The sequence below is a fragment of the Pandoraea capi genome (genome assembly GCF_902459735.1).
GTDB classification, from domain to species: Bacteria; Pseudomonadota; Gammaproteobacteria; order Burkholderiales; family Burkholderiaceae; genus Pandoraea; species Pandoraea capi.
Genome location: NZ_CABPRV010000002.1, coordinates 230413 through 288083 on the forward strand (window position 1 = coordinate 230413; position 57671 = coordinate 288083).

General features: G+C 62.7%; 46 protein-coding genes (2 of these 46 only partly in view). 21 read left to right on the forward strand and 25 right to left on the reverse strand.

The features are described from left to right. Positions 1–1830: the 5' portion of an FAD/NAD(P)-binding protein gene (locus PCA20602_RS04525; protein ID WP_150720172.1), read on the reverse strand. Its footprint begins 27 nt before the window's first position; 1830 of the gene's 1857 nt are visible here — the first part of the coding sequence; its start codon is at positions 1828–1830; its stop codon lies off the left edge, out of view. Positions 1831–1896: 66 nt separating this feature from the next. Next, positions 1897–2742: a phytanoyl-CoA dioxygenase family protein gene (locus PCA20602_RS04530; RefSeq protein WP_150720173.1), complete on the reverse strand. Its 846-nt coding sequence runs from the start codon at positions 2740–2742 to the stop codon at positions 1897–1899. Between the two features lie 436 nt (positions 2743–3178). On the opposite strand from PCA20602_RS04530, the gene PCA20602_RS04535 reads away from it, so the two are divergent. The 7 genes from PCA20602_RS04535 to PCA20602_RS04565 all read left to right on the forward strand — a co-directional run bounded on the left by PCA20602_RS04535 (position 3179) and on the right by PCA20602_RS04565 (position 10372). Next, complete coding sequence (locus tag PCA20602_RS04535) at positions 3179–4681, forward strand: amino acid adenylation domain-containing protein (protein WP_150720174.1); 1503 nt, start codon at positions 3179–3181, stop codon at positions 4679–4681. A gap of 2 nt (positions 4682–4683) precedes the next feature. Further along, positions 4684–4947, forward strand: coding sequence for an acyl carrier protein (locus tag PCA20602_RS04540; RefSeq protein WP_150720175.1), 264 nt, complete (start codon positions 4684–4686; stop codon positions 4945–4947). 46 nt (positions 4948–4993) lie between these two features. After that, positions 4994–5896, forward strand: coding sequence for a chlorinating enzyme (locus PCA20602_RS04545; protein ID WP_217432365.1), 903 nt, complete (start codon positions 4994–4996; stop codon positions 5894–5896). A 6-nt stretch (positions 5897–5902) separates the two neighbouring features. Next, complete coding sequence (locus tag PCA20602_RS04550) at positions 5903–6859, forward strand: SDR family NAD(P)-dependent oxidoreductase (RefSeq protein ID WP_150720177.1); 957 nt, start codon at positions 5903–5905, stop codon at positions 6857–6859. Between the two features lie 47 nt (positions 6860–6906). After that, entirely contained in the window at positions 6907–8127 is a 1221-nt protein-coding gene (locus PCA20602_RS04555; RefSeq protein ID WP_150720178.1) for a cation:proton antiporter, read from the forward strand. 91 nt (positions 8128–8218) lie between these two features. Continuing rightward, positions 8219–8908 carry an NUDIX hydrolase gene (locus PCA20602_RS04560; RefSeq protein ID WP_150720179.1) on the forward strand — a complete coding sequence of 230 codons (690 nt, stop codon included), beginning with the start codon at positions 8219–8221 and terminating at the stop codon, positions 8906–8908. A 51-nt stretch (positions 8909–8959) separates the two neighbouring features. Next, positions 8960–10372, forward strand: a complete 1413-nt coding sequence (locus tag PCA20602_RS04565) for a DHA2 family efflux MFS transporter permease subunit (RefSeq protein WP_150720180.1) — start codon at positions 8960–8962, stop codon at positions 10370–10372. A gap of 66 nt (positions 10373–10438) precedes the next feature. Here the strand turns inward: PCA20602_RS04565 and mqo are convergent, their stop codons facing one another. Further along, positions 10439–12151, reverse strand: coding sequence for a malate dehydrogenase (quinone) (gene mqo, locus PCA20602_RS04570; RefSeq protein ID WP_150720181.1), 1713 nt, complete (start codon positions 12149–12151; stop codon positions 10439–10441). 460 nt (positions 12152–12611) lie between these two features. Here mqo and xopG point away from each other — a divergent pair, with 460 nt between their 5' ends. Further along, on the forward strand, positions 12612–13277 hold the full coding sequence (gene xopG, locus PCA20602_RS04575; RefSeq protein ID WP_174980808.1) for a XopG/HopH/AvrPtoH family type III secretion system effector: 666 nt from the start codon (positions 12612–12614) through the stop codon (positions 13275–13277). Positions 13278–13468: 191 nt separating this feature from the next. Next, positions 13469–14839: an APC family permease gene (locus tag PCA20602_RS04580; protein WP_150720183.1), complete on the forward strand. Its 1371-nt coding sequence runs from the start codon at positions 13469–13471 to the stop codon at positions 14837–14839. 33 nt (positions 14840–14872) lie between these two features. Here the strand turns inward: PCA20602_RS04580 and PCA20602_RS04585 are convergent, their stop codons facing one another. Further along, positions 14873–15787 carry a LysR family transcriptional regulator gene (locus PCA20602_RS04585; RefSeq protein WP_150720184.1) on the reverse strand — a complete coding sequence of 305 codons (915 nt, stop codon included), beginning with the start codon at positions 15785–15787 and terminating at the stop codon, positions 14873–14875. Between the two features lie 99 nt (positions 15788–15886). Between PCA20602_RS04585 and PCA20602_RS04590 the strand changes: the two genes are divergently transcribed. Genes PCA20602_RS04590 through PCA20602_RS04600 form a run of 3 tightly spaced genes read left to right on the forward strand, consistent with a single transcriptional unit; the run spans position 15887 to position 18932 of the window. Beyond that, positions 15887–17191, forward strand: a complete 1305-nt coding sequence (locus PCA20602_RS04590; RefSeq protein ID WP_150720185.1) for a CitMHS family transporter — start codon at positions 15887–15889, stop codon at positions 17189–17191. A 60-nt stretch (positions 17192–17251) separates the two neighbouring features. Next, positions 17252–18634 (forward strand): acyclic terpene utilization AtuA family protein, encoded by a 1383-nt coding sequence (locus PCA20602_RS04595; protein ID WP_150720186.1) that lies wholly within the window; start codon positions 17252–17254, stop codon positions 18632–18634. Continuing rightward, positions 18621–18932 (forward strand): AtuA-related protein, encoded by a 312-nt coding sequence (locus PCA20602_RS04600; protein WP_150720187.1) that lies wholly within the window; start codon positions 18621–18623, stop codon positions 18930–18932. The genes PCA20602_RS04595 and PCA20602_RS04600 overlap by 14 nt, the downstream gene beginning before the upstream one ends. 80 nt (positions 18933–19012) lie before the next feature. Here PCA20602_RS04600 and PCA20602_RS04605 read toward each other — a convergent pair whose 3' ends face one another. The 3 genes from PCA20602_RS04605 to PCA20602_RS04615 all read right to left on the reverse strand — a co-directional run bounded on the left by PCA20602_RS04605 (position 19013) and on the right by PCA20602_RS04615 (position 22505). Then, complete coding sequence (locus tag PCA20602_RS04605; RefSeq protein ID WP_150720551.1) at positions 19013–20503, reverse strand: YncE family protein; 1491 nt, start codon at positions 20501–20503, stop codon at positions 19013–19015. Positions 20504–20638: 135 nt separating this feature from the next. Continuing rightward, positions 20639–21160 (reverse strand): DUF305 domain-containing protein, encoded by a 522-nt coding sequence (locus tag PCA20602_RS04610; RefSeq protein WP_150720188.1) that lies wholly within the window; start codon positions 21158–21160, stop codon positions 20639–20641. Positions 21161–21404: 244 nt separating this feature from the next. Beyond that, positions 21405–22505: an asparaginase gene (locus tag PCA20602_RS04615; protein WP_246182026.1), complete on the reverse strand. Its 1101-nt coding sequence runs from the start codon at positions 22503–22505 to the stop codon at positions 21405–21407. A gap of 211 nt (positions 22506–22716) precedes the next feature. Here PCA20602_RS04615 and PCA20602_RS04620 point away from each other — a divergent pair, with 211 nt between their 5' ends. The 5 genes from PCA20602_RS04620 (at position 22717) to PCA20602_RS04640 (ending at position 27827) form a co-directional block, all read left to right on the forward strand. Beyond that, positions 22717–23049 (forward strand): hypothetical protein, encoded by a 333-nt coding sequence (locus tag PCA20602_RS04620; RefSeq protein WP_150720189.1) that lies wholly within the window; start codon positions 22717–22719, stop codon positions 23047–23049. 112 nt (positions 23050–23161) lie between these two features. After that, positions 23162–24064 carry a LysR substrate-binding domain-containing protein gene (locus PCA20602_RS04625; protein ID WP_150720190.1) on the forward strand — a complete coding sequence of 301 codons (903 nt, stop codon included), beginning with the start codon at positions 23162–23164 and terminating at the stop codon, positions 24062–24064. Between the two features lie 208 nt (positions 24065–24272). Next, on the forward strand, positions 24273–25595 hold the full coding sequence (locus PCA20602_RS04630) for an MFS transporter (RefSeq protein ID WP_069342868.1): 1323 nt from the start codon (positions 24273–24275) through the stop codon (positions 25593–25595). A gap of 82 nt (positions 25596–25677) precedes the next feature. After that, complete coding sequence (locus tag PCA20602_RS04635) at positions 25678–26892, forward strand: CaiB/BaiF CoA transferase family protein (RefSeq protein ID WP_150720191.1); 1215 nt, start codon at positions 25678–25680, stop codon at positions 26890–26892. Then, entirely contained in the window at positions 26889–27827 is a 939-nt protein-coding gene (locus PCA20602_RS04640; protein WP_150720192.1) for a hydroxymethylglutaryl-CoA lyase, read from the forward strand. The genes PCA20602_RS04635 and PCA20602_RS04640 overlap by 4 nt, the downstream gene beginning before the upstream one ends. Before the next feature lie 38 nt (positions 27828–27865). Here the strand turns inward: PCA20602_RS04640 and PCA20602_RS04645 are convergent, their stop codons facing one another. The 6 genes from PCA20602_RS04645 to PCA20602_RS04670 all read right to left on the reverse strand — a co-directional run bounded on the left by PCA20602_RS04645 (position 27866) and on the right by PCA20602_RS04670 (position 35678). After that, entirely contained in the window at positions 27866–29998 is a 2133-nt protein-coding gene (locus PCA20602_RS04645; RefSeq protein ID WP_150720193.1) for a hypothetical protein, read from the reverse strand. Positions 29999–30448: 450 nt separating this feature from the next. After that, positions 30449–32344: an eCIS core domain-containing protein gene (locus tag PCA20602_RS04650; protein WP_150720194.1), complete on the reverse strand. Its 1896-nt coding sequence runs from the start codon at positions 32342–32344 to the stop codon at positions 30449–30451. Between the two features lie 93 nt (positions 32345–32437). Beyond that, positions 32438–33100 (reverse strand): LbetaH domain-containing protein, encoded by a 663-nt coding sequence (locus PCA20602_RS04655; protein ID WP_150720195.1) that lies wholly within the window; start codon positions 33098–33100, stop codon positions 32438–32440. Positions 33101–33112: 12 nt separating this feature from the next. Beyond that, positions 33113–33925: a phosphonate ABC transporter, permease protein PhnE gene (phnE, locus tag PCA20602_RS04660; RefSeq protein WP_069342873.1), complete on the reverse strand. Its 813-nt coding sequence runs from the start codon at positions 33923–33925 to the stop codon at positions 33113–33115. Beyond that, positions 33922–34782 carry a phosphonate ABC transporter ATP-binding protein gene (locus PCA20602_RS04665; protein WP_242561191.1) on the reverse strand — a complete coding sequence of 287 codons (861 nt, stop codon included), beginning with the start codon at positions 34780–34782 and terminating at the stop codon, positions 33922–33924. Before PCA20602_RS04665 ends, phnE begins: the two co-directional genes overlap by 4 nt. Beyond that, the gene (locus PCA20602_RS04670; RefSeq protein ID WP_150720196.1) at positions 34779–35678 is read right to left on the reverse strand and encodes a phosphate/phosphite/phosphonate ABC transporter substrate-binding protein; all 900 of its coding nucleotides are present in this window, start codon (positions 35676–35678) and stop codon (positions 34779–34781) included. Before PCA20602_RS04670 ends, PCA20602_RS04665 begins: the two co-directional genes overlap by 4 nt. A 267-nt stretch (positions 35679–35945) precedes the next feature. On the opposite strand from PCA20602_RS04670, the gene phnF reads away from it, so the two are divergent. Further along, positions 35946–36704 carry a phosphonate metabolism transcriptional regulator PhnF gene (phnF, locus tag PCA20602_RS04675; protein WP_150720197.1) on the forward strand — a complete coding sequence of 253 codons (759 nt, stop codon included), beginning with the start codon at positions 35946–35948 and terminating at the stop codon, positions 36702–36704. Here the strand turns inward: phnF and mdeB are convergent, their stop codons facing one another. Then, a complete protein-coding gene (gene mdeB, locus PCA20602_RS04680) occupies positions 36705–39449 on the reverse strand; it encodes an alpha-ketoglutarate dehydrogenase (protein ID WP_150720198.1) in 2745 nt (914 codons plus the stop codon). Between the two features lie 155 nt (positions 39450–39604). Here mdeB and PCA20602_RS04685 point away from each other — a divergent pair, with 155 nt between their 5' ends. After that, a complete protein-coding gene (locus PCA20602_RS04685) occupies positions 39605–40132 on the forward strand; it encodes an Lrp/AsnC family transcriptional regulator (RefSeq protein WP_150720199.1) in 528 nt (175 codons plus the stop codon). Positions 40133–40134: 2 nt separating this feature from the next. Here the strand turns inward: PCA20602_RS04685 and PCA20602_RS04690 are convergent, their stop codons facing one another. The 3 genes from PCA20602_RS04690 to PCA20602_RS04700 form a co-directional block, all read right to left on the reverse strand. Beyond that, complete coding sequence (locus PCA20602_RS04690; RefSeq protein ID WP_343032001.1) at positions 40135–40494, reverse strand: TSUP family transporter; 360 nt, start codon at positions 40492–40494, stop codon at positions 40135–40137. A gap of 212 nt (positions 40495–40706) precedes the next feature. Next, positions 40707–42152 (reverse strand): NAD-dependent succinate-semialdehyde dehydrogenase, encoded by a 1446-nt coding sequence (locus PCA20602_RS04695; protein WP_150720200.1) that lies wholly within the window; start codon positions 42150–42152, stop codon positions 40707–40709. Positions 42153–42220: 68 nt separating this feature from the next. After that, entirely contained in the window at positions 42221–43369 is a 1149-nt protein-coding gene (locus PCA20602_RS04700; RefSeq protein ID WP_150720201.1) for an iron-containing alcohol dehydrogenase, read from the reverse strand. A 119-nt stretch (positions 43370–43488) separates the two neighbouring features. Between PCA20602_RS04700 and PCA20602_RS04705 the strand changes: the two genes are divergently transcribed. Together PCA20602_RS04705 and PCA20602_RS04710 are read left to right on the forward strand one after the other, a co-directional pair. After that, positions 43489–44439, forward strand: a complete 951-nt coding sequence (locus PCA20602_RS04705) for a LysR family transcriptional regulator (protein WP_150720202.1) — start codon at positions 43489–43491, stop codon at positions 44437–44439. A gap of 124 nt (positions 44440–44563) precedes the next feature. Then, positions 44564–45907: an MFS transporter gene (locus PCA20602_RS04710; RefSeq protein ID WP_150720203.1), complete on the forward strand. Its 1344-nt coding sequence runs from the start codon at positions 44564–44566 to the stop codon at positions 45905–45907. A 75-nt stretch (positions 45908–45982) separates the two neighbouring features. Here the strand turns inward: PCA20602_RS04710 and PCA20602_RS04715 are convergent, their stop codons facing one another. The 8 genes from PCA20602_RS04715 to PCA20602_RS04750 all read right to left on the reverse strand — a co-directional run. Continuing rightward, positions 45983–46996 (reverse strand): type II toxin-antitoxin system HipA family toxin, encoded by a 1014-nt coding sequence (locus PCA20602_RS04715; RefSeq protein WP_246182027.1) that lies wholly within the window; start codon positions 46994–46996, stop codon positions 45983–45985. 41 nt (positions 46997–47037) lie between these two features. After that, a complete protein-coding gene (locus PCA20602_RS04720) occupies positions 47038–47478 on the reverse strand; it encodes a helix-turn-helix domain-containing protein (protein WP_246182028.1) in 441 nt (146 codons plus the stop codon). A 3-nt stretch (positions 47479–47481) separates the two neighbouring features. After that, positions 47482–47922 (reverse strand): DoxX family protein, encoded by a 441-nt coding sequence (locus tag PCA20602_RS04725; RefSeq protein ID WP_150720205.1) that lies wholly within the window; start codon positions 47920–47922, stop codon positions 47482–47484. Positions 47923–48029: 107 nt separating this feature from the next. After that, positions 48030–48716 (reverse strand): hydrolase, encoded by a 687-nt coding sequence (locus tag PCA20602_RS04730; RefSeq protein WP_150720206.1) that lies wholly within the window; start codon positions 48714–48716, stop codon positions 48030–48032. Between the two features lie 122 nt (positions 48717–48838). Beyond that, entirely contained in the window at positions 48839–50038 is a 1200-nt protein-coding gene (locus PCA20602_RS04735) for a GGDEF domain-containing protein (RefSeq protein WP_150720207.1), read from the reverse strand. Positions 50039–50110: 72 nt separating this feature from the next. Beyond that, complete coding sequence (locus PCA20602_RS04740) at positions 50111–53398, reverse strand: hypothetical protein (protein WP_150720208.1); 3288 nt, start codon at positions 53396–53398, stop codon at positions 50111–50113. 1 nt (position 53399) lies between these two features. Further along, a complete protein-coding gene (locus tag PCA20602_RS04745; RefSeq protein ID WP_246182029.1) occupies positions 53400–54788 on the reverse strand; it encodes an ATP-binding protein in 1389 nt (462 codons plus the stop codon). After that, positions 54770–57671, reverse strand: partial view of a contractile injection system tape measure protein gene (locus PCA20602_RS04750; protein ID WP_281354624.1) — the 3' portion only. 2228 nt of this gene lie beyond the right edge of the window; the window shows 2902 of its 5130 coding nt (coding positions 2229–5130); the start codon falls outside the window, past its right edge; its stop codon occupies positions 54770–54772. Before PCA20602_RS04750 ends, PCA20602_RS04745 begins: the two co-directional genes overlap by 19 nt.

Genomic DNA, 57671 nt, shown 5'->3' on the forward strand with positions numbered 1-57671 from the left:
CGTCCGACGGGCATCTGACGTCAGTATCTCTTCGCACAGCGCCCGCACGATCGTATCGGCATCCACCGTCTGTCGGGAGAGGATGCCCGATCGCGGCAGCACGTTCGTGTAATAGTGCGCTCCCTCCACCACGAAACCAGTCGCCCACAGCCCGCGTTGCGGGTTGCCATACCGGTCCATGACGCGCATGTCTTGCGTGATGTCGATGCCGCCGGCGTGATACGCCCCGTTCATGAAGGGCCGTATTACCCCCCTCGCCAGCAGGTGAGTGGCTAACGGTGAATCGTCAGTCAGCGGCGAGTAGCGATCGGTGCGCGCGGCGATCACGACGTCGACAGCGGTGCTTTCTTCGTAAGACGCCTGATCCACGCGAACCCGAAAGGTCCAGTCGTCGGCCATCTCTATTCGCGTCTTCGACCCGCCGGCGACCTGGAGCACACCCGCGTCAAAAAGCGCGAGCCATTCCTCGTTGCGTATCAGTGGCGGGCCGAACGAGATCCGGTTGATGATCGGGTTGAACGCTTCAAGAAAGTACTTGTGCGATTCGGGCGACATGCCGCCGAATTCCAGCGTGGCCCGTAAGGCGTCGCGCGCATCGCGAAGCACATCGGTCGCGGCCTTGAGTCCGCTTGCGCAATTGCCCCGGTAGGCTTCATCCAGATCGTATTTCATGGCGCCGAGGAACCACTTCCGGAAATCGTCGGGATCTCGAAACGTCTTGTCCCGTATCGGCCAGAGGATGTCGTGAACGATCCGAACCTCCTCCTCGGTCGGAGAAAAGCGGGCCGGATCCACCTCTACGCCGCCTTCGGTGGCACGATAGGCGAGCGCCATCTCCTTGACGATCAGCGGAAATATCTCAGACTGAAAATCCACGCCGGCGCGTCCTGCCTGCAATGCGCGCCGACGTAACTCTCTCGCCGCCTGCGGCGTGAAGAACCGGCACTCGTATTGTCCCCGCTGCCCCTTTTGATTGACCCCGCGCGCTGCAAACGGCAGCGTGTGCCGGGACCCGACCCAGATTTTGGGCTCGCGGCCAGACGGCTGGTACACGAACCTACCGTCCACCGTGCGGTATTTTCCACCCCGGCCGATCGTGAGCGCGGACACCACGTCGTGGGCGGTAAGCCCCAGCCCGCGAACGGCCACACGCGCACGCGAATCGATGGCGTCGAGCTTTTCCACCGGATAAGGCGCTTCGATATAAGCCAGATGCGGGTTGTTCGACTGTCCCGCCTGCGCAAACGCGGCAAGCTTCCGGTCTTCTTCGTTCGATGCGCGCTGGATATGTCCCGTTGCGAGCACCACGAACTGGGCACTGAGCGCGTCACCATTCGTCAGACGCACAACGTACTGGCCGTCGTGCGGCCAGATATCGACCGCCCTGGCGCGAACATGACGAACGTGAATATTTTCCGGAAGGGCCGCCAGCACTTCACGTCCGAAGGCAGACAAGTAACGTCCGAGCAGTGCGCGCGGCAAGTGATTTCGCTCGCTTAACGGCTCGCCGCCGGGCGCGATGGCGATCTCATACCCTTGCGCGAATCGCCGGTACCCCTGATCGACAACCCAATCCAGAAACGACGGCTTGCGCTCGCCACCCAAGGGTCCGCCCGGCGGATACATCGTGATCTGTGCCGCCAGCGTGTTGATCATCAGGTGACTGGCCTGGGAGGCACTGTGCGCGCCCTCTCCCAACTCGCCGGGGTCTATGACGACAACGTCGAGTCGCTGTTCGCGCGGGAGTTGACCGCCATAAACCACGAGTCGTTCCAGAATCGACAGCGCGCGCGCTCCACCGCCAACGATGGCAAGCCGAAAATCCGCCATACGGCACCCCTCAACGCAATGACGTCAATTTCACGAAAGTCCCCGACGGGCCGACGGCCCTGCTGGCTATCCCAGCGAGGCGAACGTTGCCGGTCGCTTCTCCGCGAGTGTCGACGCGGGCAGACGGCCGGTGCCTTCGGAGAGCGGCGTGAAGTCACGGGCGGCAATAAATTCGGGGCGCGGGCTGTCCGTGGCGGGCAAGGCATTTTCGACACTGTTGTAAGTGACGTAGACCATCGTGCGGTCATACGGCGACATGTTGGCCGACGATGCATGATAGACATTCGGATGGAAGAACATGACTGACCCGCGCTTGAGCTTGGGCACGGCAACGCCGTGTGCCTGCGCGAGCTCGGCGATCAGGCGTCGGTCGGCCTTGTACTTCATGTCTGCGCCGAAGTACTGCTGCCATCCCTCCCCCTGGGTGTCCCGGATATCCACGGGATACTCCCCGTCCCGGTGCGAGCCGGGAATAAACATGAGCGGGCCGTTGAACTCGTAAATGTCGTCGAGCGTGATGCAGGCCGTGACTGCCCGCGGCTCGCGCATCTGGTCGGCGTCACGCCAGAACGTGAAGTCCTGGTGCCACTCCCATCGCTCGCCGACGAAGGCGAACTTCGCATTGATCTTGAACTGATGCACATACACGCGGCTACCGAGCAATTGTTCGGCCGGACGGAGCAATTGCGGCGTGCGAATCAGCGCAGAAAACACCGCGTTGCGCAAATGCGAACCATTGACCGCGCGTGGTCGTTCTTCCTGTCCCTCCGGAACGGTGCCCGCTCGCTCCTCTCCCAACTCACGCATGGCTTCGGCTTTGAGCAGCGCCATTTCGTCCTGAGTGAAATCGTCCTCGACGATCAGCAGCCCTTCATTCTCATATCGCGACATCTGAGCCTGTGTAAGTTCCATTCGATCTCTCCGGGAGGCGCTTCTCGTCGATCTGGACGGAAGGCGGGGCGATGCAATTTATTGGAAGTTCAATGAGATGCCAACGGCACTCCGCTCTCACAATAGGACAAAAGAAACGCAATTGTTAGGATTGCAACCAAAAAATTCTCTGCCAGTGAAATCCGGGTCAGATGACAAATAATTAAAATATTCACATTCTCTGAATCAGATGAAATTGGAGTGGATAAATCGTCATAACTGTCGATGACGGCAACAATATCTCGATAGAAAAATACGGCGAATGCAAATCACAAAAAAATGATATTTCGCATTTGACTTTTGCAAAATCGTCGCCCTATTCTTTGAAACATCGCTCGCGTTGATTTGTTATTTATTCGTCATCCTTAATATTGAAAACTCGACCTATTAAATTTAAGAGTCGAGTGAGGATCACACCATGCTGCTGGAGACGTTGCCCCCACAAGTCGAACAGAATGCGTCATTGCGTATCGATCCTCTGCTGCAAATGCTTTGCCGCGCCGCGGCGCTAAACGCCGACAAGATCGCGGTGATAGGCGCTAAGGGCGCTTACACCTATGACCAGGTCTTCGCGTCGGCCAGAGCGTTTGCGGCAGTACTGCGGGACGCGGGCATCGGCCCCGGCGAGACCGTTGCGCTATCGATGCGAAAGGAAATGTCGTATGTCCAGGCCGTCCTGGGATGTCTGCTTTCCGGCAATGCGTTCTTGCCTATCGATCCGATCTATCCGTCGGAGCGCAAGCACTACATGATCGAAGACGCGGGCGCGGTGGCGTGTGTCATCAACTTCGAAATGTGTCACCGCATCGACGCCGCCGTGCTGTTGGACATGCGGGATATCCCGGCGAATACCGTGCCGTCGAACGACTTTCCTAACACGCTTCGTACGGCCTATACGATCTATACGTCGGGGACCACCGGACGCCCCAAGGGGGTGCCGATTGCCTCGACGGCGCTCGCCCGGTTTGTCGTCGTGCAGGGCGAAACACTGAACGTCTCGCGCGATAGCCGTTTTGCGTCCGTCTCGTCGATTTCGTTCGATATGTCGATATGGGAGATCTTCATGGCGCTTTGCCATGGGGCATCGATCGTCATGCTTGACCGAGAAACCATTCTCGACGGAAGAAAGTTGGGCGCCGCACTGAAGTCGCATGCGGTCAGCCACGTACTGATGACCCCCTCGATGCTGTCGCTACTGCCTGCCGACACCTACCCGGCGTTGCGGCATGTCGTGTCGGCTGGCGAGAAGTGCAATCAGCAGACAGTCGACACCTGGTCCCCCGTCAGTCATTTCTACGACGCGTACGGCGCGACCGAAGCCACCATCTACACGACCATCGTCCGAAAGACTCCCGATACGCCGCTGACATGCGTGGGCAGCGCCATGACCGGCAGCGAAATCGTGATCGCCGACGAGCGCGGCGAGTCGCTCCCGACGGGAGATATCGGCGAGATCTGCATCGTCGGCAATGCCGTCTCCGCCGGATATCGCAATCGTCCCGACCTCAATGCCCGTGTCTTCATCGCGCTCGATGGCAAGCGTGCCTATCGCACCGGAGACATCGGCTATCTCGACGCGCAAGGCCGCTTGCATTGCAAGGGGCGCGCGGACCGGCAGGTGAAGTTCAACGGGTTCCGGATCGAACTCGAAGAGATCGAGCGCGTGGCGAATGAAACGGCGTTCACGGCGGCATGCGCAGCCACGCTGCATACGACTGCTTCCGGCAAGACGTTTCTGTATCTCTTTGTCGCGCCTCGCGAGCCGTCCGCGTTCTCGACCGACACGTTCCGTGATGCGCTGCGTAAGCGTCTGCCCGGCTTCATGATGCCCAGCCGGATCTTTGCCGTCCCGGAGATCCCCGTGACCTCCAGCGGCAAGGCCGACATTCCCCGTCTCATGACACTGACCCAGGAAGGTTGACGATGAACCATCTCGCAGATCCCGTCTCCACAGTCTCCACCGATGCCATCGACCGGATGCACGCCATCTGGCGCCGCATACTCGACCATGACGAGTTCGGCCCGGACGATAGTTTTTTCGACATTGGCGGCCACTCGCTGCTTACCACCGAGTTGGCCATCGAAATCGAAAACGAGTTTCGGGTCGCCATTCCCGTCGACGCGATTTTCGATCATCAGACGATCGCTGAACTCTGTGCCTTTGTGAGTCATCGCAATCCGTCGTAAATCCCTTGTGAAGATTTGCCAATCCGGAATGCAGGAGATCAAGAAAATGGTAAACGCCAAAGCAATCAGAGAGCGCTTCTTTCGCGATGGATTTTATGGACCATTTCCGGTCTACGAGCCAGAAACGGCAAAGACGATGCTGTCTTCAATTCGTCGCCAGAGTCAGAACATGAGTCGGGCGATATTTCAGAACAGTTGCAATTACGACCGCCATTTCGATATCGACGAACTCGCCTCGCACGTGGAGAACGACGTCATCGTGTCGCATGCCAGGGCGATTCTGGGCGACAACCTGCAATGCTGGCGCTCGGAGTACTTCCCGAAGTTTCCGGGGGCGAAGGGCACGGAGTGGCATCAGGTCGAGAAATTCCAGTACACCACCGGATCGCCACAGTTGCAGCCCATCGACGGCAAACCGGGCGACGTTCCTTTCGAATTGACGGTCTGGACCGCTTTCACGGAATCGACCATCGACAACGGCTGCATGAAGTTTCTGCCGGGCTCGCATCGCACGAAATATTTTGACGAGTCGCTGGAGCCTGTGACCGGGCGAAACGAACGATACGATCCGATTTCAGCAGACAAGACGGCATTCTTCGGATACAACTTTGCCGAATTCAAGGTCGATCCGTCGTGGGAACCGAACGAAGACGAGGCGCATTCGATGATCATGAAGCCCGGAGAAGCCGTGATGTTCATGGCCAAATGCGTGCACGGCTCCCACCCGAACATCACCAAGAACAAGACGCGCTTTGCGATCACCACGCGATACGTGTCGACGGATGTGCTCGTCTATCCCGGGCAGGATCAGTTCGTCGAACACGGCGGCTTCTTCGATCTGAGCCAGTACGGTGTGGTGCAGGTCGCGGGGCAAGATGCGTTCGGGCACAACCGGACACGAAGTTCGACCAATACGGGGTATCGGTTCCGTCCGGCATCGCTCGGGTAAGTCGCCATGCAAGCGACAGGCGCGTTCGCGGGCCGCGTCATTCTCGTGACGGGCGGCTCAGAGGGTATCGGCGCGGGCACCGTCGAGGCAATGGCGCGTGAAGGTGGCATCGTCCACGCCGTTTCGCGCTCGCCGGATGGCGAACGCATCGCCTCGCGCCTCGTCGCGCAAGGGTTGGCGGTGTCCTGGACGCGGGTGGACGTTGCCGAACCGGCGGCTTGCGCAGCGCTGGTGCGTGATGTGGTCGATCGATTCGGGCGGCTGGATGTTCTGGTCAATAACGCCGGCAACCGTCCGGCCACATTGCGGCGGGACATCGGCTCGCTCACGGACGCCGACCTGCATGAAGCCCTCGCGACGCACTTGCACGGCCCCTTCAATCTGTCCGTCGCGGCATGGCCTCATATGGCGTCACAGCGATATGGGCGCATCCTGAATTTCTGCTCAGGTCATGTCTTCGGTTCGCTCGACGATCATGGCCTGTTGCCTTTCGGGATCGCCAAGGCCGGCATCATCGGGCTGACGAAGATGATGGCGACGCCCGCCGCCCGTTGCGGGATCGCCGTCAATGCGCTATTCCCCGCTGCGCTCGACTCGCACTGGAATCGCGTCGAATGGCGAGTGATTTCCGAGCAGGAGGAACAAGCGCTGGCCGATGTGTGTTCCCACCGCGACCTCTGGCCGTTTATCCGCTGGATATGCGGCCCCGAAGCCTGCAATGGGGAAATGTTCAGCGTCTGCAATACCAACCTGACGCACGTGTTCGTCGGCGACAGCGAGAACTTTTCATATCCGGCTTTTGCCGACATGAGCGCCTGTGTCGGCGCTGCAATGGCGTCGGGCGACTATTACCGTCCCCGCTCGGTGGGGCAATTCTTCAGCCGCCACCTCGGCGCGGCGCGCAGCAAGCGCCTTTTTCAGCTACTCACGCATTTCGCGGGAAGCGGCCAGACGTCCCGGTGACGTCTCCCTGATCGTGTCTATCGCCATTCAACCAACAAGGCTGTGCCATGTGGCTGATACAAGTCGCTGTCGTCATCACCGTCTGCTACGGTTGCGGCGCGCTCGCCGAGCGTATGGGGCAATGCAAAGTCATTGGCGAGATCGCCGGTGGCATTCTGCTTGGCCCGGTCGCACTGGGGGCCGTCACCCCTTCGCTTCAGAAGCAGTTATTCACGCCCGACGCCGCCTCCCTGATCGGCCAGCTCGGTGAGGTTGGTCTGGCACTTCTGATGTTCGAAATCGGGCTGGAACTCAGCATGCCTTCCCGTCGGGCAGTGCTTGGGCCGGCGTTGATCGCGATATCCGGCATTGCGCTGCCGCTTGGCGGAGGCATCGCAGTGGCCTGGATCTCCTACGACGCGCTGGCTGCACATCAACCGTTTTGGCCCTATGTTCTGTTCTGCGGTGTCGCCCTGTCCGTGTCAGCCGTGCCCGTCATGGCGCGTATTGTCGGGGATCTGAATCTGATCCGCCATCCGGGCGCTTGCGCAGCCTTGTCCGCAGCGATGGTCGGTGACCTGCTCGGGTGGTGTGCGCTATCGGCGATCGTGTGCTTCTCGCACGTCGATGCCAGTTGGCGGGCGCTCGGGGCGGATATCGCGCTGCTTTGTGCCTACGTCGTCGCGCTGACCGCGGCATCGAAATGGGGACTCACGCCGCTGCTCACGCGCCTGCTGGCGCGAGGCTGGTCACGCGGCACGGTGACCATGCTCGTGGCGTTGGTGTTGCTCTCGGGCTGGATCACGTCAGCGCTCGGCTTTCATAGTGCGTTCGGTGCCTTGCTCCCCGGCATTCTGTTGCGTAATGTGCCGGGTCTGCGAGAGCAGTTTCAAAGGCTTTTGGGCGGATTCGTTCATACGATCCTGATGCCGTTATTCTTCGCCAATGCCGGTTTGCACATGCAGATGTTCGACGGCGGCGCCAATGGGCAATGGTATTGGCTGATCGCGTTTATTGTCGCGGGTTTTATCGGGAAGTATCTGGGGGTATTCGCCGGCGCCCGAATGGTTGGCTATTCGCGCGAAAATGCCACTGTCATTGCGACCCTGATGAACGCGCGCGGGCTAATGGAATTAATATTCCTTTCGATTGGGCTGGAACTTCGAATTCTTCCCGCCAATGTCTATACCATGCTGCTGATTTTCGCATTGTTTACCACCGCAACGACAGCACCTCTATTACGGCGTAGCATTCAGCCGGTAACGGCCGGGGCAAAAGGGTCGATATAAAACCGACTAAAAGCCTTTCTCCGGTTCGATGGACGCCGATTGCAAGTTATTGCATGATGGCAATTCCGCTGTATTCATACAGGAGGAAGATATGGAGACCGAGAGAAGTTTCCCGAATACCCACGGCGCGCTTGCCAACCTGCTGACGAGCACCGGGACACACCAGCCCCTCATCGAGACCATTGTGCGGGGTGTCGAGCGATACCGGATTCCCGGTTCCATGGACTGGGCCGCGACGCAGCGCTCGCTCGACAGCGGCGACGGGCAGTGGAAGCTGTCGGCCGTGCTGGTGGCTATCGTGGCGCAGTCGGAGCCGAGCGTCCTCCTGACGACCCGTTCGTCCGGATTGCGTGAATACTCCTCGCAGGTGAGCTTTCCCGGCGGCCGGCCGATGGATGAGGATGGCAACGTCGGCACTACCGCGTTACGGGAAGCGTTCGAGGAAATCTGCCTTGCGCCGGGTGCGGTTCAGGTTGTCGGTTGCCTGCCGATTCACAAGACCCGCAAGCGTAATCACGCCATCGTGCCGGTCATCGGTCTGATACCGGAGACGGCCGGCTGGGAAGCCGCGCCAGCCGAAGTCGAAGAGGTCTTCGAGTTTCCACTGTCGACACTCCTGAAACCGGAGCTGGCGAAACAGTATGTCGACGGCGAGCGCGCGGGCTCATGGTACTGGGCCGAGCAGAGATACGACATATGGGGCGTTACGGCCGTCATCCTGAAGTCGCTCTCCGGACTGGTGCACGGTCAGGACATCAGCGACAACCTGAGCCGAAGATAGTCCGGTCTGACGCCCATCGTCAGACTCCCCTCCCCCTATAAGGCGCGCGCCATGTCGATTGCCGACAAGACCGGTGAAGCCGGTGAAGAAGGATTTGAAGTCCCCCGACGTTACTTTGCGGCCCTGGCCATCCTGCTCGGTGTCCTCATGTCGTCGCTGGACAGTTCCATCGTCAACATCGCGTTGCCGACGATTTCCACCGATCTTGGCGTCAGTGCGGCATCCGTCATCTGGGTGGCGAACGGTTATCAGGTCGCCAGTGCGGCCACCATGCTGATCTGTGCTTCGCTTGGATCGAGAGTCGGCGAGCGGCGCTTTTACGTCATCGGGCTGGTGTTGTTCACGATCTCGTCGTTAGGTTGCGGACTCGCGACGAGCTACACGATGCTAGTCGTGATGCGCGTGATTCAGGGCCTCAGCTACGCGGTACTGATCAGCGTCGGCTATGGCCTGTATCGGGTGATCTTTCCTCCCGCATCGCTCGGCACCATCTTCGGCATCAATGCCCTGACGTTTGCCGTCGGCACTGCCCTCGGCCCCGCGCTGGGCGGGCTGATCGTGTCCTACGCGTCGTGGCCGTGGCTCTTCTACATCAACCTGCCGCTGGGGGTTGCCGCGATTGTCTTCTCGCTCATGTCGCTAGGAAAAGACACGCACAGGGAGCGCGGCTTCGACATCTCCGGCGCGCTCACGTCGGCTGTGGCATTTGGCCTGTTTGCGCTTGCCGTCGACCAGATCGGGCGATGGAACAACGTCACCGTGCTAGTGCTCGGCGCAGTGTCGGCGTTTCTGCTGTATTTGTTTGTCGCCATCCAGCGGCGCGTGAAACATCCTCTGCTGCCGCTGGACATATTCCAGTCGCGCCGCTATTCGTTTGCGGTGCTCACGTCCGTGACGATGTTCGTCTCACAAGGCATGGCGCTGGTCGCGTTGCCCTTCGTGTTGCAGCACACCTACGCCTACAGTGTGCTGGAGTCGGCTTTCCTCTTTACACCGTGGCCGATCACCGTCGCCATTTGCGCCCCCATTGCCGGCCGGTTGACCAATCGTTTCAACGCGACACAGGTCTCCAGCATCGGGGTGCTGATTTTCTGTCTGGGAATCGGTTCTCTGGTGTTTTTGCCTGAGCAGCCCCGCGTCATCGACTTTCTCTGGCGGGTTGCCGTGTGCGGCATGGGATACGGATTCTTTCTCCCGCCGAACAACAAGGAGATGTTTGCCAATGCCGCAAAGAACCGCACCGCCAGTGCGTCCGGCGTGTTGTCCACGGCGCGAACCACGGGGCAATCGCTTGGCGCTGCACTGGTCGCCGTGGTCATGGCGCTGGCCGGTGGGGTGAACGACGGTCCCGGTCAACACTTTTCCGCGTACGTCTTCGCACTGGCGTGCGCGATTGCCGCGTTGTCGTTCATCGCGAGCATGGCCCGCGTGTATGGGCAGCGGTATCAGGCAACGGCTTCGTAACCGCGCCACGCCGCGCCACGCACGAGGCACGGCGCCCGGCCGGGCGCCATGCCACCATGAGACCGCTTACAGCGCGATGTCCGGCACCTTCTTCACGACGCCCGGGTTTGCCATCGGGGCGGCCGGGACGACACCGTCGAGGCTCGGCGGCGCGATGGCCAGTTGCAGCGCTTCTGCCGTGTTGGCCCATTCCTGCGCCAGCAGATCGGGGTGCTCGTTGAGCTTCTTGCCGTAGCTCGGCACGATCTCCCGAATCTTCTGTTGCCATGCCGGCGTTTTCATTTGCTCAGGGAACACGCGTTCGAGCAACGACAGCATGATGGCCGGCGACGTCGAACCGCCCGGCGAGGCGCCCAGCAGCGCGGACACGGAACGGTCGCCCGACACCACGACTTCGGTACCGAGCTTGAGCACGCCGCCCTTCTCCGGATCGTTCTTGATGATCTGCACACGCTGGCCGGCTTCCCACAGGCGCCAGTCTTCGTCCTTCGCTTCCGGCATGTAGTGACGCAACGCCGCCATCTTTTCCTCGCGCGACAGCGCGAGCTGTTGTGCGAGGTACTTCACCAGTGCGAATTCGTGAACGCCGACCTGCAACTGGGGAACGACGTTGGACGGCGTCGCCGCCTTGGCCAGATCGAAGTAAGAGCCGTTCTTCAGGAACTTGCTGGACCACGTCGCGAACGGCCCGAAGAGGATGACGCGCTTGCCGTCGAGCACGCGCGTATCGAGGTGGGGAACCGACATCGGCGGCGAACCGGTATCCGCGAGACCGTAGACCTTCGCCAGATGGCGCGATGCGATCTCGGGCTTTTCCGTGACGAGGAACTCACCGCCCACGGGGAAGCCGCCGTACTGCTTCGCTTCGGGAATGCCGGACAATTGCAGCAGCGGCAGCGCAGCACCGCCTGCGCCGATGAACAGGTTGCGCGCATCCACCGTCTGGATCTTCGAGCTGTCGTTCATATCGAACGCGGACACGCGCCAGGAGCCGTCTTCATTGCGCGTGATGGAACGCACTTCGTAGCCGGTCGTCACCTTGACGCCCGCCTTGCCGGTCAGATGCGAATAGAACTGACGCGTGATTTCGCCAAGGTTCACGTCGGTGCCGAGCGGCGAGCGCGTGGCGGTCACGACTTCGTCGGCCTTGCGCCCTTCCATCATGATCGGAATCCATTCGGCGATCTTCGCCCGATCGGTCGTCATCTCCATACCGGCAAATAGCGGCGACGCCTTCAACGCTTCGACGCGCTTGCGGATGAACTCACGGTTTTCTTCGCCGAATACCAGATTCATGTGCGGCGTCGAATTGATGAACTCGCGCGGATTGCCCAGCACGCCCTGGCGCACCTGATGCGACCAGAACTGGCGCGAAATCTGGAAATTTTCGTTGATGTTGATGGCCTGGGCGATATGGACGTTGCCCTTGTCGTCCATCGGCGTGTAGTTCAGCTCACAAAGCGCCGAGTGACCGGTGCCGGCGTTGTTCCAGCCGTTCGAGCTTTCTTCCGCGACCTTGTCCAGACGCTCGAAGACTTCACACGTCCAGTTCGGCTCCAGTTCCTTCAGGTAGACGCCGAGCGTTGCGCTCATGATGCCGCCGCCGATGAGCAGAACATCGACCGTGCGGTCCGCCTTCGCGGCGCGATACTGGCTGCCGAAAAAGTACGAATAACCGCCCCACACGGCGGCGGCGCCGACGGCTGCGGCGAGGAACTTGCGACGGGTGAAGGGCTTGCCGTTGCGACCAGGCGCCGCCTTGTTGTCCGTTTGCGTCATGAGAGTCACCCTCAAAAATAACGTCTGGCGTCGATAGCCCTAACGCGCCCGGCGCTTGCCGGCATCGATTCGGACGGCTCGACGCAATCGTGTCTGAGCGTCAGCGAATCGGGAGCAATACCGGAGGCCGAGCGCTGCAAAAACGCGGATTGTAGCGCGAACCCACAAAAAACCTAAGTGAAAACCCTGAGATGGAAATGGGGTCGGGGTCACACGTGCGCATTATCGGATGTCGTAACCCGGCGCTCGGGCGTTGTCCCAGGCGGAACGCCAACGCGCTCTCGTGCGCATCGGTGAGCGGCGCGGCGAAGTCTTCGCCGGGCATGACATCCCTTCGCGACCGTGGATCATCCCCGCAGATCGATCGGTTACAACGTTGTGTGAAGCGCGGTGCGTCCCCCGTCGGAAACGTCGGGCGCACTGTGCGTGCCGTTGTTGGCACCCATTACGGAGTCACATGATGAAAGTTCAGAGCAGTACCGTCCCTTCGATCACGATCGAATCCAATTCGAACACGGCAATTCGCGACGCGGAACAGGCCCTTGCCAAGATTGCCAGCCAGCCAAATGGCAACGCGTTGCTCAGCGGGCTGAACAACTTCAGCCAGAGCGGCAAGCGGGTCAAGATCTTCGTGGCGCCTCGCGGCGGCAACATGCGCAACGCGACGATGCCGGTCGACGACATCGACTCCCCGGGAGAAGACAACCGAAACGCGATGAAGAACGCGAGCAAGTCGTCGCTGGGATTCAAGGGCAAAGGAGCCAGCGCCATTGTCGAGTGGAATCCGAGCAAGAGCCTTGCGCTCAATGCCGCGGGCGAGCCGGTCGGTCACACGCAAGACACCAGCAAGGCTTATCTGTCCCTCGCGCATGAACTCGTGCACGCCTATCGCATCACCAAGGGCACCTACACGGGCGGCAGTGGGACCGAAGGCTTTCAGCCGGGAACGCGTGCGGCCGAAGAGGAGTTGCGAGCCACGGGCCTGGACAAGTGGGCCGATGAGCCCATCAGTGAGAACGGCATTCGTGCCGAACACGGCGAACCGCCCCGCAGGGCTTACCCGCTGAGCCGCGATCGCGGCGATCAGGTCGCGGAGTTCGATCCGACGGCGACTTACCGCGGGTAATACGGTCACAAAGGAGCACCGGGGCAGGCCCGGTGCCCGGTTCGATGAGCCTCGCCCAAGGCCGGCGGTCGGCGGTAACCCATGCCGGCCGCTTGCCTTGCCAGTGGGCGCCGCTATGGCATCCCCCAGTTGTCCATCTGTCGACTAGGATGTAAAAGTCGCGCTATCGATGATCTTAACCGGACACGCCCATGACTCCTCCCTCCGAATTGAAGGCAGATTCACTGGGCATCGTCGAATCGATCATCATGGGCGTTGCGGGCACCGCGCCCGCCTACAGTGTCGAGATCACGACCTCGACCATCGTCGGCACGGCGGGCACGCTCTCGCCGGCGAGCATACTCGTGTGCGGACTCGTCATGTTCGGCATCGCCTACGCGTTCATCAACATGAACCGCGCGCTGGCCAGCGCCGGCACGTCCTACGCGTGGGTCAGCATGGTGTTTGGCCGGACCCTGGGTTTCTTTGCCGGTTGGGCGCTGCTGGTGTTGTGCTGCGTCTTCATGGTCTCGGCCATGATTCCCGCCGCCAATGCCACGCTGCTGATTTTCGACCGTCCGTTGATGAACAACGTCCACGCGGTGACGCTGATCGCTGCGGGATGGCTCACGCTCGTGAGTCTCGTCGTGATCAAGGGAATCAAGCTCACCAGTTACGTACAGGTGCTGATGACGGTCGTCGAAGGCATCATCCTGCTGGCGATCATCGTGGCGGGTTTCGTCGTTTTTCCCCATACCCCGCAGCACGCGTTTTCCTGGGAGTGGTTCTCGCCATTCGGATTCACGCCGAAGGTCTTTGCGAGCAGCGCGCTGGTCGCGATTTTCTTCTTCTACGGCTGGGACGTCACCCTGAACCTGAGCGAGGAGACACGCGACGCGAATCGCACGCCGGGACGCGCGGCGTTCTGGTCGATGGTGTTTCTGATGGCGTTCTTCCTCGTCTTTATCACGTTGGCACTGCTCGGTCTGTCCGATGACGAAATTCAGCATTTCAACACCAACATCATTTTTGCGATGGCGGAAAAACTCTTCGGACCGCTCTGGGGTTATGTCGCCATCATTGCGGTGCTGCTGAGCACCGTGGGCACTGTGGAAACGCAGATGCTCCAATTTACGCGGACCCTGTTTGCCAAAAGCCGTGACGGCGCCCTCCATCAACGCTACGCGCGCCTGCATCCGCGCTGGAACACGCCGCACATCGCCATCTTCCTGATCTGGGCCACCGGCCTGGCGCTCCTGCTGGTGTCGTCGTATCTGCCCACCATCAACGTGATTCTTCAGGATTCGATTACCGCTATCGGCTTTCAAATCTGCTTCTATCTGGGGTTGACGGGGCTGGCGTGTGGCTGGTTTTACCGCGCAGAACTCGTCCGGGGCCCGTGGCGTGCCGCGACGCACGTGATCTGGCCGGTCGCCAGCGCGCTCTTTCTTTTCTTCATCGCGCTCTCCAGCATTCCCACGTTCGACTGGGTCACCAACGTCGTCGGCATGGGTGGCATCGCGGTGGGGGCTATCCCATTGCTGCTCAATCGCAAACGTCTCTTGCGCGTCTCGCCGGGTTGACGTTCGTGTGGCGTGCCGGCGCGTTTGCGTTACCTACTCCGCCGGGTTTGCCTCGCTGGATGAGGCCAATCGGTCCAAAAGCATCCCCACGAACGTTTGCGTCACTGGCGGCAGCGTCCGTCCCCGCTTCTTGATGAGCGCGATGGGGCGCAGGAACGCGTCGTCGGCAATCGGGCGCACCCGTAATTGCGGTTCCGCCCTGACTTCCCGGGCCGATGCGGGCAGGATCGTCACACCAAGGCCTGCGCGGACCATGGCGACGGCCGTCATCATGTAAGTCGGCTCGCAAGCGATACGCGGCGTGCATCCGGCGCCTGCCAACGCGGTATCGACCACCGCCCGCACGCTCGTGCCCGGCGCCGTCAGGACCAGCGGTACCGTCGCCAGATCCGCCAGCGAGACTTGCTTGCGACGCGCCAGCGCATGGCCCGGCGGCAAAACGGCAACCAAACGGTCCGCGCCCGCGTGGAGCACGTCGAACTCCGCGTCGTTCACTTCCCCGCCGGTCAAACCGATATCGACGTCTTCGTTGCGCACGAGTGCTTCGACGACACCGGCCACGGCGTCGCGGATGTGAAAGCCCGCGCGCGGTACCGCTGCGTTCATCTGTTGAATCAATTCGGGCAATTCACTGGCGGCGAACGTCGGCAAACAGGCCATGCGGACCACGCCGCTCGAACCGTCGCCCAACGCGCGAGCATCGATCAGCACGTGCTCCATGTCGTGAAGCGACTTCGCCAGCACGGGCAACAGTTCACGCCCTGTCGGGGTGAGCGCCACGTTTCGGCTGTTGCGATCGAACAAGCGCACCCCGACCGTTTCCTCCAGCCGCCGAATCTGCACGGTCAGCGCCGGCTGCGACAGATGCAATTGCATGGCGGCCCGCGTGAAGCTGCCGGTCCGTGCCACGGCGATGAACGCCCGAATGTCCCGCAGGTTCAGATCCATTATCGTTTTTGATTGCTGCGATCAAATCATTTCAATTGTCTTATAGACGCCATCAACTTACGCTCCATCGCATCAAAAAACAACATTGGAGACAAGCACATGCTGCCGTTACTGGGGCTGGCTACCATCGTCGTGCTGCTCGGCGCGATTCTGTCAAAACGCATGTCGCCGCTCGTGGCGCTCATCATCGTGCCGATCGTGGCGTCGCTCGTCGGCGGCTTCGGCTTTCAGACGAGCAAGTTCGTGCTCGACGGTCTCAGGAGTCTTGCGCCCGTCGTCGGCATGTTCGTCTTCGCCATTCTGTACTTCGGCACGATCACCGACGCCGGCACGCTCGACCCGATCATCGACCGGATTCTCAAGGCGGTGGGCACGCGTCCGACGCGCATCGTGATGGGTACGACGCTGCTCGCGCTGCTGATTCACCTCGACGGCTCCGGCGCGGTCTGCTTTCTCGTGACGATTCCGGCGATGCTCCCGCTCTATGACCGTCTGGGCATGGATCGTCGCGTGCTCGCGGCGGCGGTCTCGATGGCCGCCGGCATCAACTTCCTGCCGTGGACCGGACCGATGATTCGTGCCTCGGCATCGCTGCATCTGCCGGTCTCCAGCCTTTTCAATCCGTTGATTCCGGTGCAGGCCGTCGGGCTGGTCTTCGTCTTCGGCATGGCTTACTGGCTCGGTCGGCGCGAAGAAAAGCGCCTGGGGTTGACGGCCGCAAGCGGCGCGATTCCGATGCCGAAACGCGAACTCTCGCCGGAGGAGCAGGCGCTGCGCCGCCCCGGGCTCTTCTGGTTCAACATCGTGCTCACGCTGATCGTGCTCGGCACGATGGTCGTGATGGGTGAGAAGATTCCGCCCGCGATCATGTTCATGGTCGGGCTGTGCGTCGCATTGCTGGTGAATTACCCGGATGTCGACATGCAGCGAAAGCGCATCGATGCGCACGCCCGTGCCGCGCTGATGATGGCCGGAATTCTGCTTGCTGCCGGGGTCTTCACCGGGGTGATGCAGGGCAGCGGCATGCTCAAGGCGATGGCGCAAGCGGCCGTGGGCTTCGTGCCCCCAGGCATGGCGAGCCATATTCCGGTCGCGCTCGGTCTGGTGTCGATGCCGTTGAGCATGTTGTTCGATCCCGATTCGTTCTATTTCGGCGTGCTGCCCGTCATTGCGGAAGTTGCCGGACAGCTAGGGGTGCCGGCGGTGCACGTCGGTCAGGCCGCGCTGCTCGGCCAGATGACGACCGGCTTCCCGGTCAGCCCGCTCACCCCCGCGACGTTCCTCGTCGTCGGGCTATGCCGCATCGATCTCGCGGACCATCAGAAATTCACGTTCCCGCTGTTGTTCGGCGCGTCCATCGTGATGACGATCGCCTGCGTCGTACTTGGCGTGTTTCCGCTCTGAGCCGGCTTTGCACGACGTGCACTCTCCGCCCTACTCGCTTTATTTCATGGACCTGAACGCATGACAGGAAAGTCACATAAGGCATCGCGACGCACCGTCCGGATCGGTGCCGGCGCCGGCTACTCCGGCGACCGCATCGAGCCGGCCGTCGAACTCGCCGAGCACGGTGCACTCGACTATCTCGTTTTCGAATGCCTCGCCGAGCGCACCATTGCCATCGCGCAACAGGCGCGTCGTCAATCGCCGGAACACGGCTACGACCCGCTGCTTGAAGCCCGTATGACCGCGGTATTGCCCGCCGCGATGCGTAACGGCGTACGCATCATTTCCAACATGGGTGCGGCCAATCCGCTCGCCGCAGCGCGCAAGACCGCAGAGATTGCTCGTCGGCTGGGGCTAGGCGATGTCAGGATTGCCGCCGTGACCGGCGACGATGTCCTCGATGTCGTGCTCGCCACCGATGCGAAGTTCGAGGAGACGGGCGATAGCGTGGCGTTGTATCGCGATCGCATCGTCTCGGCGAATGCCTATCTGGGCGCAAGCGCCATCGTCGATGCACTGGCCGCCGGCGCACAGATCGTCCTGACGGGCCGCGTGGCCGATCCGTCTCTTTTCGCCGCCCCATTGATCCATGAGTTCGGCTGGCAAATGGACGACTGGAACACGCTCGGTCAGGCGACCGTCGTCGGTCACCTGCTGGAGTGCGCGGGACAGGTCACTGGCGGCTACTTTGCCGATCCGGGCTACAAGGACGTGGCAGGCCTGGCCCGCCTCGGCTTTCCCATCGGCGAAGTCTCGTCCGACGGCTCGGTGGTCATCACGAAAGTCCCGCAGGCCGGCGGACAGGTGACGGTGGCGACGTGCAAGGAACAGTTGCTGTACGAGATTCACGATCCGCAGCGCTATTTCCAGCCGGACGTCGTTGCCGACTTCTCACACGTCAGTGTGAGCGAGGAAGCCCCCGATCGAGTCAAGGTCGGCGGTGGACGTGGCGCACCGAGAACGGACACGCTCAAGGTGTCGGTCGGATACGTCGACGGTTTCATCGGCGAGGGACAGATTTCGTACGGCGGCCCCGGTGCGGTGGCACGCGCCCGACTTGCCATCGACATCGTGCGTGAACGTCTGGCGTTGACCGGTGTGGCCACGCGTGAGCTGCGCTGCGATCTGATCGGCATGAACGCGCTGCACGGAGAGACGGCCGGCGCGCGCCATGCCGAGCCCTACGAGGTACGCGTGCGTGTCGCGGGACGAACCGCGTCGGCACAACAGGCGCAGCGTATCGGCAACGAAGTCGAGACGTTGTACACCAACGGCCCTGCGGGCGGCGGTGGCGTGACCAGGTCGGTGCGCGAAGTGCTCGCCGTACAGTCGGTTCTGCTGGCCCGTGAACACGCCAATCCGATGTTCACTTTTGTGGAGACGCAAGATGAAGCTGCGTGAACTGGCGCATTCGCGCACCGGCGACAAGGGCAATACGCTCAATGTCTCGCTCATCTGCTTCGACGCCCGGCATTACGCGCATTTGCGTGCCGAGGTGACGCCCGAGCGCGTCAAGGCGTTTCTGAGCGACGTCGTACGCGGCGATGTCGTGCGCTACGAACTGCCGAATCTGGCCGCGTTCAACTTCGTACTGGGCAACGCGCTGGGGGGCGGTGTGACACGCTCTCTCGCACTCGACGCCCACGGGAAATCGCTCAGTTCCGCCTTGATGGATCTCGAGATCGCGGCACCAGAGTGATGGTAGACGGCAACCGTACGTACGGTCGCCATCCCCTTCGTTCCTGCTCAACCGCGAGCACCATCGGGACGTGGGTCTTCTTACAGGCGCTGGATCTGCACCGGCACGCCCGGCTTGCCGTCAACCTGCGGCGCCACGACCAGATAGCGACGTTTGTCGGTCGCGGTCTTCGCGTCTCCGACTGCCGGCGACACGACCTGACGGATGGCGCCGATGGAGTTCACGATGGCCGAACCTGCCGGGTTCGTCATGAACGACGCCAGTGCCTGCAAGTTACCGCTGCCGTCCGGATTGTCCGAGAGCGCCAGCACGTAAGGCGACTTGGGCGTCAGGCCCGTAACGGACGCCTGCAACACCTGCACGAGCCCCTGATCGAACAACGTCACGCTGGTCGGCGCAGCGCCCGCGCTGCCGCCAGCCGCTGTCAACGTCAGATGCGCGGCTTGTCCCGAGACACCGAGCGGTTGCAGATTCTGAAGCCCGTCGCCCTCCGGCACGGCGTCAGGCACGTACGCAATGGCTTGCGGCGCCTGCCCGATGGGGATCGTCGCGACGACACGCTGCGACGACGTGTCGATGGCGGCGAGCGCATCGGCGTTCTCGAGTCCGACGTAAACACGCGAGCCATCGGCGGACGGCCAGACGCCGTGCGGCAGATTGCCCACGTCCACCGTGGCGATCTGCGAGAAATCGTCGGTGCGGAATACCTTCACCTGATTGAGGCCACCGACGCTCACGTAAGCCAGCGTGCCGGCGGACGTATGGGCGAAGTTCACATGGTTGGTGATCGGCCCGGTGTCGAGCGTCTTGATGAGTGCGAACGGCGGCCGTGCATCGAACACCTGCGTGCGACCCACATCCTTGAGCGTGAACCATACTTGCTTGCCGTCAGGCGTGGCCGCGATGTTCGGGCAGAACGGGCTCTCCTGCCTGACCGTGCCCACGATGCGGTGATCCGCTACCGACACGACTTTCGTCTCCGGATTGAACGACGAGCAGATGTAACCGTACTTGCCGTCAGGCGAGAAAATCTGCATGCCCGGGCCGGCCGGCGTGACGATGCGGGTCTTCTCCTCGAAGGTCTTGGCGTCGAGCACGGCGACATAGTTTTCTCCGCGAACGGTCACCCAGACTTCCTTGCCGTCGGGCGTGTAGAACGCCTCGTGCGGCGAGCGGCCGACATAGGTCGTGTGCTTGACGGCATTGGTCTGCGTGTCGATGAAGGTGACGGAGTTCGAGCCGATGGACACGACCGCCAGCGTGCGGTGATCGGGCGAGAAGCCCATGCCGTGCACGAGCACCTGACCGCGATAGAGCGGGCTGAAGTTGCCCGGCGACGGATCGCCCAGACGAATCACGCCCAGCAGCTTGTTGTCGACCGGATCGGTCACGGACACCGTGTTCGAGAATTGCTCGGCGGCGTACAGGCGGTCCTTGTGGCTGATGGGGATATCCGGAGCGGCAAGCGCGCCCGGGGCCTGACCGGCGTGCGCGGGCGCCGCCGCGAATGGGGTGACCAGCGCGATGACCGGGGTGGTCAATTGCACGGCCAGCAACGTGGCGCGGGCCATGGCGGACAAGGGTTTGCGAATCATGGGGTCTCCTGAAGACGATTCACGTGGGAATGCGAAAGGTTGGGAAGACGCGGACGTGCGTCGTCCAATGCGTGAGTTATCCAATCTGGGCAAGGCGACGGATCGCGACGATCATTCGCCGTGGTGGTGATGCATCGCAGACATCGCCCCGGCAGGCGGCGGTGTGTCCTGTGCCGACCCTTGCGCGGGCGGCACGGCGCCGGTCGGCGCAGGGGCCGAAGGCGGCAGCGGTTGCCCGAGCGCAATGCGCATGGCGATGATTTCCTGTTGCTGTTCGACGATGATTTCCTGCGCAATCCGGCGCAGTTGTTCGTTCTTGCCGTAGCGCAGTTCGGCCTGCGCCATATCGATGGCGCCCTGATGATGCGGAATCATCATCGCAACGAAGTCATGGTCGATGTCGCCGCCGGGTTTGACGGTCATGTCGCGCATCATGCGATCCATGGCGACGTCGTTTTCATGAAGGAACGCGGCTTCGTCCGGCGATGGTTTTACCGTCGGTGCGGCATGCGCCTGCGGCGTTAGCGCCAACAAGACTGAGAACGCCAAAGACACGGACACCGACGTCAATGTCAATCGATGACCCCAGGGGTGACGCAAGAATGTGTCGCGAAAACGTGAAACGGATAGCATGGCCGCCCTCTCGATATCTCCCGCACATGCGGGGTGCAAAGGGGTATACACAGCCAAAGGGGGCTCTATTCCGTTTGCGCGGAAGTCTTCACGTCTTTCGGGAATATTTGATGAGGACGGGAATAAACGGCGTCAGGAAGTGTGCGCACCGTCCGGGGTGCCGGGGATGCGCGTATTCCGTCACCCCCAGCACCGGAGGATCGCGCGCGCGATCTCCTTATCAGCAGATCAGTCGGTCATCTGATCAATACGTCGCGTCGAACGCCTTCTGCACCTTGTCCGATGCGCTGACGCCGTTGCCGATCAGCAGTTGCGTGAGCACCCGCGCTTTTTGCGGATTCAGATCGTAGGAAACGACAAACCCGGTCTTGTCGTCGGAGACCTCGACGTTGCGGTTGACGAAGCCGCTCCCCACCCGCGACGACCGCACTACGACCACGCCCTGCTTCGCCGCCGCTTCCAACGCGTCGAGTGCGGCTTTCGAGGCGTTGCCGTCGCCGACGCCCGCCAGCACGATGCCCTTCGCCTTGTGTCGCACGGCGTCTTCGATCTGCGTGGCGTCCATGTCGGCGTGGGCATAGACGATATCGACGCGCGGCAGACCGCCGACCGGCACGGCCAGCGGGGCTTTACGCGACGCCGGAGCCGTGGCGAGATACCGGACCGAGGCGGGATCGACATAACCCAGCGGGCCGCTGTTGGGATTGCCGAAAGTCTGGACCGAGGTGGTGTTCATCTTCGTCACCCAGCGCGGGCCATGAATCGTGTCGTTCATGACGACGAGCACACCACGATTGCCGGACTGCGGGCTGGCCGCGACCTCAACGGCTTCATAAAGGTTGCCGGGGCCGTCGGCGCTGACCGCCGTGCTCGGACGCATCGAGCCGACGAGCACGACGGGTTGACGCGTGGCCAGCACGTTATCGAGGAAAAAAGCCGTCTCCTCCATCGTGTCGGTACCATGCGTGATCACGATGCCGTCAGCCTCATTGCGCTCGAATGCCTGTTTGATTCGGGCTGCCAACTGGTACCAGACCTTGCTGTTCATGTCCTGCGAGCCGATGTTCGAGATCTGCTCCGCCTTGATGCTCGCCAGCTTGTCCAGCCCGGGCACGCTGGCGGTCAGTTGCTCGCCGGTCACGCCGCCGGCGTTGTAGCCGATGGCCGAGCGTGCGTCGCCTGTGCTGGCGATGGTGCCGCCGGTGGCGAGGACGAGAATGCGGGGTTTGGGCGCGTTGGTATCGGCGGCCGTGGCCGTCAGGGTATAACCGCCGGCGCTCAGGGTGAGCGCGGCGAGTGCCATCGTATGCATCAGGACTGCCCGAGGGGTCTTCGACGTCGTCATAGTTCGCTCCAATTTTGTAGTTTGTCGAACATCGCGCAGACGGCAAGCGCGATGCCCGACATATTGACGAATTTGGCGTCGGGAGGAAAGCGCCATGCGCCATGATTGATGACGGGCGCTGAGCGTGGCGTTTGAAGTCACCGTCCTTGCGCGGCGGTGCTATGCTGGAAGCGAGTTCGTTCGCATCACTTCACGTCTGATGGAGGGCATCATGACGGAAACCGACGTGCTGGCCATTGAACAGCGGGCGACGGCGCTCATGCACGCACAGGTGCTGGGTATGCTGCTCGCTCACATCAACCATCTCGACGGCAGGCCCGACGCGGCCTTCGACCGGTTCCGGCAGGCGGCGATGGACGAAATTCGCCGCGCGCTGATCACGCGCTGCGGTTCGACGGCCCGGGAGCATGACGAGCTCGAATTGCTGTTCGCCGCGCTCTCCCGGGCCTCGGAAGACGTGTTCCGCGTCGCCGACCATCACAACGCGAGATTCTTCCGTCAGTTGCGCGATCGCAAAGTCGCGGCGGAGCCGGCGCTGGACTGACGGCGAGGCGATACACTATGCCTCGCCTGCGCCTCGGGCGAAACGTGTCCGCCATGGCGAACCGTTCCGCGACTTCCGGCGCCACAACCACCCGCAACGTCGCTCATTCAGGATGAATCCGCATCGTATCGACTTCGCGTCGCTGTCCCTGTTCAGTCTGATCGCGCGCACCGGGAGCATCAGCAAAGGCGCCGCCCTGGCGCATCTCGCGGTCGGCGCCGCCAGCAAGCGGATGTCGGATCTGGAGCTCGCTGTCGGCACGCCGTTGCTCGAACGGCATTCCCGAGGCGTCACGCTGACGGTGGCCGGTCAGGCGCTTTACCGCCACGCGCAGCGCATTCTGACCGACGTCGACGTGCTCGCCGCCGAGATGTCGGATTTCACGGCAGGCATCGTCGGCGTCGTGCGTCTGTGGGCCAACACCTCGGCCGTGACACAGTTCCTGCCGCATCAGCTTGCCGCGTTCACCAAAGCCAATCCCGGCATCCGTATCGAACTCGAAGAGAAGAACAGCAACGAGATCGTACTGGCCGTACTCGATGGCCGCGCCGACGTCGGTATCTTCGCCGACCGCACGCCCGCGCTGGGTTTGCAGTGTCTCGACTACTGCAAGGACCATCTGAGCCTCGTCGTGCCCGAGGGGCATCCGTTGGCCGGGCGGCGCAGCGTCCACCTCGCCGAAGTCCTGGACTACGACTTCGTCAGTCTTTCGGAAGGGACATCGCTGGCCGATCGGCTTCAGACGGAAACCGAGGCGCTCGGGCGCCGCCTGAAGCTCCGCATCCGCGTGCGCAGCTTCGACGCCATGTGCCAGATGGTGGCGGCAGACATGGGGATCGCTGTGCTGCCCTCCGACGCCGTACGTGCACTGGCGCGCTCGCTGAATCTGCGTCAGATCGCACTTGCCGACGACTGGGCGCAGCGTCGTTTGCTGATCGGCCTGCGTGACGTGAACGCCGTACCGCGGCACGTCCGCACGCTCATCGAGCACCTTCGCACGACGCAGGACGCCTGAACGGCGTCCGAACCACGCGCCCCTCCTTCGGCCGCTGCTTTCGCGATTCGCGAAAGCTCGGTTCTCGTCTTTGCGCTTCTGCGACCACCGGCCTGCAACCAGAATACCCGTATGCGTCACACAGAGCGCCGCTACAGCGATGCCGCACGGGTTTGCCGGCCATCGGGGCCGGGCCACCCGCTGCCATCCTCAATATCAGGAGACAGTCATGGCTCATACCGAGTCGATCCCCGTTCCATCGTCACATCCGTCGGTCGACACCGAGATATCGCACATCGTGCGAAAGATCGCGTGGCGCATCATGCCACTGATCATGGTGTGCTACCTGTTCGCCTTCTTCGACCGCATCAACATCAGTTTCGCGAAGTTCTCGCTACAGGCCAGTCTCGGCCTGAGCGACACGGCTTACGGCCTCGGCGCCGGGCTGTTCGTGGTCGGCTACGTGCTCTTCGAGGTGCCGAGCAACCTCATGCTCTACAAGGTCGGCGCCAGACGCTGGATCGCCCGCATCATGGTGTCGTGGGGGATTGCGACGGCGTTGATGGCGTGCGTGCAGACGGAATGGCAGTTCTATTTCCTGCGCTTTCTGATCGGTGCGATGGAAGCGGGTTTTGCCCCGGGGGTGCTGTATTACCTGACGCTCTGGTTCCCCGCCGCCTACCGCGGCCGCATGACGTCCCTGCTCTTTCTGGCGTCCGCGTTTGCCGGTCTGCTGGGCGCACCGGCCTCCGGGCTGGTGCTCTCGCATCTGGACGGCGTACTTGGAATGCCCGGCTGGCACTGGCTCTTCCTCGTGGGCGGCGTGCCGTGCGTGCTGCTGGGCTTCGTCGTCTTCAAGTCGCTCAGCGACCGGATCGAGGACGCCCGCTGGCTCAAACCCGAGGAGCGGACCGTTCTGCTGGCCAACATCACGCGCCAGAACCGCGATATCGGCGGGCACTCGTTGCTCGATGCCATCAAGACGCCCGGCTTTCTCATGCTCGGCCTGATCTATTTCCTGATTCAGGTCTGCTCGTACGGGCTCAACTTCTGGGCGCCGCACATCATTCGCGCCTCGGGCATCAGCAATGCCACGACCATCGGCTTTCTGACCGCCGTACCTTACTTGTGCGGCGCGATTGCCATGGTCGTGGTCGGTCAGGTGTCGGACCGTTCCGGCGAGCGTCGCTGGTTCGTCGTCGGTCTCATGCTGCTAGCCTCGCTCGGCTTCTTCAGCGCCGGTATTTTCGACAAGCAGACGCACATTCTCGTCGCGGCGCTGGCGCTGATCGGCGCGGGTGTCGTTGCGGCCATTCCGGCGTTCTGGGCGCTGCCGCCCAAGCTCGTGACAGGCGCGGGTGCCGCCGCCGGGATCGCGCTGATCAACACGCTCGGGCAACTGGGCGGCATCGTGAGCCCGGTCGCTGTCGGGTGGATCAAGGATACGACCGGCAGCACGACCCCCGCGCTGTACCTGATCGGGTGCCTCGGGCTGATTTGCGCGGCGATTCTGAGTTTCGCGATGCCCGCAAAGCTCAAGGCGCGCGATTAGGCCGGCGGATTAGGTCGATCAGGCCGACCACATGCGGGGACGCCCCGCATGGATTTTCAAGAGATCAAGCAGGAACACAAGCATGAACACCAACGCAAAGGAAACGCCCGACATCGCGTTGCGCGGCATCCGCGTGATCGAAATGGGCCAGCTCATCGCCGGGCCGTTCGCGGGCAAGACCCTCGGTGAATTCGGGGCCGACGTCATCAAGATCGAGCCGCCGGGCGTGGGCGATCCGCTGCGTAACTGGCGCATGCTCAAGGACGGCACGTCCGTCTGGTGGCAGGTGCAGTCGCGCAACAAGCGTTCGGTCGCGCTCGATCTGCGCAGCCTCGAGGGGCAAGACATCGCACGTCAACTGATCGCGAGCGCCGACGTGCTGATCGAGAACTTTCGTCCCGGCACGCTGGAAAGCTGGGGCATGGGCTGGGACGTCCTGTCGGAACTCAACCCGGGGCTGGTGATGTTGCGCATCTCGGGCTATGGTCAGACGGGACCGTATCGCGATCTGCCGGGCTTCGGCGCGATCGGGGAAGCCATGGGCGGCCTGCGTCATCTGACGGGAGAACCGGGCCGCGTGCCGGTGCGCTGCGGCATCTCGATCGGCGACACGCTGGCAGCCCTGCACGGCACCATCGGCATTCTCACCGCGCTTTATCACCGCAAGGTGAATGGCGGCAAGGGACAGGTGATCGACGTCGCCCTGAACGAGGCGGTATTGAACGTCATGGAGAGCCTGATCCCGGAATACAGCGCTTTCGGCGCCGTGCGAGAGGCTGCGGGCAGCGCCCTGCCGGGCATTTCCCCGTCCAACGCCTACCGATGCAGCGATGGCTACGTGCTGATCGCCGGCAACGGCGACAGTATTTTCAAGCGCCTCATGTCGGTCATCGGTCGCGACGATCTTGCGGCCGACCCGACGCTGGCCAACAACACCGGACGCACCGCACGCGTTCTCGAACTGGACGACGCCATCGGCGCGTGGACCGCGTCGAAATCGCTGACCGAGGTGCTGGCCCTGCTGGGCGATGCCCGCGTGCCCGCAGGCAAGGTCTATACGGTGAAGGACATTGTCGAGGACCCGCACTTCCGCGCCCGGGACATGATTCTTTCGCAAACCACGCGTGATGGCTACGAGGTCGAGGTGCCCGGCGTCGTGCCCAAGTTGATGGGGACACCGGGGACGGTGCGCACCTCGGCGCCGCGTCTTGGCGAAGACACTGACGGCGTATTGCGGCAACTGGGCCTTTCGGCGCAGGACGTCCACGCCTTGCGCGACAAAGGAGTGATTGCATGACGAACGTATGGCATGGCGGCGGACGCCGCATCCGCATGAACGAAGTGGGAACGCGCGACGGCTTTCAGGCGGAGACGGTGTTCATCCCCACGCAAGAGAAGATCGCCATGGTGAATGCCTTGTCGCATTCCGGCGTCGCGAAGATCGAAGTGACCGCGTTCGTGTCGCCGAAGATGATCCCGTCGTTGCGCGACGCCGAGGCCGTGATGCAAGGCATCGAGCGCGTGCCGGGCATCGTCTACAGCGCGTTGGTGCCCAATCTGCGCGGGGCCGAGCGTGCCATCGCGTGCGGCGTCGACGAACTGAATCTGGTGATGTCCGCCAGCGAGAGTCACAACCGCGCCAATCTCCGTATGGGACGCGAGCAATCGTTCGATGCGCTTTGCGATGTGGCGAGCGCGGCGCGTCAGGCGGGGAAGTCGGTCAACGTGTCGCTTTCGTGCACCTTCGGCTGCCCCATCGAGGGCGATGTGCCGGCGCGTGAGGTATTCGATCTGTGCGAGCGTTTCGCTGCGCGAATGGGCGCGGATGGCATCACGCTTTGCGACACGACCGGCATGGCGTATCCGAGCCAGGTCGCGGCGCTGGTGCGTGGTTTCCGTGAGCGGTGGCCGGACATCGGCCTGACGCTGCACTTTCACAACACGCGAGGCATGGGGCTGGCGAACGTGCTGGCGGCCATCGACGCCGGTGCAGACAACTTCGACGCGTCGCTGGGCGGCATCGGCGGCTGCCCTTATGCGCCCGGCGCGACCGGCAACGTCTGCACCGAGGAAGTCGTGCACGCGCTTGCGCTGATGGGCTACGACACGGGTGTCGATCTGGCCCGTCTGATCGATGCGTCGAATCGCTTGCCGGCATTGATCGGACACGATACGCCGAGCCAGATTGTGAAGGCGGGATGCCGGCTGGATCTTCATCCGTTGGCGGCGTAATTCTGGATGTGCTGCGGTGCTTCCAGGTAGTCGGGGGCTTACGCTCCGTTGAAGTACCGCAGCAGCGCCCAAAGCTGACGTCCCCAAGCGACGTCGACGCCGTCGAAGATATGCTCTTGCAGTTGTGCGTCGGGATGATCTCCCTGCGCCGGGACCCCGGCCTGTACGAACTGGGTGTTCAGGTCTGCGCTGATGACAGCAGCTTCCGCTGGCGCCAGCCCGTTTTGCGTCAGCCTGAGCAATGCCGCTGCACGGTGATCTCTGAATTGCAGGAACTCGTGACTGAACGTTCCCTGCCCTCTCGCCCACAGAATGCCCGGCCCGTAGTGCTGAACCATTTGCGGGACGGTCATTGTCGCGAGCGGCGGAGGGGCAATGACCGGTCTGGCACCTCCCCCGCCCGCGGGCTCACTGCGCGACGCGCTCACGGTCGCACGGGTCCCGCTTGTGCCCACAGCCCCGGTAACTGGTGTCGTCACGGACGACGTCGTCGGCGATGTCGTCGACGACTCTGTCGACGGCGCCCTGGGTCGCTGCACGCGGTTTCGGTCCATGTCGCGTGCGGCCTCCATGATCGGACGCAGGGGTTCGGATCTTCCTCGAAGCGCCTCGTTCACCGCACTCACCAAAGTGCCGGTTCGATGTTCCACCAGTACGCGAAGCTGACCTGATACGGTGTCGCGCAGCGGCGGTTGTAGCTTCTCCGCCACGGCCCGATAACCCCGATCGCCCGCCCCCTGAACGCTTGGAAACTGTCCATCGTTTCGAATTTGCTGGACGGCTTCGGCCAGCGGCGCATACGGATGGGCTTCGCTATCTCCCACCGTCACGCTACCCTCGGCCGACGCGCCAGGCGGCGCGCGCAACGTCGGGTCGGCGGCCAGAATCGATTCAATGGGCGATTTGACCGTAGAGCCGGCCCGATTGCGGCCGACGGTGGTGGCATCGAGCGGGCTGCCCGACCCATTGGTGAGGGCCGCCAGTTGATCCAGTAACTGTTGTCGGTCGGTTGCCCCTCGCCCGTGGCGGAACAGTAGGTTCTGCTGATCGTGATTGAGGGTGCCGAACGCAGCGAGTTCGATGGAGATCGTCGCGTGCTGTGCCAAATTGGAAGTGGAGGAGATCGAGAAATTTCTCTGATCCGGTGCGCCTTCGGTCAACTGCGCGGCATGCTCGCGCAGCAATGCGGTTGGACGCCACTGCCCCACCGCAACCGGCGAGGCTGCGGTGAGCATCGAGGTTGGAAAACGGCTGATGGCCCGACGAATCTGCGCGGACAGACTGGTGCTTAGCCAGGAGAACCGCAATGGCGGCGTGCGGAACTCGACCTGAGCCGTGCATCCCCCGGCGTCGGGCGTTCGAATATCGTCGAGAAGCACTTCGAGTATCACCGCCCTGCGCGGCTCACCGCCCCGGATTGCCGGTGGTACCGTGCCGACGAACTCTGCCAGTGTTCGATTGAGCACCTGCCCGAGCGTCGGTCTGGCCGATTCAGGGAAGTGGTACGTCCGTCCTAACTCGATTTCGAAACCGACACGCGTGAGCGATTCAGGGCGTATCTGGGTGCGCAAGTCGGGGCGGGCCCGTTCCGAGGCCGTAACGGCGGTGCTCCCGGCCGACAGGCGTTCGCCTTCGGATACCGGTTGTACGGCACTTGGCGGCTGCACGTCACGCGGTCGTTCGACGCGATCGTGGATATCTGATCCGGTGCCGCCCGTATCACTCTGCCCGCTCTGTCCGACATCCGGCACGGCGCCCTGTGACGTCTGCGGCGTCTGCGACGTCGATATCGGGCGATCGGCGTCACGAATCCCATCGCCGGGCAGTTCGGTTCTGGCTTCGGACCGCGATTCCAGTGTCGGCTCCGACGAAAGTGACGTGCCGACGCCAGGGGGCGGTTCGGTCCGCGAACCGGACGGCGCTTCAGATCGTGTCTCAGAACCGGCGGCGGAGCGCCCTTCGGACGATTCACCAGAGCGCGGACCGGAGCTCGAACCGGAATGCGCATCGGCCTCCGGCTCAAGCGTTGGCAATATGGCGTCCACGACAGCGCGCGCGTTGGCATACCGTCGTGAGGGGCCGTCTCGTAGCCATGCCCGAAAAGTGGCGACGATGCGCGCTGCACGCTGCGGACCGTACGCGCGTGCGATCGCCTCAACTTCGGCAATCATTGGCGTTCGCGCAGGCAGCGCCCGTGTGGAAGTCCCAATGAACACTACGCGCTGGACGACATCTCCGGCGTTGGAGGACGAAGGGGCCTGGGCCGTTGCGCGCTGCGCTGGCGATGTCACGACACGCTGGAGGCGTTGAAATTGCGTGGCCCGATCGCCGTTGTGTGCCAGATTCCGGAGTTGCGTATGCGACGCTGCGGCGGGCCGGTGGTCCTCAATGCGCGCCGGGGCGCGAGAAGGCACCGAAGACGTGCCCTGCCCCGCGCGCTGTGGTGTCTTTTTCGAAGCATGATCGTGCATCGCGATTCACCTTGCCGTGACCCGTGCTGAAGCCGGGGTTGCCGGGGCTGTTAGTTGGCCTGACTGACGAATGTGGCGTAAATGCGTCTCAAGATGCGCGCCAAACGGGGCGTAACAGGGGTGGGGAGCGGTGGGGAGCGGTGCCAATGACTAGTCTTTGTACTTGGCGATGAAAACGTCGAGCAGATGCTGCATTTTCACCCGCCATACGGCTTCACCCAGTTCCGGTGTCGATTTTTCTGACACCTCGGGCGAGTTCGCCGCGCCGCCTTCGATCTCTTTGAAATCAGCATCAGCACTTGCCGAACCAAGATCGAAAAGTGTCACGACCTCCACGCCATGTCTCAGTCGAGGCCCCGACACGCGGCTCGGCGCCAGTCCGTTATCGATCGCCTGAATGTTCTTGTACTCCTCCAGCGACATCAGAATATTCTGCATCGTCTTGATGCCCGCGGTCGTGCGTTCCCGCGTCAGGATGTACGAGGGGTGATCTTTGATTCCATGCCATTCGGTCACGATCCTGAGCCAGGCGAACCGACACGCCGTCAGGTAGTTTCTATCCAGTCCCGCTGCGACTTTGATTTTGAGTCCTCTGGCCAGCGCCACCGCGCTCTCCAGCGTCGGACTGAAGCTGGACTTGGCACTATCGATGTCGGATGACGGCACATCCAGGCCGGCTTTGATGTGACCGAACTCATGCATCACGATCTCGTTGATGTCGAGCGCAACATCCGACGCCTGGTGCTTTTCGGCCGCTGCGACCGGGATCCCGGCGGCGGTCAGAACGGCGTCATACAGCCGGTACGACGTGTTGGCGTCGTCCTCTGCGCACACGGAAAGAAATAACGTATCCGTCATCTGGCCGCCCCGTTCACTCAACATTTTCACGAGATATCCGTACAGATGACCGGCAATGACCTTCGCGTAAGTCAAGTTGGAAGCAAACCAGTCCGGCAGTGTTTTGGTATCCGAGATCATGATGGCCATCTGGATGGCCTCATAGTCCTTGACGTCTTCCGCCTCCGCAACCTGGAACGCCGGATCCGATGCCCCCTGGCTCAGTAAATGAATGATGGCAGCCTCGATCTCCGCCTGCTTCGATTTGGCGAGTACCACCGGTAAGACTTGCTGTCGATTGCCTTTGGGCGCGGCGGCTTTTGCCCAACGGGGGACCGTTGGCGCATGGCCCAAGTCCCCCTTGAGTTCGACCTCCCCAAACGCGCCCTCGTCGAGGGTGGCTTCATACTTCGTCGTGGCGCTCGCGTCGATCTTCTTATCGGCCTCATGCTGCATTTTGCCGATAACGCCGCCCTGTGCATCGATTCTTCCGTCCGTGAAGACAGCATCCCATACCGCGTTCCCGGCGCCGTTGAGTTGCGCTTCGTCGGCATCGAAGCCACTCGTCTTGCCGTTGACCGACTTGAATCCCTTCGCCTGAAGCGTATCGCCAATGTTTGCGCTCGGTGTCGACGTGACGATCGGACTCCCCTCGTCGATCCGTTCGCCGCCCATCGCCGCCGCCCGTTCGCCCATCGCATCGGCCTCGGCCTCCAGTGCCGGATCGTCATTGATGGCAGCACCCGCATTCATGCGGGCGGTCGGCTGCACCCGCCCCTGCCGCTGCTGCACCACATGCCACGCCTCATGCGCGAGATGCTGTTCCTGTCCGGGGCCGAGATGGATATCGTTGCCTTGCGCATACGCGTGCGCCTGCAATTGGGCTGGCTGCGGAGAGTTGTAATGCACTCGCACGTCGTCGAGCGAGTGGCCCGACAGCGTCTCGATGCCGGACAGCAGGTTAGCGGGTAATCCGGATTGCGCCGTGTGGGAGGAAGACGTCCGATGCGCTGCCGCATCTGGCACGTCAGCGTGCGGAGCGGTATGGCGATCCGCCATTTTCTGAATCGCGAGATGGGTTGCAGCGACAGGACGATTGTCGACGAATGCGATCCCACGCCCTTTCGCTGCGTGCGCGGAAGTGGCACGCAGCGAAAGCGGTTCATTGGAGTCCGGCCTTACCCCGTGCGTCTGATATTTCAAGATCATCACCCGTGTCGGTCAGAGAGCGAAATGCTGCACTGCGGGAATGCACTTGCGTTGTTATCGACGGGATTCTATCAGTCAAACCGGACCGCACTTTCAGGACTGTTCGTACTTCTCCACAAACGCTTCTGCGCTCAGTGCGCGAAAATCGGTCAGCGCGGCATCCAGTTGCGCCGGATTCCAGTCCCACCACGCAATGGCCTGCATGCGCTCGGCAGTGCGCTCCCCCATGCGGAATCGCAGAACGCGGCCCGGCACACCGACCACGATCGCATAAGGCGGCACATCCTTCGTGACGACCGCACCTGAGCCAATGGCCGCGCCCGTGCCGATGTTCACACCCGGCATGACGATCGCGTTGTGCCCGATCCATACATCGGGGCCTATGGTGATGGCATCCTGCGCGCGCCAGTCGAAAATCTCCGCATCGTCGTCGAGCGACATGCCGTAGGACCGGGAGCGATACGTGAAGTGATGCAACGTGGCGCGCCACATCGGGTGATTCGACGGGTTGATGCGAACCCCCGTCGCAATGTTGACGAACTTGCCGATCTGCGCGTGCGCAATCTGGTTCGTCCCCATCGCGTAACCATAGTCACCGATGGACGACGCCCGTACCGATGAATTCGGCCCCAGATACGTGAAGCGCCCGAAGTCGCTATCGCGTACGAGCGACGTCGGATCGATCTCGGGCGTCTCGCTCAGCACGCGAGCGCGCGTCCACGGATCGACCCCTTCCCCACAATTGATACGCTGCATACTGCCCTACCCTCAGTGCACCAGACTGCGCAGGTACGCCGAAGCGCGTTCCGCACAAGCCACCAGAACAAACGTGACGATCAGCAGGTACGACACCGTCTGATAATCGAAGAGATTCATGGCCGTGAGCAACTGGAAGCCGATGCCGCCAGCGCCGACGAACCCGAGCACCAGCGATGAACGCAGGTTCTCGTCGAAGCGAAACAGACCGATACCGAGCAGCGACGGCAGCACCCCCGGAATGACGGCGTGCGTGAGCACGGCCAGACGTCCCGCGCCGGTAAGCGTCAGCGCTTCGACCGGACCCATGTCCATGTCTTCGATCACTTCGGCGAACAGGCGTCCGAGCATCCCGATGGAGTGCACGGCCAGCGCCAGCGCGCCGGGAAACGGTCCCAGACCGACGGCGGTGACGAACAGCAGCGCCCACACGAGATCCGGCACGGCGCGCGTCACACCGATGACGGCACGGGCGCCGTAGTACAGCGGCAGTGCCGGCGTCACGTTCTTCGCCGCCAGAATCGCCAGCGGGAACGCCAGCACGATGCCGAAGATCGTGCCGAAAATCGCCAGATCGATGGTTTCGAGCACCGGACGCAGGTTCGGAATGAACTGCGCAAAGTCCGGCGGCATGGCGCGCGAGATGATATCGGCCATGCCGTGCGCGCCGGTAATCAGATCCTGCGGGCGGGCCTGCACCACGATCCAGGCCTGCACGAACACCGCCACGGCAATCAGCAAGCCGACGACGGTCAGCACCTGCCGCATTCCCGACGGCATATCCCCGGGGCCACGACCGCCCCGCATTTCAAGCACAGTGCTCATGACGCCTCGGTGACATAAAGATTGGCGATCTGGCGCGCGGAGACTTCGCTCGCGGGCTGATCGAATTCCATCACGCCGCGACGCAGACCGACCATGCGATCGGCATAGCGCATGGCGAGATCCGGCTGATGCAGCACGACGATGACGGCCAGCCCGTCTTCGGTCGCCAGACGCCGCAGCAGGCGCATGACTTCGTCAGCGGCTTCCGGATCGAGACTTGCGACCGGTTCGTCGGCCAGCAGCACGTGCGGTTCCTGCGCAAGCGCGCGCGCCACGGCAACGCGTTGCGCCTGACCGCCCGAGAGCGTGCCTGCACGTTGGTGCTGAAGATGCAGCAGGCCCACTTCGTCGAGATAGGCACGTGCCGGTTCCACGGCTTCGCGCGGCACACGCCCGAAGGCCGTCGCCAGCGTGCGATGACGCCCGAGTGCGCCACAGCACACGTTGGCGATCACGCTGCGTCGTTTGACCAGATTGGCATTCTGCGAAATGAGGGCAAGCGGCAGACGGGCTTCGCGCAACGGCTCGCCCGAGAGCTTGACGAGATCGCGCCCGGCCAGATTGACGCTGCCGGTGGTCGGGCGATTGATGCCGACCACGCACTTCATGAAGGTCGACTTGCCGGAGCCGTTGCTGCCGAGCACCACGACCATCTCGCCGGCTTCGACCGACAGATTGAAATTGCGCAACGCGGTATGACCGTTCGCGTAGCACATCGTCAGATCCTGGACGGCGAGCTTCACGCCAGGGGCAAGCTTCGTACGACGGAAGGCCCCTGCCGTGGTGGCCCCGGCGGCCGCGAATGCGTCAGCCGGGGTCAATGCCAAACCGTCCGTCACGTTGGACAAGGTGTTCACAGTTTGGACAGATCGATATGAAGGGTGGAGACGAGGTCGCGAATCTGGTTGTAGGCAGCGTCGGTCTGCGGCACGGTCTTGAGTGCCGGCGTGGCGTTGGCGGCCATGAACTTCTGATCGGCTTGCGGCAGTTCCTTCAGGTCGAGATTCGAGAGAATCTTCGCCAGACGCGTCTTGAATTCGGCCGGCAGATCGCCGCGCACCGCCATCGGGTCGACCGGAATCGGGTCCGACTTCCACAGCGTCACGTAAGCCTTGTCGTCATACTCGCCATGCAGACGCGCGCTCGAAATTTCTTCGCTGTTCAGCTCGCCGGCTTCCACCTTGTGGTTACGCAGCGCTTCAAAAGAGGCCGTGTGGCTGCCCGCGTAGATCGCCTTGACGCCCTTGTCCGGATCGATGCCGTTCTTGCGCAGGCCGTAGGCCGGGAACAGGTGGCCGGAGGTCGATGCCGGATCGGCGTACGCGAACGACTTGCCAGCGGTGTCGGCGAGCGTTTTGACGCTCGATCCCGGCCACGTCACGATCGACGCGTAGTAGTTCTGCGGCGAGCCGTTTTCGTTGGCGAACGTGGCAACGGCTTCGGCGTGGGCGACCTGATGGGCAAGCACGTAGCCGAGCGGGCCGAACTGCGCGAATTCGAGCTTGTTGTTGCGCATCGCTTCGATCTCGGCGTTGTAGCTCGTGGCGATGTACAGCTCGACCTTGCAGCCGAGCTTGTCGCCGATCAGCTTGGCGATATCCGTATAGACCGGCAGCATGCGCGCCGACGATTCGTACGGCTCGACGCCGAAGCGCACGACACCGTTGTTCGGGCACTCGCCTGCGGCGTGGGCTGCGCCGCTGGCGACGGCAGCGAAGAAGGCGACAGCGGCGAAGCGTTTGATGGCTTTCATGAATTCCCTCTGGGTTGTACTACGGGCCTGCGAAAACATTGCTGCGGATTCTAGAAATCGGATATGACAGAACCGTGATGCATTTATCTGAACGTCTAGACGAATCGGTTACGGAAAATTACACAGGGGAAACATGACAATTTTGTGTGTCGACACGGCAAAGTCACACATCCATCACGGCTTGCGCACTACAATGCGCCCGGAACAATGAACATTTGAAGTACGGGGGATGACGTCGCTATGACAGCGAGCGGGAGCGCAGTGTCGATGAGTAATGCGGGCAACGGTGGCAGCCCGGAGCGCGTGGAGCGCGGTGCGGGTGTGGCCGTCTGGCGCCAGATCGAGCAGATTCTGGCCAAAGAAATTGCGGCGAACGGGTTCGGTGACGACGGCCGTCTGCCCAGCGAGGGCGAACTGGCCAAGCGTTTCGATGTAAACCGCCATACGGTGCGCCGCGCCGTGATGGGACTGGCCGCGAACGGGCTCGTGAGCATCGAACAAGGTCGAGGCACCTTCGTGCAGCGCGGCGCGATCGATTACCTGATCGGGCGACGCACTCGCTTCACCGAAAACCTGCGCCAGCAGCATCATGCGGCCGAAGGGGAGATGCTATCGGCCGCGCGGCTTCAGGCCGATGCGACCGTCGCGAAAGAACTGGCGTTGCGCGCCCGCGCGCCGGTATGGCGGATCGAGTCGCTGCATGCCGCCGATGGCATACCGCTCACTTACGCCTGCAACTGGTATCCGGCAGCCCGCTTCCCCGACCTGCCGAGCCTGCTCGAAGAGGACAGCAGCATCACGCATGCCCTTGCGTTGATGGGCGTGCCGGATTATTTGCGCAAGTGGAGTCGTATCGGCAGTGTGCTGCCCGATGCCGAGATCGCCTGGCGACTTGGCGTCAATCGTCAGCAGCCGGTGTTGTGGGTCGAGAACGTCGACGTCGACCTGGACGGCGTGCCGATCAAGTACGGCATTACGCATTTCGCTGCGGACCGCGTGCAGTTGATGGTCGATACGTCGACGTAATCAGCACTGCCAGGACGCCGCCCGGCGAATGCCCTGCTTCCCGTAGCGCTCGCGCGCCTGCGCAACGATATCGGCACCGATGGCACCGTCATCCTCAAGTGCCTTGAGGGCGGCGAGCACGATGGAGACGCGGTCCACTTCGAAGAACGCCCGCAGCGCCTGGCGCGTGTCGCTGCGCCCGAAGCCGTCGGTGCCGAGGGTGACGTAGCGACGCGGCACGAACGCGCGAATCGACTCCGGCAGCGCGCGCACGTAATCGGTGGCCGCCACGACGGGGCCGTCGCTTTGTTCCAGCATGCGTTGCACGTAGGGCTTGCGTGTGGCATCGCCATGCCGTTCGAGCCGCTCGGCGGCAATGCCGTCACGATGCAACTCCGTGAAACTCGTCACGCTCCAGACCCCGGCCCGGATCGACCAGTCCTCCTGCAACATCTTTTGCGCTGCGATCACTTCGGGAAGAATGGCGCCTGAGCCGAGCAGTTGCACCTGAGCGCGGTGTCCACCGCCCGCCTTTGAGGCCTCGTCTGCATCCATCCGATAGATGCCTTTGACGATGCCTTCCCGGATCCCCTCCAGATCGCCGCCGGGGATGCCGGGTTGTGTGTAGTTCTCGTTCATCGCGGTGATGTAATAGAAAACATCACGCTGCTGCTGCATCATCTCGCGCATGCCTTCGTCGACGATGACGGCCATCTCGTGAGCGAACGCGGGGTCGTACGCACGGCAATTCGGAATGGTGGACGCGTTGAGATGGCTCGTGCCGTCCTGATGCTGAAGCCCTTCCCCGCCCAGCGTCGTCTTTCCTGACGTCGCACCGATCAGGAAGCCGCGTGCACGCTGATCGGCGGCAGCCCAGATCAGATCGCCGATGCGCTGGAAACCGAACATCGAGTAATAGATGTAGAACGGCAGCATCGGAAGGTTGTGCACGCTGTACGAGGTGGCAGCGGCAATCCACGACGATACCGCGCCCGCCTCCGAGATCCCCTCCTCCAGAATCTGTCCGTCGATGTCCTCGCGGTAGTACAGCATCGAGCCCATGTCTTCCGGCTCGTACAACTGGCCCGCCGGCGAGTAGATGCCGACCTGACGGAACATGTTGGCCATGCCGAAGGTCCGGGCTTCGTCCGCGACGATGGGCACGACGCGCGGGCCGAAGGCGTTGTCCTTGAGCAGCGCCGTCATCATCCGCACCAGCGCCATCGTCGTCGACATTTCTCGCCGGGTATCGTCGAGCGCGAAACCCGCCCACTTGCGGATGTCCGGCACTGGCAGCGAGGTGTCGGCCATTCGACGCCGACGTGGCAGGAATCCGCCCAACGCAGCGCGCTTCTCAAGCAGATATCGCATCTCGGGGCTATCGACAGCGGGTTTATAGAACCGCAGCGCTTCGACATCGTCATCCGACAGCGGCACGCGGAAGCGGTCGCGAAACGCCTTGAGATCGTCTGCGTCGAGCTTCTTCTGCTGGTGGGTCGTCATGCGTCCCTGCCCGGCAGTGCCCATACCGAAGCCCTTCATCGTCTTGGCGAGAATCACCGTCGGTTGCCCGCGATGCGCAGCGGCCTGTGCGTAGGCCGCGTAAAGCTTGCGAACGTCGTGTCCGCCTCGGCGCAGGCGGTCGATATCGGCGTCCGAGAGTTGCGCCGCGAGTGCGGCAAGCTCAGGATTCTGGCCGAAGAATCGCTCGCGATTGTAGGCGCCGTCGTTCGCGGAGAACGTCTGGAACTGTCCGTCGACCGTGTTGGCGAAGGCGCGCAGCAAGGCGCCGTGCGTGTCGCGTGCAAACAGCGGATCCCAGTCGGACCCCCACACCACTTTGATGACGTTCCATCCTGCGCCGACGAAGTGCGCTTCGAGTTCGTCGATGATGCGACCGTTGCTTCGGACCGGACCGTCCAGCCGTTGCAGGTTGCAGTTGATGACGAACACCAGATTGTCGAGATGCTCCCGGGCGGCGAGCGAGAGCGCGCCCATCGATTCCGGCTCGTCCATCTCGCCATCACCGAAGAACCCCCAGACCTTGCGGCCCTCGGTGTTGGCGAGCTTGCGTGCCGCCAGATAGCGCATGAAGCGCGCCTGATAGATGGCGTTGATCGGACCGATGCCCATCGAGCCCGTCGGGAATTGCCAGAATTCCGGCATCAGCCATGGGTGCGGATACGAGCACAGGCCCGGGCCATCGATTTCGCGACGGTAATGTTCGAGATGCGTCTCGCTCAGGAACCCTTCCAGATAGGCGCGCGCATAAACCCCCGGGGACGAGTGCGGCTGGAAATACACGAGGTCGCCTGACCCGGGTGCGCCGTCCGGCTGACTCGCCCGGAAAAAGTGATTGAAACCGACTTCGAACAGATCTGCGGCCGAGGCGTAGCTGGCGATGTGTCCGCCGAGTTCGCCGTACGCTCGGTTGGCGCGCACGACCATCGCCAGCGCATTCCAGCGCAAGGCACCGGCGAGTTTTTCTTCGAGTTCGAGATTGCCCGGATAGTGGGGCTCGTCGGCAGCGGGGATCGAGTTGCGGTAAGGCGTGATCTGCGGTCGGTTCGACGTCACGCCCATCGACAACGCGTGTTCCGACAAACGGTCGAGCAGATACTGTGCGCGCGGCTTGCCGAGGTGACGCACGACGCCGTCGAGCGCGTCCAGCCACTCCATGGTTTCCTGCGCATCGGTGTCGTTCGGATCGACCCGCTGCCATCCGACAAGACCCGAAATTCGGCTTTCGCCCGACATGTCCGTCATGGCATTTCTCCTCGATCTACAGCATTTATCGGTATCGCTGACTGAAGATCATGGTACGCGGGCGGACGAAGAATAGGCCTCTGAATTGCGGCGATTCGCGCGCTGATATAGGCTAGTTATTCCGATTTCTCGCCAATTTCAGGAATATTTCTACTGTGACGACTTTGCCCAAGCATCTGGACCGGACTGACATCGCGATCCTCGCCGAATTGCAGAAGGATTCGAGGATCACCAACGCGGAATTGGCCCGCGCGGTGCATCTGTCCCCAACGCCTTGTTTCAACCGCGTACGTGCGCTGGAGAAACTGGGGCTGTTCAAGGAGCGCGTCACGTTGCTCAACCCCGAGCCGCTGGGGTTGCATATCAACGTATTCATTCAGGTCCGGCTGGAAAAACAGGGCGAAGAAGCGTTGATGAACTTCGAGCACGCGATCGCCGAGCGTCCGGAGGTGATGGAGTGCTATCTGATGACGGGCGACGCCGATTACCTGCTGCGCGTGGTCATGCCCGACATGAAGACGCTGGAGCGCTTCATCGTCGAGCATCTCACCAAGATTCCGGGCATCTCCAACATTCGTTCGAGCTTTGCGCTCAAGCAGGTGCGCTACAAGACGGCCCTGCCGTTACCGACGGCCGGCCTGACGTTGGCCGAGCCCGATAACGACACCCAGGAGTGGGCGTAGTCTCACAACAGCTTCGGCACCGACGAGGCGAGCAACGCGATGCCCGACGCCGTGAGCAGGGACAGGACGATCTGACGGAAGCGCGCTTCGCTCAGGCCGATATAGAGCTTGGCCCCGAGGAACGTCGGGATCAGCATCGCGGGCGCGACGATGGCGAACAACGGGATCGCGGCCCGGGTGACGACGCCCGTCGCGAGATAGGCCCCCATCGTCACGACCAGCATCGCGAGATTGAAATTCTGGATGACGGCGCGTTGAGTGTCCTTCTCGAAGCCCCTGAGCGTGCACCACAGCGTTGGCAGTATGCCGGCAAATCCGGCGACGACAGCCCCGACGGCCGTCAACAAATAGATCTCGAACATCGTGTCTTCCCGAGTCAGCCAACACGGATACGTCGCCAGGAGATTTCGGCATCCTGACACTCAGGAAGATTGTGGTGAGTTTCACTGGCAGGACAATCCGATCTGCGGATGTCTGCATACGCATTTGCTTATGCGGTGGCGCAGCAAAATAAAAAACGCGGCGTCCGATGTGCGGACGCCGCGTCGTCAAGCCATGCCAGAAAAGTGAGACGTTAGTTCGCCATGACCGAAACAGCCTTCGTCACCAGGTAGGCTTCCATGGCTTCCGGTCCACCTTCCGAACCGTAGCCCGAATCCTTCACGCCGCCGAACGGCATTTCGGGCGACGGGGCCGCCGGTTGGTTGATCCACAACATGCCGACTTCCATCTGCTGCGAGAGCAGATGCACGTTGCGGAACGACTGCGTGAAGGCATAGCCGGCCAGCCCGTACGGCAGACGGTTGGCTTCGGCAATCGCGTCTTCCAGCTTGTCGAAGCCGCGAATCGCAGCGACCGGGCCGAACGGCTCGTTGTTGAACACGTCCGCGTCGAGCGACACGTCGGTCAGCACCGTCGGCGCGAAGAAGTTGCCGGAGGAGCCGACACGCTCGCCACCTGTCGCGACCGTCGCGCCGGTCTTGCGGGCGTTCTCGATCACGTGGCTCATGGCCGTCAGGCGACGTGCGTTGGCGAGCGGGCCGAGCGTGGTGCCTTCGGCCAAACCGTCGCCCAGCTTCAGGCTTTCGGCGTGTTTGACGAGCGCCTTCGCGAATTCGTCCTTCACGCTGTTGTGCACCAGAAAACGCGTCGGCGAGATGCAGACCTGACCGGCGTTGCGGAACTTGGCGCCACCGGCAGCCTTGACGGCCAGCGCGAGGTCGGCGTCTTCGGCGACGATCACCGGTGCGTGGCCGCCCAGTTCCATCGTGGCGCGCTTCATGTGCAGGCCGGCCAACGAGGCCAGCTGCTTGCCGACCGGCGTCGAGCCGGTGAAGGTGACCTTGCGAATGATCGGATGCGGAATCAGGTAGCTGGAGATTTCCGCCGGATCGCCGAAGACAAGGCCGACCACACCGGCCGGCACGCCCGCGTCGACGAACGCTTGCAGCAGCGCCGCCGGCGATGCCGGGGTTTCTTCCGGCGCCTTGACCAGGAACGAACAGCCGCAGGCCAGCGCGGCACTCAGCTTGCGCACGACCTGATTGACCGGGAAGTTCCACGGCGTGAACGCGGCGACCGGGCCGATCGGTTCCTTGAGCACGGTCTGCTGGGCGCTCAGATTACGCGACGGCACGACGCGGCCGTACACACGCATCCCTTCGTCGGCAAACCATTCGATGATGCCGGCGCCGGAGAGCACTTCGATGCGTGCTTCGGCGAACGGCTTGCCTTGTTCCTGCGTCATCAGACGGGCAATCGAATCGGCACGCTCGCGCACCAGTGCGGCAGCCTTGCGCATCGTGACGGCACGCTCGGCGGCCGGCACCTTGCGCCAGACGGCGAATCCGCGTTGTGCGGCATCGAGGGCACGATCCAGATCGGCGATGCCCGCATGCGCGACTTTACCGATGACATTGCCCGTTGCCGGGTTGACGACGTCGAGCGTCTTGCCGCTGGCGGCATCGCACCACTCGCCGTTAATCAGAAGCCGGGTGTCTGCATATCCTGACGTAACCATATGAATTTCCTGAGAACAATTGGGCAATGGGGTGAGGCGCACCGGACATCCGCGCGCCTCGCCGCGTTTTACATCGACGCTTCCAGCATCTCGCGGTAATCCTCGGGGGAGGCCTCTCGCGGGTTGGTCTTGTGGCTGTGATCTTTCAGCGCACCCTCGATGATGCGCGGGAATAGCTCGCGAGTCACCCCCAGTTCCGCAAGCCCCGAGGGAAGACCGAGCTTCGCCGTCATGTCGGCAACCGCCGGACCGACGTCGTCGCCCGATGTTAGGCCCATTGCCTGCGCCAGACGGTTGAGTTTCGCGTCTTGCTGCATTGACGGCGCTGCATGGTTGAACGCGATCACGGCAGGCAACAGGATAGCGTTGAGCGTGCCGTGATGCAGACGAGGATTGATGCCCCCCAGCGAATGGCTCAGGCTGTGCACGCATCCCAGCCCTTTCTGGAATGCCAGCGCCCCTTGCATCGACGCACTCATCATGTTCAGGCGCGCCTCGCGATCGGACGGCTCGCGCGTCGCCCGCTCGATGTGACGCCACGCGCGCCACAGGCCGTCGAGCGCAATACCGTCGGCGGGCGGATTGAACGCGGGGGCCATGAACGTCTCCATGCAGTGTGCGATGGCGTCCATGCCGGTGGCGGCGGTCAGCCCGGCGGGCAAGCCCAGCGTCAACGCCGGATCGCAGATCGCCACGCGCGGCACGACGTACGGGGAGATCACGCCGACTTTGCGACCGTCGTCGAGGATCAGGATGGCGCCACGGCCGACTTCACTGCCGGTGCCCGCAGTCGTCGGAATGGCAATGACGGGTGCGGTTGCCGAGGTAATACGCGCGACGCCGCCCTCGATGACCGCGAATTTCTGAAGCGGCCCCTCATGCGTGGCGCACACCGCCACCCCCTTGGCCAGATCGATCGACGAGCCGCCGCCAAGGGCAATGACGCCGTCGCACGTGTTGGCGTGGTACATGGCGACGGCCTCGCGTACGACCGATTCGTTCGGGTTCGGCGGCGTCTGGTCGAAGACGGGTATCGGCTGATCCGCGCCCAATGTGCCCAATGCGTCCAGAACGGTATCGAGCAGCCCGGCCGCGCGAATACCGGCGTCCGTCACGATCAGCGGGCGGCGCATGCCGATGCGCTCGCACTCGCTGCCGAGCAGACGAATCGTGTCGTAGCCGAACTGGATCTGGGTGATGTAGTTGATGAGGGACATAGTGGATGACGAAAAGTTATAGGAGCGCTATGCTCACGCAGCGATATCGCAGTGTATGGCCCATCACGTCGCGGCGATATTGACAGCATTTGATAGCGATATAACTTTTCATCAAGACAATGACGCCCCCTTCCCTTAACTCGATCATCTCCCGGCTGCACGTCAAGCAGCTTCGTCTGCTTATCGCCATCGAGGAGCACGGGTCGTTGCTGGGGGCGGCGAAGCAACTTGCCATGACGCAGCCGGGGGCCAGCAAGGCGCTGCATGAGATCGAGACGACGTTCGGCACGGCGTTGTTCGAGCGCTCGAACCGCGGGCTCGAGCCCAATGCCGTCGGGCATTGCGTGATTCGCTATGCGCGTCTGATCCAGTCAGATCTCGCGCATCTGCGTGAAGAGATGGTCGGCATCATGCGCGGCCACGGTGGACGCGTTTCGGTCGGCGTCATCATGGGGGCCGTGCCGTTGCTGACCGATGCCATTACGTCCGTGAGCGAGGTGCAGCCGGAAATGTCCATCGAAATCGTGGAGGACACGAGCGCCACGTTGCTCAGCCAGATCGACGCCGGCCGGCTCGACCTCGCCGTGTGCCGTACGAGCGTCAGTCAGACGCCGTACCTCTACGACAGCGTGTTCGTGCAGGACGAAACGCTGGCGGTGATCGCCAGTTCGGCCCACCCGCTGGCCAATGCGGCGAGCGTCTCCCTGGAGACACTTGCCGACTACCGCTGGGTGGTCTACCGGGCGAACATGCCGATGCGTCGACTGCTGGAGCGGGAATTCCACGACGCCGGCTTGCGATTCCCGGCACATTTACTGGAAACGACATCGGCCTTCGCCACCGTTTCGCTGTTGCAGAAGAACCCTGCGTTGGTCGCACTGGTATCGATCGACGTGGCCCGTTTCTATACCGAGCACGGCGTGGCCTGTACGCTCCCGCTGCAACTCTCATCGCTCAGCGAGCCGTACGAACTGGTGACGCGCCGTGGCGCCCCCACATCCCATGGCGCCCGTATGCTGATGGACGCCATCGTCGCCAACGGCGCCACCCGGTATGCGTCTCTCACATGATGCTGGAACGTGCAGGCATCGCCAGCCTTGAGAGAAAGTTATAGCGCTAACGCCAACCTTCAGTGTACTGACGCGCCCCGCCTTTGTAGACTTCGTCCGGTCATTAAAAAACAAGGTGGAGACAATGAGCGGAATCGCGCCCAACAGCGCAGGCACCCCCAGCCTGACGTCTGCGATGAAAGAAACGATGGTGCCCGACGCCGAGCGCCGTCGTGCGCTGCTCGGCAGTGCCGTCGGCAGCACGATCGAGTGGTACGACTACTTCCTCTACGGAACGATGGCGTCCATCATCTTCGCAAAGCAGTTCTTCCCCAGCACGGACCCATTGGTCAGCAATCTGCTGGCGCTCGCGACGTTCGCGCTGGCTTTCGTCATTCGTCCGCTCGGCGGCGTGATCTTTGCGCACATCGGGGATCGCGTCGGCCGCAAGAAGACGCTGGCCATCACGTTGACGATGATGGGGATGTCGACGGTGCTCATGGGACTGCTGCCCAATTACGACCAGATTGGCGTCTGGGCGCCGATCCTGCTCTCGCTGCTGCGGCTGATGCAGGGACTCGCGCTCGGCGGCGAATGGGGTGGCGGCGTATTGCTGGCGGTGGAGTATTCGCCGCGTCATCGTCGCGGCTTCTATGGCGCGGTGCCGCAGACGGGCGCAGTGCTCGGTCTGGCGTTGGGCAACATCATCACATCGCTGCTGAGCAACTCGATCAGCGACGCCGATTTTCAGAGCTGGGGCTGGCGCATTCCGTTCGTTGGCTCGATCGTGCTGGTGCTGATCGGCATGTGGATTCGTAACGCCGTGGGCGAGACACCGTCGTTCAAGCGGATTCTGGCCACGCGCACCGAGACGCGGATTCCGCTGAAGGAAACGTTGCAGGACCACTGGCGGGCAGTGCTGATCGCGATCGGCGCGAAGGTGGTGGAAACGTCGACGTTCTTCCTTTACGCGACGTTCACGATTTCGTACATGATCGGCCACGGCTTCCAGCGGTCGGACATTCTGAACATCGTGCTGGTCTGCGCGCTGATTGCGTTCCCGTTCATGCTCTACTTCGGCCATCTGTCGGACAGGATTGGCCGCAAGAAGGTGTTTCTCTGGGGGACGGTGGCGTTCATCGTGTGGATCGGGCCGTACTTCTGGCTGCTCAATCAGAAGTCGATTCTGTTGGCGTCAGTGGCTGTGGGCGTAGGGTTGAGCGTGATCTGGACGACATACGGTTCGATGATCGGCACGCTGCTCGCCGAGGCGTTCCCGCCGTCGATTCGTTACACGGGCATGTCGCTGGGTTATCAGATCGGCGCGGCGCTCGTGGGCGGCCCGATGCCGCTGATCGCGACGGCGCTTGTGGCCTACTTCGGTGGCAGCTACGTGCCGGTGGTGTTCTTCATGATCGCCTGCGCCCTCGTCTCCCTCGTGGCGGTCGCGCGGGTCAAGGATCGCAGCGGTTTGCCGCTGGACGACTGATCCCGTCGTCAACGTTGTCATGCAAAAGAGCCGCCGGCACGATGTCCGGCGGCTTTTTTGTTTGGTTTGTCGGAGTCAAGCAGGGCGGCCGATGCGTCTTCGACGCCCTGTCAACATTGCAGGGTCGATCGTCATTGTGCCTGACACGATCCCCTCGGCGAGCTGGAACGCCGACCGTTGTCGCTCAAGATCTTCTTCACCGAGACCACACTCCTCGGCGTACAGTTCACGCCACGATGCGTTGACAGTTGCTGCCATGCTGCGCAGTGTCTCCCATGCTTCGGCGTGGTCGTACGCAAAGCGTGGCGCATCGAGAATCAGGTTGTCCGGTGATGCAACCCGTGTGTTCCGATTCACGGCCATGGCCTGCACGAGACGCGTCTGCGGCATGGCGACGATGTCATAGGCGGGCGACAGCGCCCACGATCCTTGCCTGTTGAGCAGCCCGTGGTTGCGTGGATGATCGTCGTAGTTGCCGACCAGAGCGTTGTACGCCATCCGGCGCCATAGCTCGCGTTGCTGGTCGGCCGCGCCTTGATGCCGATCCCCGCACCATCGACTCAATTCGTGAGCGAGTTTGGGATAGGAGCGATCCTGGTCTCCCGTCGCCGCGTCACTTCCCAGCCGGAGCACTGTTGCAGCACTGGCAAACAGGAAACGCTCGACACCGGTTTCAACGACGTTACGGTCAAATCGCTTCACCAGTACAACCTCGTGTGCACCGATCCGCGCAAAGCTCACGTCGGCGACATCGATATCGCATCGTTTCGCCAGCTTCATGGCGACATACTCACGCGCGGGTAAAAGGCGAGCGCCATTACGTGGCTGCAACTTTGCGATCCACCATTCGGTGCTTCCATCGATGGTTCGGGTGATCGTCAGCTTCGGCTTTTCCCCACCGAGACTGGTACCGTCTTCATCGCCCGTCAGTTGACGAACCAGCCCGGTGATGGATTCGCCGACGTCTGTGTTTTCCAATCGTTGGAGAAGCTCGTCCTCGCTCGGCGGCTCAAAATCGACCTTTCGTTCGATTTGCTCGGGCAGACAGACTTCGATGGCCCCGACACCGTCGCCAACGGCAAGGTCCATCCGCTCGATTTCATCGAGTGTTCTGTTGCCATGGACGTACTTCAGCCATGTGGCACTCTCCTGCCACGCTTCAGGCGCGTCATGGCGGCTTGCTGGATGACGGGATCGTCTTCCGGGCGAATAGCGTCGCGCAGGGGCCCCAATAGGTCCAGCACCCATAAGGCGTTCAGCACCTGACCGAAGCTGACCGAAGGCCGTCCCTTCTCGATGTTGACCACGGTGTTCACGCTGGTCCCCATCTTGGCGGCGAGATCGGCTTGCGTCCATTCACGTGCACGTCGCGCGAGGGCCACCGTCTCGCCCAGCGCTGTGACGACCTCCTCCGCCTCAAAAGGCAGCAAGTCGGCACGCAGAGATTTTTTCACAATAAACTCAAATAAATGGCGATTTATTTTGAGTTTATACAAATTTTTGCCGATTTCAAGGCGATTCGATCGTCCCCCTCCTACGCCGATGTTGAGACTGAACGAGGCACTGGCCACCCGCTAAACCGGACGATCTCGCCTCTTGCGCAGATCCAGCCAGGCGACGAGAAGGAAGCCGCCGACCAGGCCGAGGTGTTCGAAGAAGCCGTTTGCCATCATGAAACGAGCGTCGGGCGGCGCGTGCCAGAACGCGTTAGCCAGGAATGAGGCCATCAGCGTGAAGACCGCCAGCGCGATCGCGCCCAGCCAGCGCCCTCGTCCCGTCAGAATCATGAGCGACGCCACCAATTCGAGCGCAATCGTCGCCGCTGCCAATGGTGCAGCGGGCGCCAGACCGAAGTGCCGCATTTCGGCCACCGCGCCGGGAAAATCGAAGAGTTTGACCAGTCCGCCCTGAAGGTACGCTGCGCATAGCAAGAGCATGGCGAGCCGCGCGATCCAGCCCGCCAGCCGGTAATCGTTGCCTTCAGTGGACGGTAATGACGGATTCGGGAGCCGCATGATTCATCCCGGTTGGAGAAGAAACAACGTTGCAAGAACGTGGCTCGCCCCGCCGTCAGCAGGATCGCCGAAGACAGGGGCAAACCGCGTGATCAGGCAACGACCGATCAGCGCGCCGGAACCGGGGCGATCGATTCGTGGGCGGTTGCCGTGCGTTGCGTTGCCTTGTGCACCATCGTGTAGGCATAGTCGACGCCCATGCCGTAAGCGCCCGAATGCTCCTTCACGAGCTTCATCACGGCATCGTAGGTGTCGCGATGCGCCCAGTCACGTTGCCATTCGAGCAGCACCTGTTGCCACGTCACCGGCACGGCGCCGGCCTGTACCATGCGCTGCATGGCGTAATCGTGCGCTTCCTTGCTGGTGCCGCCCGAGGCGTCGGCCACCATATAGATCTCGTAGCCGCCTTCGAGCATGGCGCACAGGGCGAAGGTCGTGTTGCACACTTCCGTCCAGAGACCTGCGACGATCACTTTGTTACGACCATTGGCCTTCAGGGCGTCGCGCACCTTCTGGTCGTCCCACGAGTTCATCGACGTGCGTTCGAGCGTCTTTGCGTTGGGGAACACGTCGAGCACTTCGGGATACGTGTACCCCGAGAACGATTCGCTCTCGACCGTGGTGATCGTCGTCGGGATATTGAAAATCTTCGCGGCCTTGGCCAGACCCACCACATTGTTCTTCAGCGCCTGCCGGTCCATCGATTGCACGCCAAATGCCATTTGCGGCTGATGGTCGATGATGATGAGCTGGCTGTTCTGAGGGGTCAAAACTTCGAGTTTGGCATTAGACATGGTCGGAGTCCTTTAACTGAGGTGCACTGTGCAACCCCACGAAAGACTAGTCGAGCGCCCCTTGCCGGAACATCAGATGATGGTATTAGTCGTCGAAACGGTTGCTGCCATGCGGATGACACTCACCCGGCGGCTTGCCCACCGACCACCTGCGGATATCGATCGTCCTCCGGGATCGTCCCGCCATCGGTCGCGACAACCACGCAGTTCCTGCCACGTGCCTTGGCGGCATAGAGTGCCGCGTCCGCTCTTGCCATGACGCTCGCCAGGGTGTCGTTCTCGCCGAACGCGTCCACACCGGCGCTCAACGTGGGCGTGACGTCGCGGCCGGAAACGCAGGAGCCGGAGCTGGCAACGACGAGACGCAATCGGTCAACGAGTCGGCCAGCTTCCTCGCGGGTCGCCGCCGGCAGCAGCACGGCAAACTCTTCGCCCCCGATACGCCCGACGACATCGTTAGCCCGTACGGACTGCGAGATCAGCGACGCCACGTGCGCCAACGCAAAATCGCCGGACGCGTGACCGTACCGGTCGTTGACGCTCTTGAAATTGTCGATATCCAGAATCGCGATGGACAGCGGCGAACGTGCCGCCGTGCGAGCGACGACCGCCTCCGCACGCGCGATGAACGCCCGCCGCGCGAGCACCCCCGTCAGATCGTCGAACGTTGCCAGACGCTCCATCCGGTCGGCGAGCCGGTCATGCGCGAGCAGGACCATGCCGACGGACAGACAGGGCAGCGTGAGCGTCGCCATGCCGAGGAACAGGACATTCAGCGGTGTTGGCTGAAGAAACACGGTCTCATGCGCCAGCCCCACGGCATAAGCGAAGGAGCGCACGGCATGCACCACCGCCCCCAGCGTTGCCGCCACCGAAACGAAGTAATAAGCGTACTTGGGACGGCCCGGCGGCCGATACTTCAATACCATCCAGCCGATGTTGAACCGTACGTACGCGATGACGCCGGAAATCATCGCGCTGCGTGCATCGACATGGGGCGATACGAACGTCCAGTGGATCAGCAGTGCGAGGATCACGGCGAGTGCGACGTATTCCCATGCGTAGCTCGCTCGCGTGCTCAAAAACTGGCGAAATCCCTGCACGCCGAGCAGCGACGCGATCATCAGCAGGCTGCTCGATGTCGCGACGATGACGTCGGAGGTTCCTATCAACAGCAATGCGGACGTCAGCGCCAGCAGGCCGCTCGCCACGCTCCACAGCCGTACGCCCGGGACATGCGCCTGAAACAGTGAGCCGAGCACGGCAACGCTCATCACACACGAGAGAATGGCAATGCTGATGAAAACCGCCGGGATAGACATGTACGCGCCGCGAGATTTTTGTTTTAGCCGCCAGCATAGCCGAATTCCGTGACGCGGCGATCGTCTCCGTACTCAAGGCTGATCATCGCGCGCCTTGAGCTGGTACTGGTACCACGCGATCAACGCCACGATGAACAGCAGGAGGAATATCGGGATCATGTAGCCGCGCGCCAGCCATCGCAAGAACGGGTCGCAGAACAGCAGCGCCAGGCTGAGCAGGATCCAGATCCCCGCAATGGCAAGCGAAGGCGCGTGATAGTAACGCGTCATCCACTCGCGCCAGCGGCACGACACGTAATACGCCACGCCACACCCGATCAGCAACAGCAAGGCGATCTTCGTTGCCAGCCGGAACGCGAACAGGTTCTCGCACACCGTCTTGCAAACGGCCGAGGACTGCGCGCCTGCGGGAATCTGGTAGTGATCCGCCAGACATTCGCTAATGCTGCGCGTCATCGTGCAGGCCTGCACCCCTTCCGTCGGTTTGGGGATTAGCGACGCTGCTGACGGCACGGCGGGATCGGTTTTCGACGCCTCCACCGCCGCGGAGCGAAGTGGCATCGGCCAGAAACCGATACCGCCAAAGTTGTCCTGCGCGTAGACGATATCGTCCTGAAGCTGCTGCCAGTTGTCGTTATCGAACGTGATGACGGGAATGATCTGGCGCAGCACCGTGCGACGATCCTCGCCATGCAGTCCGGCTTCGACCGACTCGCGCAGCGCCTTCTTCGAGTCGGTCGTCGGTTCATCGAGCAGCACGAGGAAATTCGGACGCCGGTTCCGGTCCCGGTCGACACGCGCCAGCAGGTCGGTCGAAACGTTCTTGTCGGTGTCCGTCACGAGTTGCAGCAGGTTCGAGTAAGTGTAGATGCCATGCCCCACGCGATCGTGGCGCACGAGAATGTCGATGCGATCCCCTGCCCTCGCCCGACGCAACTGCGTGCGAAGCTGGTCAACGAACTGGTTGAACACCACGACCGACACGGGATCTTCCGGGTAGCCGTCGAAAAACAGCACGACCCCGCTGCCGTTGGTCGGCGCAAAGCGCGCGCCGAAGGGCAGATGGTTCGACACCGACGCGGTCCAGTTACGCAAGCCGGTCGAGAGCAGCTTCACGATGTCCGCGCCGAGCCGGTTCAGCACGGCCACCTTGCGATCCTTGTCCAGACGCGTCCAGGTCCGCCAGTCGTTGCGCTGGATCACCCATTGCACGTCGCTCTGATGTCGTTGCGCTACCGAGACGAAGTCACCGGGCAACGAGGCGGACGTCTGCGACAACTCCACGAAATTGCTGCCGTAATTGGCTTGCACCAGCGCGCCGGTATCGTCGAACGTTGCACCGTAGTAGCCGATACGCGTGAGCGTGCTGAAGTCGACGTTCTGCTTCGGTCCGGCCATCCAGAACGGGAAGAAACCATAGACGGTGCCTTGCAGATGGTCTAACAGACACCCGCAACCGTCACCGCTCCAGCTCACCTGCCGGGTCGGGTCGAACACCGGCCGCTTGCGGGCGGTCGCGACCAGCGACGGCCGGAAGCGGTCATACAGCGCCTGCATCAGTTGCGGCAGCGACAAGGTCTCGACGTTGCTGCACGTGCCTTTACGCCAGAGCGCTTCGAGCTGCGCAAACAGCGCCGGGTCGCGCAGCACCGCTGACAACTGCTGCATCTGATCGGACGAAATCTTGCGCGCATCGGCCACGCTCCCCGGTATGCCCGTGGGGCAAGCGCCCACGCCTTCGCGCAAGCGCGCCATCACGGCCCGGTCGAACAGCCACAACTGTGGATACTGCAACCCCTGCAATCCCCCCAGCATGTCGAGCACGACCGGCGGCACCGACTCGTTGCGGCGGCTCGACGCCAGCTCCGCGAGCGCCTGCGCCGTCAGCACGTAGGTGGTCTGCGACTGCGCGGCGCGCACGATGTCCGGCACGTACGGATCGACCGGCGTCTTGATCTCCGAGGTGGCGTCGAGAATCGCTTCGTTGAAATCGGCCTGACTGGCGTACTCCTCGGTAAGCCCCGAGACGGCGTCGACGATTTCCGTCGGCACACGGTTGTCGTTGCGGAGTTGCTGGAGCGAGGCGTCCGTGAGCTGGTACGTCGTGGTGACGGCCACGGCACGGGCTTCCGGCAGATAGGCTTCGGCACGTTTGCCGAGGTCCTTGAGGGCGTCGAGCACGGCGGCATCGAACAGCGGCTGATTCAGATAGACCTTGTCCTGCAAGGCAGAAAGATGGTCGATGACCTTGGATTTCGACGCCAGCAGGCTGAAGTCGGCGGCGTCGAGCGTGTAGTTGTAGATCGTCAGCAGGGCGCGGTCCGGATCAGGGCCCGCGTTGCGATTCCCGTCGGTATCCAGGTGATAGAGCCAGAGCATGGCGGCGATCTCGTCGTCCGTGCCCGCAAGGCGAATCTGGTAGTAGCGCGCCTGCTCCTTTGGCTCGAACCCGTCGATCCAGCGACCGAGGTCTGCGCCGACCAGATCGGCCTTCCATTGCGGATGCGCCCGCACGATCGACGCGAACTTCAGCAACGCCTGCACCGACGCACTGGTCAGGTTGCCGACCGGCTGCATCTTGAAGTCGAGCCAGAAGCGATTGAGCCACGACAAGGTGATCGGCCCGACGAGATTGTCCGACAGCGGCCGCGTGCTTTCACGATAAGCCTGAAGGTAGGCCGGGTCTTCCGAATAGATGACGAGGAGCGCCTGCTGAATGGCGCGTCGCGTGGCCGGCGCCAGATGACGCACCACATCGGCGGAAATCAGGACGGTGGACGGGCCGGAGGTCGGCTCCGGCGTGACCTGAACGGTATTGACAATGCGCCACGCCTGCTCGGGCGTCATCGGCTTGCCGTCGCTGCCAATGGGCGGCGCCATACGCGACACCTTGACCGACGGCGTGTCTGCGGGCGCGGCGACGGCTTGTGTGGGCGCGCCTTTGACGGTTGACGGCTGCGAGACGGTCGAGGGCTGCGAAGCGGACGTCGCGGGACTCGCTGCCGACGCCGTGGCAGATGCAGGAGGTGCAGCAGGTGTGGCAGAGGGTTGTGGCGCAGCCGCAGGCGTTGATGCGGCAGCGGCCGGTGGCGACACAGCGGAAGCGCCCCCGACGGCAGACGCCGGGGCGAGCGCGACCGGCGCAGACACAGCCATTGGCGCAGCGGCAGGCCCCGATGCCGGGTGTCCGGCAGGCGACGACGTCGCGGCACTCGCCGCCGACGGCACCGCTGCCACAGCGGGCAGCGATATGAGCGATGCCAGCGCCCCCAGCGACAGGGTCAGCCCCGCCATTCCGGTGGCCAGCAACGAGATTCGTCTGCGCCGGGCGCTGCGTCCCATGAAGTCGACGTGGCTCATATCAGATCGTGCGTCCTTCTTTGAGGTGTTCGCGACGGATGGCGCGCTGCAAATCGGCCTGCGTGACGGTATCGCGCCCGTCGCGATCGGCCCACATCACGGCATGTCGCGCCACGTTGAGCAGTGCGCCGCCAGAGAGCACATGGGCGCTCGCCAGCCCGGGGAGGTCCACGTCCGCCGCCAGCCCCCGACGCTCGGGGAAGAGATTGCGCCAGAGCTGAAGCCGCTGGGCGTCGTCGGGCATGGGAAAGTGAATGGCGCTCTGGAAGCGTCGTGCAAACGCTTCGTCGATATTGCCTTTCAGGTTGCTGGCGAGCAGCACCACGCCCGGATAGTCTTCGATGCGTTGAAGCAAATACGCGACCTCCTGATTCGCGTGGCGGTCGTTGGCGCTACTCCCTTCGGTGCGTTTGCCGAAGAGCGCGTCCGCCTCATCGAAAAAGAGGATCCAGCGCTTGTTCTGCGCCTGATCGAACACGTTGGCCATGTTCTTCTCGGTCTCACCGATGTACTTCGAGACGATTTTCGACAGGTCGATCCGGTAGACGTCGACGCCTGCCGCCTTGCCGAGCAGCGTGGCCGTGAGCGTCTTGCCCGTACCCGGCGGCCCGTAGAACAGCGCACGAAAACCAGGCTTCATCATCCGGTCGAGCTGCCAGCGGCGCATGACCGCCTCCCCGCCATCCAGCCACTGGCGAATCTGATCGATTTCGTCGATGACGTCCGGCGTCAGCACGAGATCGTGCCAATCGTGCTGCGTGGTGATGCGTTTGGCGGGAAAGCCCGCGCTGTAATCCGGCTTGTGCTCGCGCCCGGACGTGCTGCGCTCCAGAAAGTCTCGCTCGACGTGCAACGCTGCGGCCAGCGCGGGCTCGCCGTCTGCCCGGCGCTCCAGCCGGAGGATGCCCGCCCGTGCAAACACGTGATCCGTGTCGAACAGGTCGAGCACCTCGAAGCGGCGCGACAAGTCGTCGCCAGCGAGCACGAACGCCGCCGTCTCACCGGTCGGCAGCAACCCGCTGTGATGCTGCGCACGCCATCCGCCGAACTCCGTGAACTGGCGCTCGGTGTTCTTGTTCTGCGTGAACAGCAGATCCAGCGCTTGCGGCCTTACATGCGGCAGCATGGCCAGCATGAGCACGACACGCGCGTCGAAATCGTCCGCGAGACCGTACTCGACCAGCGCCTGGGCAAACGGCGAGGGATCGTCGGTTAGCGTCGGCGGCGCATGCCCGTGGATATCGTGTGGCACGCCTTCGTGCATGAAATAGGCGTGCAACCGGGTTTCGAGCACGGCGCCGAACCACGCGATTTCTCGCGACAGGCTCTCGGCGTTGGCAGCCAGCGCGTTGGCGGCGGTCGGTGCAGACGTCATGTCCAGTTCACCCATAGCGGTTGCTCCATCCACGACAGTTGAATCGTGGAGATACCCCACGGCATCTGGCGCATCAGCACATCGATAGTGAGGCGGCGCACGTCCAGATGCCAGCCGTCTTCGGCCAGCGACAACCGACCGTCACGTTGCAGGAACGCTTCGCGCAGCCCGGCGCGTGAGGTATTGCCAAGCGCAGTCCAGTGGTGGAGCATGGCGTCGATCATCCGATTGCAAGTCTCGGCTTCCTTCTCCGTGATATCCAGGTGACGCGCCACCGGCGTGGCGAACGGCACACCGCACAGCAGCTTGTGCATCGTCAACTCATGTTCCGGCGCTTCGGTCTGCCCCGTACCGGCGTAATACAGCAAGAGCACCGCACGCTCGGCAGCGGCTTCGCTGACAAAGCGTCCGTCGTGAGTGAGTTCGACGAATTCCCACAGCACGGGCATGAACGCACACATCAGGACAATCCCGGCGTGGGGCACATCGAAAGGCGTTTGGGCGGCCGCCTCGTTCGTGTTCGAAGGGGATGAACGCATGTCGATTCCTGTTTGCTGTTGGACTTGAGCGATCAGCGCGGGCGGCGCCTCGACACCGGCATGACGCGCCAGTCGCGTCACCACCGATCCGGCGAACACCGCCGAATCGAACGGACGCTGCGGGGCGAATAACCAAGGGAACAGGCTTAGCCAGCGCACACGAGGTAAATCCGACGCCGCAATGGTCTGCATGGACGTCGCGCACATCTCGGCGATATCCGTCGCGAGACGCAGCATCGTTGCGACCTGCGGCGTGTCACGAGACGACAGCCGGGCGAGGCCGGGCCACAACGGCTGCGGGATGATATCCAGCCACCGTCCGGCAAGCCCCTCATCGTTTGCGGCCAGCGCAATCACCGGACGCAACACGTGCGCACCGGAATAGACGGACTGCCGTATCCAGATATCGAATCCGGACGGCGGCAGTTGTGCGGAACGAAATGCCGAGGAAGTCAGGTAGTCGATGAAGTCGTCTGGCATGGCGGTGCGACGGGTTTGGGTTTCGGATGGCGCGGCGGCAGATGCCAAATGCGCCGATGCCGGAGGCCCATCTCGTTCTGCGTTTTTTGGGGATGTGGGGAAAGCACCCGGCAACTGAGGTGTCGTCGCCGCGTCGTGCGCCCGGATTTGCGACTCAGTGTCAGTCGCATCGTCGGGCAATGCTTGCGCATCGTCGGACGCGGCTTCGCTTAACGCTTCCAGTTCCAGCACGCTATCGCTGGCGAGCGCGGCCGCGACCCTGGCGAAGTACCGGGCGACCGCACTCGGCGGCGTTGTGGCATCGTCTGGCGCATGCGCGGCAATCGAATGGTAGAGGACGTCACGATGCTCGACGGGAATCACGTCGCTCGTCGCGATCATCGTGTCGATGATGGCTTGCCAGTCGGTGGCGGTGAGGTCTCCCGCACCGGCGGTCAGCGCAGGATGGGCGGTCGCAAGCTCACGTTGCAGCGTTGCTCGCTGTGCGTCTGTCAGTCGCGCCGTCTCACCCGTCAGATCGCCGCCTTGCGGCAGCACGTCGCGTCGGAGACCCAGCAGGCGTCGCAGCGCCTCGGTGGACGATGCGATTGGCGCATCGCTGCGATCAGCGATGGATGACGCTCCGTCCCGGCTCACCCCCTGTGTCCCGATGACGACTGGCATCTGACTGCCGTTCGGAGAGGCGTCCGCTCGTTCGTCGTCATGTCCGGAGATGGCAACATCCCTTGTCGGCGAGTTCGTGGACGGTACTGCCGAACTTGCGCTTTCCGTCGCGCGATTCGTCTGGCGTTCGAGTCGCAGCGAAGGCGTTGCCGTGACCGGCATCGAAAGCCACTGATCGATCAATCGATGCTGCCACGGCGCTGCGGCCGCGCGATGGACGAGCGCGCTCAGTTGGGTGATGGAAGCGTTAGCACCCCCGCCTCGCAGATGCGTAAATACAGCGTGCCAGACGATTCGCTTCCACGCCTCGAAACTCCATGACGACGGGAGTATGGGTAGGGACGTCGATGAGGACCGATCGCTCGCCCGTGCGCCGCTCACGTCAGGCGCACTGACCGCCGTCCCCATCGGCACGCTCTCGGCATCGTCACTCCCGGTGGTCAGGCGCGGGATGTCACTGTCGATCAGGCGCTCTGGCGAGACGTTGCCGGGCAGCGGATTGGACGGATCGCCCTCATTGAACACGTCCCACGACAACGCCGAGAGTGAACGCCAGAGCGACAAGGCCGCGGGGTCAAGAAGCGTCGCGAGATCGGCCAGCATGTCTTCCGGGAAACCGTGCACGACGCGGATCAACACGGTGTCGTACCCCGCGTAATGGCGCCAGACGCCGGACAGCGCATCACTTTCGTTGGTCAGCCATCGTTGCCAATCCTCGAACAGCGCCTCCGGGGAGCCACTCAGCAGCGCGCGGATGAAGCGCTCATGCGCCGGTAGCGCCTCCGGGATCGACGCGGCTTCGGCGTTATCGACGGCAAGCGGCAATGCGTCCGTCGTGTCGTTCGAACTCGACCGATTGGCCCCTTCGGAATCGCCCGCAGCGACTAGCACCGGACTTGGCGCCGTCGTTCGCTGAACGCCGGGCAAACGCTCCGGTTCAGGGGGGGACTGAGGATGATCCATGGCGGGTGAACGCCGCGCCTCACCGGTCGCCGTATCCGGCGAGGGCGCGCAGGCGGCGGCTTCAAATGCGATCTTCGGCGTGCCTGACGCCTCAAGTCCGTCACCCGACGAGCGTTGCGTCTGCACCGTCCTGTCGTGGGAAACATGCGCAGCGAATGCCGCCCCATGCACCAAGGACGCTACGTCGCCGGACCATACACGGCGCCATCCCGATGCGGTGGTCAGCGTCTCGCTCGTGATTGACTCAGAAATG

What these genes read in the sequence shown, in the direction of transcription:
- PCA20602_RS04730 (WP_150720206.1), bottom strand. Translation starts at nt 48,716, where the DNA reads ATGTCTAATGCCAAACTCGAAGTTTTGACCCCTCAGAACAGCCAGCTC.
- PCA20602_RS04605 (WP_150720551.1), bottom strand. Translation starts at nt 20,503, where the DNA reads ATGGCCCGCGCCACGTTGCTGGCCGTGCAATTGACCACCCCGGTCATC.
- PCA20602_RS04645 (WP_150720193.1), bottom strand. Translation starts at nt 29,998, where the DNA reads ATGATTGCCGAAGTTGAGGCGATCGCACGCGCGTACGGTCCGCAGCGT.
- PCA20602_RS04550 (WP_150720177.1), top strand. Translation starts at nt 5,903, where the DNA reads ATGCAAGCGACAGGCGCGTTCGCGGGCCGCGTCATTCTCGTGACGGGC.
- PCA20602_RS04705 (WP_150720202.1), top strand. Translation starts at nt 43,489, where the DNA reads ATGACGCCCCCTTCCCTTAACTCGATCATCTCCCGGCTGCACGTCAAG.
- PCA20602_RS04615 (WP_246182026.1), bottom strand. Translation starts at nt 22,505, where the DNA reads ATGACGACGTCGAAGACCCCTCGGGCAGTCCTGATGCATACGATGGCA.
- PCA20602_RS04650 (WP_150720194.1), bottom strand. Translation starts at nt 32,344, where the DNA reads ATGATCTTGAAATATCAGACGCACGGGGTAAGGCCGGACTCCAATGAA.
- PCA20602_RS04695 (WP_150720200.1), bottom strand. Translation starts at nt 42,152, where the DNA reads ATGGTTACGTCAGGATATGCAGACACCCGGCTTCTGATTAACGGCGAG.
- PCA20602_RS04565 (WP_150720180.1), top strand. Translation starts at nt 8,960, where the DNA reads ATGTCGATTGCCGACAAGACCGGTGAAGCCGGTGAAGAAGGATTTGAA.
- mdeB (WP_150720198.1), bottom strand. Translation starts at nt 39,449, where the DNA reads ATGACGGACATGTCGGGCGAAAGCCGAATTTCGGGTCTTGTCGGATGG.
- phnE (WP_069342873.1), bottom strand. Translation starts at nt 33,925, where the DNA reads ATGAGCACTGTGCTTGAAATGCGGGGCGGTCGTGGCCCCGGGGATATG.
- PCA20602_RS04530 (WP_150720173.1), bottom strand. Translation starts at nt 2,742, where the DNA reads ATGGAACTTACACAGGCTCAGATGTCGCGATATGAGAATGAAGGGCTG.
- PCA20602_RS04690 (WP_343032001.1), bottom strand. Translation starts at nt 40,494, where the DNA reads ATGTTCGAGATCTATTTGTTGACGGCCGTCGGGGCTGTCGTCGCCGGA.
- PCA20602_RS04560 (WP_150720179.1), top strand. Translation starts at nt 8,219, where the DNA reads ATGGAGACCGAGAGAAGTTTCCCGAATACCCACGGCGCGCTTGCCAAC.
- xopG (WP_174980808.1), top strand. Translation starts at nt 12,612, where the DNA reads ATGAAAGTTCAGAGCAGTACCGTCCCTTCGATCACGATCGAATCCAAT.
- PCA20602_RS04640 (WP_150720192.1), top strand. Translation starts at nt 26,889, where the DNA reads ATGACGAACGTATGGCATGGCGGCGGACGCCGCATCCGCATGAACGAA.
- PCA20602_RS04590 (WP_150720185.1), top strand. Translation starts at nt 15,887, where the DNA reads ATGCTGCCGTTACTGGGGCTGGCTACCATCGTCGTGCTGCTCGGCGCG.
- PCA20602_RS04630 (WP_069342868.1), top strand. Translation starts at nt 24,273, where the DNA reads ATGGCTCATACCGAGTCGATCCCCGTTCCATCGTCACATCCGTCGGTC.
- PCA20602_RS04725 (WP_150720205.1), bottom strand. Translation starts at nt 47,922, where the DNA reads ATGCGGCTCCCGAATCCGTCATTACCGTCCACTGAAGGCAACGATTAC.
- PCA20602_RS04710 (WP_150720203.1), top strand. Translation starts at nt 44,564, where the DNA reads ATGAGCGGAATCGCGCCCAACAGCGCAGGCACCCCCAGCCTGACGTCT.
- PCA20602_RS04740 (WP_150720208.1), bottom strand. Translation starts at nt 53,398, where the DNA reads ATGAGCCACGTCGACTTCATGGGACGCAGCGCCCGGCGCAGACGAATC.
- PCA20602_RS04600 (WP_150720187.1), top strand. Translation starts at nt 18,621, where the DNA reads ATGAAGCTGCGTGAACTGGCGCATTCGCGCACCGGCGACAAGGGCAAT.
- PCA20602_RS04625 (WP_150720190.1), top strand. Translation starts at nt 23,162, where the DNA reads ATGAATCCGCATCGTATCGACTTCGCGTCGCTGTCCCTGTTCAGTCTG.
- PCA20602_RS04580 (WP_150720183.1), top strand. Translation starts at nt 13,469, where the DNA reads ATGACTCCTCCCTCCGAATTGAAGGCAGATTCACTGGGCATCGTCGAA.
- PCA20602_RS04700 (WP_150720201.1), bottom strand. Translation starts at nt 43,369, where the DNA reads ATGTCCCTCATCAACTACATCACCCAGATCCAGTTCGGCTACGACACG.
- PCA20602_RS04540 (WP_150720175.1), top strand. Translation starts at nt 4,684, where the DNA reads ATGAACCATCTCGCAGATCCCGTCTCCACAGTCTCCACCGATGCCATC.
- phnF (WP_150720197.1), top strand. Translation starts at nt 35,946, where the DNA reads ATGAGTAATGCGGGCAACGGTGGCAGCCCGGAGCGCGTGGAGCGCGGT.
- PCA20602_RS04545 (WP_217432365.1), top strand. Translation starts at nt 4,994, where the DNA reads ATGGTAAACGCCAAAGCAATCAGAGAGCGCTTCTTTCGCGATGGATTT.
- PCA20602_RS04745 (WP_246182029.1), bottom strand. Translation starts at nt 54,788, where the DNA reads ATGGGTGAACTGGACATGACGTCTGCACCGACCGCCGCCAACGCGCTG.
- PCA20602_RS04585 (WP_150720184.1), bottom strand. Translation starts at nt 15,787, where the DNA reads ATGGATCTGAACCTGCGGGACATTCGGGCGTTCATCGCCGTGGCACGG.
- PCA20602_RS04715 (WP_246182027.1), bottom strand. Translation starts at nt 46,996, where the DNA reads ATGGACCTTGCCGTTGGCGACGGTGTCGGGGCCATCGAAGTCTGTCTG.
- PCA20602_RS04735 (WP_150720207.1), bottom strand. Translation starts at nt 50,038, where the DNA reads ATGTCTATCCCGGCGGTTTTCATCAGCATTGCCATTCTCTCGTGTGTG.
- PCA20602_RS04620 (WP_150720189.1), top strand. Translation starts at nt 22,717, where the DNA reads ATGACGGAAACCGACGTGCTGGCCATTGAACAGCGGGCGACGGCGCTC.
- PCA20602_RS04655 (WP_150720195.1), bottom strand. Translation starts at nt 33,100, where the DNA reads ATGCAGCGTATCAATTGTGGGGAAGGGGTCGATCCGTGGACGCGCGCT.
- PCA20602_RS04670 (WP_150720196.1), bottom strand. Translation starts at nt 35,678, where the DNA reads ATGAAAGCCATCAAACGCTTCGCCGCTGTCGCCTTCTTCGCTGCCGTC.
- mqo (WP_150720181.1), bottom strand. Translation starts at nt 12,151, where the DNA reads ATGACGCAAACGGACAACAAGGCGGCGCCTGGTCGCAACGGCAAGCCC.
- PCA20602_RS04635 (WP_150720191.1), top strand. Translation starts at nt 25,678, where the DNA reads ATGAACACCAACGCAAAGGAAACGCCCGACATCGCGTTGCGCGGCATC.
- PCA20602_RS04535 (WP_150720174.1), top strand. Translation starts at nt 3,179, where the DNA reads ATGCTGCTGGAGACGTTGCCCCCACAAGTCGAACAGAATGCGTCATTG.
- PCA20602_RS04610 (WP_150720188.1), bottom strand. Translation starts at nt 21,160, where the DNA reads ATGCTATCCGTTTCACGTTTTCGCGACACATTCTTGCGTCACCCCTGG.
- PCA20602_RS04555 (WP_150720178.1), top strand. Translation starts at nt 6,907, where the DNA reads ATGTGGCTGATACAAGTCGCTGTCGTCATCACCGTCTGCTACGGTTGC.
- PCA20602_RS04595 (WP_150720186.1), top strand. Translation starts at nt 17,252, where the DNA reads ATGACAGGAAAGTCACATAAGGCATCGCGACGCACCGTCCGGATCGGT.